Here is a 57671-nt window from a genome sequence, read left to right as displayed (position 1 = left end):
AAATGAACTTTTAGAAATGGCCATAAAATTAGTGGAAGCCAAAGGATTTAAGCTTTCCAAGAATGGATATTCAGAACTTAAAAAGAGTTTTGTTGATATATATGAAAATGCAGATGCTCAATCAGGTAATGGAAGAATGGTAAGGAATTATGTTGAGCAACTTATAAGAAATCAAAGCATTAGAATTGCAGAAAGTGATATAAGTGTTTATGAAATGAATTTAATAAACACAAAAGATATTAAGGCTATGAATGCAATTAAATATGATAATCATTTTGATTTAGAGGAAAAATTAAATGCTTTAGTAGGAAATGAGGGATTAAAAGATTTCCTAAGAAGTCAGTATAAACTTATGAAAATCAAGGAGAAAAGAAAGAAACTTGGTTTTGAAGTTGACTTAAATAAGTATATGAATATGGTGTTTACTGGAGAAAGTGGAACAGGTAAAAAAACTGTTCTTAATATATATTCAGAGATGCTATATAGTATGGGAATATTAAAAGCTAAAAGCATAGTTCAAATAGATAAATATGAGTTTATGGCAATGGTCAACTCAGGTATAAAGGTAGAAGATATGTTAAATAAACATATTGGAAAAGTTTTATACATAGATAAATGGAATACCTTCTTTGGAGAAGAAAGATATAATGAGATAGTTTCAGATCTTATAAAATTCATAGACAATAATAGTAATAGAATAGTTATTGTTCTTGGTGGCGTAAGAGGAAAAATGAAAGATCTTATATTAGCTAATGAAGGATTAAACTATAGATTCCCTGTTTGGGTTGACTTTGGAAATTATAATGAAAAAGAATTATGTGACATAGCCTTAAGTACTTTAGTTAAAAAAGGTTTCTCTTTAGATGAGGAAGCTGAAATTGCTTTAGAAAATGCCATTGGAGATATGCAAAAGAGAATAGGGGAGTTAGCTCTTAAAAATGGTCTTATGATAAAGCAATTTTTAGATAACTTAATAAGAGTACAAAGTGTAAGAGTGTGTGATGAAGAATTTAATATAGATAAATTAAATAAAATATTAGCAGAAGATATATTAAAAAGTAAGGAAAGTTTCTTAAAGAAAAATGTCACTCAACATGGTAGTTTTTAAATAAATATTATTTTGAAATTTGGCTCTGTTTTAGGTTAATACTGATTTTTAGTTACACTTTCAGACTTACTTAATTTCGCAAAGTATTGCTTATTAAGATGGGCCTTACAATTCTATGTAAAGATTAATAATAGGTTAAAACAGAGTCTAAAAATTTAGTGCTTTTAATTAAGCCTAGTATAAATATTAATTATATTAGGCTTTATAGTATTTGTTTATATAACTTTTATAGTTTTTGGTTAGTAAATAGAAATTACTTTTTTATTAAGATATATTAACGTAATCAAATTTTAATTTTTATGTATATTTGCCATGATATAATTTGAAAACAGATGAAGAAGTTTAGTGAGTTTGATTAAAAAGACAAGCTTAATTTCTCATAACAACTATATTTTAGGAGGTGTTGTTGTAGTAATAGAGCAATAGTTAAATTAAAGGGATTAACTATTACTTACAACGAAAATAGTATGATAAAGAAGAAAAGTTTAATGAAAGTTCTTTGTGGGGCCATAGTAAGTACATTTATGTTTGGAGCAGCAACTCCAGTTTTTGCACAGAGTCAAAAAACTGAGTCCGTAGTAACTTTAGGAGCAAATCTAACTGAAGCAGAGAAATTACAAATGTTAGATGCTTTTGGCGTAAAGGCTAATGAAGTTAAAATAATAGAAGTAACTAATCAAGATATAAGAGAACAATTAGGTATGGATACAAGTAAACCTATTCCACCAAGCAGTCAATCTATATCAAGTTCTTATGTAGTAGTTAAGGATAAAGGTGGAATAAATGTAACCACTAATAATCTAACAGAGGTAACAGGAAGTATGCTTGCCAATGCACTTCTTACATCAGGGGTAAATAATGCAGATGTAAAAGCAGATGCCCCATTTAAGGTAACAGGAACTGCTGCTTTAGCAGGTATATTAAAAGGGTTTGAAGATGCCTCAGGAGAAGAGTTATCTCTTCCAAAGAAAGAAGCCGCTAGGGAAGAAATCTCTTTAACTAATAATCTTAGTGAAGCAAAGACTAAAGATGGACAAACATTAGGAAAAGATGAGGCAGCTGTAGTAGTTAATGATATTAAAACTGATGTAATAAAAGATAAGCCTAAGAATGATGAAGAAATTGGAAAGATAGTAAATAATGTTACTAATAATTACAATATAGTTTTAACACAAGGTCAACAAGAGCAAACTATACAATTTATGTCAAAAATAAATGATTTAGATTATAACTACAATGCTATGAAAGAGTCTTTAAATCAAATGAATGATAAGCTTCAACAAGTTTTAAAGGATACAGGAAAGCAACTTGAAGAGAGTGGACTTTTAGAAAAGGCATTAAACGGAATAAAGAATGTTCTAGTTGATATTAAAGACTTTATTGTAAATATGTTTAGTTCAGCTAGTGAGAAGGTTAAAGACGGAATAACATATGATGAAAATGGTAATATAGTTATAAAGACAGGAAATAATTCAGATGACTCAAATAAACAAGAGGATATTCAAGATCAACCACAATACCAGCAAACACAACAACAAGATCAATCAACACAACAAAATAAATAGTATTTAAATTAGAGAGATTAACTAATCTCTCTAATTTTTTATTTGGCTATATTTTGGTTGAATGTTAATTTTTAGTTAGTTCCTTAGGCCTATTAAGAGAGACTTACAGTTCTATCTAAAAATTAACATTGGATTAAAATATAGCCTTTTGTTTTAAGAAAAGTGATTATAAGAATAGATAGAATAATAATGCATTGTAATAGTATTATATGAAATATGCTTTGACAATCAAGGGAAATTAAAATTAATTTAGGTAAAAAATTTAAAAATTCAATTTATTATTAATAAATTGTTCAAAAGGTGATTTAAGGTTTATTTAAGATTAATAATATTCAAAATTTATACATAAATTTAAAAAATATGATATTATTAGGATAAATAATTTGTAAGGGAGGATATTCATGAAGAAGAAATACATAATAGCAATAGTAACAGTTGTAATACTTGCAGGAGTTGGAGTTGGTAGTTATTTTTTAAAGCAAAGAATGAATAAAGAAACTGTAGCAACCATGGAAATTTATACTGTACCTTCTACAGATAAAGTATTTGTAAATGGTAAAATCGAGCCAGAAAAGGTTGAAACTATATTTTTAGAGCCTACAAAGGGAGAGGTAGATAAGGTTTCAGTTAAAGATGGAGAGGTTGTTGAAAAGGGAGCTCCTTTATTTACCTATAAGAATGAACAGGTTCAGAGTCAAATAGAACAATTAGAGCTTCAATTAAATTCAGCTAAGAGTCAAAAAGAAGAAATTCAAAAGCAAAATACAGAAGCTAAAAAACAATTAGAGGCTTTAAAAAAAGCAGGACTAGATAATCAGAATGCATCTCAAGGTCAAGTGCCAAATTTAGGACAGAATGCAGGTGGAGAGTTATCAACAGGTAGTATTGATGATCAGATAAAACTTTTAGAAAAACAAATAAAGGCATTAAAGGATAAAGAGTATTATACAGTAACTGCACCAATTGATGGAAAGGTGATATTAGGAGAGTCAAATGGAAGTCCTACACAACCGTATATGACTATTGAATCTAACAATTATTATGTTAGCGGAACAGTAAATGAAAAAGACCAACCTAAAATTAAGGATGGTCAAGAGGTTGAAATAAATATACTTTCAACAAATAATAATATAAAAGGTAAAATAACTTCAGTTGGAAATACTCCTGTAGATGGAGGAGCCTCACTAGCCGCACAAGCAGGAGCTCAAGGAGGAGCAGGTGGAAATATGTCTTATTATAAAGTTAACATAACTCCAGATTCTCAAGAGAGTTTAACTAATGGATTCCATGTTCAAGCATCTGTTAATCTAGATAAAAAACCAATTGAGATTCCTAAAGTAGCAATTTTAAATATAGATAATGAAGAATTTGTATTTAAAAATGTAGACGGAAAACTTGTGAAACAAGTTATAACATATTCACCTAAAGAAGGAAGTGAAGATGTAGTTATAGTAAATAGTGGACTTAATGAAGAAGATAAGATAATCTCTAACCCTACGCCAAACATGAAAGAGGGGATGAAGGTTGAGTAATATAGTAGAAGTTAAGAATTTAAATAAGTACTATAATTTAGGAAAAGAAAAATTTCATGTCTTAAAAGGTGTAGATTTAACCATAGAACAAGGTGATTTCGTTATGATAATGGGTAAATCAGGTAGCGGTAAGACAACTCTAATGAATCTATTAGGATTATTAGATAGATTTGAAGATGGTACATATAAGTTTAATGATATGGATGTAAGCCAATTAAAAGAAGAACAAAAGGCTAACATTAGAAATAAATATATGGGATTTATATTTCAACAATTCCATTTAATAAATTCTATGACTATAGGAAAAAATGTTGAGCTTCCCTTGTTATATAATGAAAAGAATGTTCCTCGTAAGGAAAGAGAGGAACTTATAGATAAGTATCTAAATATGGTTGGATTATCTGAAAAGAAAAACCAATTTCCTCTAGAATTATCAGGAGGACAGCAACAAAGAGTAGCTATTGCAAGAGCACTTATAAATAATCCATATGTTATTTTTGCAGATGAGCCAACAGGAGCATTAGACAGTAATACAGGTATAGAGATTATGGAAATCTTAAAAAAACTTAATCAGGATAAAAAGACTATAATTATGGTAACACATGATGAGGATTTAACTAAATATGCTAATAAAGTAATAAGAGTTAAGGATGGAGTAATAACAAAGGGGGAAGATTATGTCAGCAATTAATTTAATAAAAACAGCCATTGCTAGTTTAAAGTTTCATAAGCTAAGAACTTTTCTAACAATGATTGGTATTATTATTGGCATAAGCTCTGTAGTCACAATACTTTCAGTAGGGGATGGTTTAAAAGCTTATGTTTTAGAATCTTCTCAAGAAACTAATGCTAATAAAATAAATATAACATTTAAACCAGATAATTTTGAGGCTAATATGAGTCTTTTAGAACCTTTTACAAAGTCAGATATACAAGGAATAAAAGGTATAAAAGGAGTTAAAGATGTAAAGCCGTCTCAAGGATTCATGGGAGTCATGAGTTTTTCAAGTAGTCAGCTTCAATACTTTGACAAAAATCAATTTGCTATGTTAGGACCATACAATGGAAAGAATGAGAAGGTTGAATATGGAAGATGGTTTGAAGATGGTGATGAAAATAAATCTTTAATTGTTTTAGATAACAATGTTGCAAAAGAGTTATTTGATCCAATAGAAAGTGGAATTGGAAAAGCTGTAACTATGAATGGAGTGAATTTTGAGGTTATAGGTATTCTTCCTAAGGTTGATATGATGAGCTTTGGAGGAAGCACAAGTTATGTTCCTCAAAAGGCAATAGATAATATGAACAGCAATGAAGTGATAGCTTCACTAGATGTATCACTTAATGCAGATACTGATAAAAAGGCTATATTTAAAGAAATAGAGAAGTATTTAATGTCTAATCATCCTAATATTGCAGGAAAATATGAAATGCAAGATCCAGAGGAAATAACTAAAGCATTTGAAAATATAATAGGTGGATTAACTAAATTTATAGCATTTATAACAGGAATTTCTCTTTTAGTAGGAGGAATTGGTGTTATGAATATAATGTATGTATCAGTTTCAGAAAGAAAAAGAGAAATTGGTATAAGAAGAGCTATTGGAGCAAAGCCAAAGAGTATTTTACTTCAATTTTTATTCGAAGCGGTATTAGTAACCCTAATAGGTGGATTAATAGGAATATTGTTAGGTTACTTGGTAGCTAAAGGAGCAGGAGCTTTCCTACCATTTAAGCCAATTCTTACAATGAGTACATTTATAGGAGCTACTTTAGTCTCAATAATTGAGGGGATAGTATTTGGTATAATACCAGCTTATAATGCATGTAAATTAGATCCTATAAAGGCTATTTACAGATAATATTAAATTATAATATATTTGTTTAGAGAAAAAAGAAGAACCATAACATAATTATGTTATGGTTCTTTTTATAAAATGGTTATCTTTAAGTTTGTTTATTAATCTTTTGCTACATATTAAAAATTAATTATTACCTAAACCAAATAAAGTTTTCTTCTTATAGATAAAATATGCCATTAAAATAGGAAATATTAATGAAGATATAAGATTTGTTATGCTAAAACCAGTCATTATTATTGTATAGATAATACTTGCTGCTGTAATTAAAAAATATAGATAAACTCCTATAGATTTCTTCATTAATATGAGAATTACACTTGCTAAAAGTAGTATTGTAAAAATAAGATTTATAATTACTGTAGTTGTAGTTAAACCAGTTTGAGCATAAAATTCACCCATGATTTCTTGTACTGGCGGCATAAAGAACATTAAACATCCCAATATACCAAAAGCATAGAAGATTATTTGGATTACTGAAAGTGTAATAATGCCAGCCCCAATTTTTTCTTGTTTTTGATTTTCCATAAAGATACCTCCCATAAAGTTTATTTATTAAAATATAACATAAAAGTTAATAAAATGTAAAATAAAGAAATAAAATTTGTAAAGAATTAAGGAAAAATTAAGAAAATGGGCTATATGTAAATAACTTGTTAAAATAGTAACCATATGTTAAAATTATTCTGGTAAGTGGTATATTAAACTTTATTTACCATTAAAATTGTTTAAAAGGTTATTAAGAATTAAATTTAAGGATGGTGTAAAATTTGAAAAAGAAAAGAATAATAGCAACAATATTAGCAGCTCAGTTGGTGACTGGATCATTATTGTGGGGCTGTGATTCTAAAAGTGGAAGTGAGCAAGCATCAAATGGAAATCAAGTTAAGTTAAGAGTATTAGCTACTACTGATATGCACTCAAATTTGATGAACTATGATTACTATACTGATTCGGAACTAGACAATATGGGAATGGTGAAAATATCAACCCTAATAAAAGATGCAAAGAATGAAGTAGATCCGAACTCTAATGTAAATGATAACATAGATAATGTTATATTAGTTGATAATGGGGATGACATACAAGGAACTCCTTTAGGAGATTACTATGGTAAGATTAATCCACCTAAAAAGGGGGAGAAATCACCAGTTTATTCAACTTTAGAAAAAATGGGTTATGATGTTGGTGGATTAGGAAATCATGAATTTAACTATGGTTTAGATTACCTTCAAGACATTGTTAATAATAGTGATATGCCTTTTGTAAATGCCAACATATATAAAGAGGATGGAGAAACTAATGTTTTTACACCATATAAAATAATTGATGAGAAGGTTATGGATTCAAATGGACAAGAACAAAATTTAAAAGTTGGGGTAATAGGCTTTGTTCCTCCTCAAATTTTAAATTGGGATAAAATAAATTTAGATGGAAAAGTAAAGGTTGCAGATATAAAAGAAACTGCTGAAAAGTTTGTTCCTCAAATGCAAAAGGAAGGAGCAGATGTTGTAATAGCTCTATCACATAGTGGTTATGGTGATGGAGAATATAATGAAGGCGATGAGAATGAGGCTTATGAATTAACAAAGATAGATGGAATAGATGCCGTGGTAACTGGACATTCACATGATAAATTTCCAAATGAAAAATATAAATCATTAGGAAATGTTGATGTTGAAAAGGGAACAATGAATGGAACACCTACTGTTCAACCTCTTAACTTTGCTAAACAGTTAGGAGTTATAGATTTAACTCTTAAACAAAATGAAGATGGAAAATGGAATGTAGTTGATGGAACTACTAAAAATATTGATGCTAAGGGTGCAGCAAATGATGAGGAGTTAGTAAACTTCTTAGAGCCATATCATGAAGCTACTAAGGAATATGTAAATGCTCCAGTAGGAAAAATAACAAAAGATTTAAATAGTTATTTTTCACTAGTTGCAGATAGTGAGCCAATACAACTTATAAATGATTCTCAAAAAGAATATGTACAAGGACTTATAGCTAATAATAATGAAGAACTTGCACCTTATAAGGATTTACCTATATTATGTGCAACAGCTCCACTTAAAGCAGGTTTAACTGAAGGTGGAATAAATTCAGAAGATTATTTTAATTTAAAAAGTGGAGATATAAGAATAAAGGATATATCTAATATTTATAAGTTCCCTAATTTAGTTGCTGTTGTTAAGGTAAAAGGTTCAGATGTAAAAGAATGGCTAGAAATGAGTGCAGGTCAATTTACTCAAGTTAAAAAAGATTCAAGTGAAGCACAAGATTTTATAAATCTTGATTACCCAGGATTCAATTTTGATATTATAGATGGAGTAAACTATGATATAGATATAACAGAGGCTCCTAAATATGATAAGGATGGAAATGTGATAAATAAGGATTCAAATAGGATCAAGAATCTAACATTTAATGGACAACCTATAGATATGAATAAAGAGTTTTTAGTTGTTACTAACAACTATAGGGCAGGTGGAGGTGGAAACTTCCCAGGATTAAAATCAGGAGATAAACTTGTTTACCTTTCACAAGATGAAACAAGACAAGTATTATCTGATTATATTAAGGCTAAATCACCATTAACTCCATCTAAGGATAATAACTGGAAAATAGTTGGAGAGGGAGTGAAAGGAAAGTTCCTATCTAATACTAATGGAAAGGATTATGTAGGAGATTTTGAAGGAATAGAAGTACAAGGTGATGCTGGAAAAGGATTAAGCACTTATACATATAAATTTTCTAAATAATTTAAAAGAATACAGTAATTAAAAGACTTTATATGGTTATTTGTAATGAAGGACAAATAACCATATTTTTTTGTATAAAGTACCAGTATACATTTATAAAAATACAGACATAATAGTTTATAAATAAGTAATTGCAATTATTAATTTAAAAGAAGAATGCTAAGGAGAAAAGTAATATGGCTAAAAATAATAATACTAAAAAACCTAAAAAAGCTAAAACAAAAATAGTTGGAAGTACAGAAGAATAGTTTAATTTAGAGAGTCAAAACAGTTTTTTTACTGTTTTGACTCTTTTTCTATGAAAGAAAACACTTAAAATTTACTTAAAGAGAAAATATATTTAGGCTTATAGTTAAAAAAGAAGCCCATTAAATTAAATGGGTTTCTTTTTTGAAATATTTTTATAGAGTTTTAGTTACAAAGAAATTTAATAGGTATATAAGTAGACAAGCAATTAAAATTAATGAAATTATTATTAAATTTCTTTTTTTATTCATTACAACTATAGCTATATATTCTCTTATCATGGCATTAGGCAAATAGTAAAGAGCTGTTTTGGAGCCTATACCTTGTGCTTTTAGACCTACTTTTCTAGCATATAAACTAGCTCTAAATACATGAAAGTTATTTGTTACAAATACGCAATTATATTTTTTGTTTTCTACTAATTTATCCATTATATTCTTTGAGAATCTCATATTTTGCAATGTATTTTTAGATTCATCTTCTAATATAGTATCTTCAACAGGAATTCCAGCAGCTATTGCATATTTTTGCATTGCTAAAGCTTCAGAAATTTTTTCGTCTGGACCTTGGCCGCCAGAAAATATTATTTTAGGAGGATTAATAACTCTGCTTTGTTTTCTATAGAATTCTATTGCTCTATTTATTCTACTAGCTAAAAGAGGAGGAACTCTGTCACCAATTAGTCCACTTCCTAAAACTATTATAAAATCTTGATTTAATTTATTTATTCTAAATTTATAAAGTAATGATATGCTTAAAAAATTAAATATATCAAAAACAAAGTAAATTTCTATAAAAGTAAAAGCTCCCAATAAAGGTCTTAAATATTCAGAAAAATATAATTGTGGTTCAGTAAAACTGAAAATCAAATGTGCTATAAGAGCTAAGGCTAAAAATAGAGTTAGTAAGTTAGCTGGACTTTTACTTTCATGTTTTAATACAATTTTGGAGTTTATCAATAAAGCTATTATAAGAACATATATTCCAAATAACAATATAAAAACAATAAATATAAAGAATATACCAACTAAAACCATTAAAATTTTATTTTCTGTCAAGAAAGCTAAATAAACAATTGATAGCATTAAAAAGCTCAGAAAAATATTAAATAACAATCCATTTATTAATTTTTTAGGATCTTTTAAATAGGATACTAGAAAGACTAAAAACATTACTGCTGTTAAAGCTAAAATAAAAGTCATAATACACCTCGAAATAAAAATTATATATAAATTGTAAATGGTTTTAATTTAAAAATCAAAAAATATTAAAACATTATTTTTTTCATTCTAAATATAGAAGGAAAGAGTAATCTAATTATATATAGGTAAATTGTTATTATAACAATAACAAAAAAGAATTTAACTTATGGAATAAAAAGGAGTATTATAAAGTTGTAAATAGTTTGTTAAAAAATAAACTATTAGGAATTACAAGGTTTAAATTTTGGAGGTGTTTGAATGGGATACAAATTAAAATTACAAGAAGTAAATGATTTATTCAACGAGCTTAAAAAAGAGTATATAATTTATGCTCCCAAAAGATTTGAAAAACAAGGAAGATATTCAGATACAGATATTATAAAGTATGATGTTATAAATAATGTAGAAGAAATAGTATATAAAGAAAAGTCAACTTATCCAGTTAAAGAGGTAATCACTCCAATTTCTCAAACTTTATACTATTTTATAGAAAATGAGTTTAGAGAAAGTAAAATGGATAGCCAAAAGAAAATGCTTATATTTGCAAGACCATGTGATATAAACGCTCAAAGAAGACAAGATACTATATATCTTAAGAATGGAAATTTCGAAGACACATTCTATAAGAGAATGAGAGATAGAGTTAAGTTTATATGTATGGAATGTACAGAAGGATGGGATACTTGTTTTTGTACAACAATGAACAGTAATAAAACTGATGATTATAGTTTAGCAGTAAGATTTAATGAGGATAACTTATTATTTAATGTTAAAGAAGATGAATTCGACAAATATTTTGAAGGAAAAGATGAAGAAGAATTTGAACTTCAATTTATTGAAGAAAATACAGCAAAGGTTGAACTTCCAGAAATAGAAAGTGTTGAAGTTTTAAATAAATTAAAGGATCACCCAATGTGGGAAGAATACAATAAAAGATGTATTCAATGTGGAAGTTGTACACTAGCTTGTAGTACATGTACATGCTTTACAACAAGAGATATAGTTCATGATTCAAATCATAATATAGGTGAAAGAAAGAGAATACAAGCATCTTGTCATGTAGATGGATTTGATGAAATGGCTGGCGGGCATGTATTTAGAAAAACTGCTGGAGACAAAATGAGATATAAAGTTATGCATAAAATTCATGACTATAAAGCTCAATTTGGAGAAGAGCATATGTGTGTAGGATGTGGAAGATGTACAGATAGATGTCCAGAACATATATCAATCACAGCTACTATTAATAAGGTTTCAAAAGCAGTAAAAGAAATAATGGAGGAGATGTAAATGGAAAATATTTTAACACCTAAATCATGTGAAATAATAGACATAGTTAAGGAAACTGACAAAGAATGGACTTTTAGAATAGCTTCTGATGTTGTTCCAGAACATGGTCAATTTTTAGAATTATCTCTTCCTAAGGTTGGAGAAGCACCTATTTCTGTTAGTGGATTTGGACCAGGATACTTAGATTTTACAATAAGAGCAGTAGGAAAAGTTACTGATGAAATTTTTAAATTACAACCAGGAGATAAGATTGCCTTAAGAGGAGCTTATGGAAAAGGATGGCCTGTAGAACAATTTAAAAATAAAAATGTAATAGTAGTGGCTGGTGGTACAGGGGTAGCACCTGTTAGAAGTTTAATAAATAAATTTTATGATGAACCAGATTATGTTGAAACTTTAAGTCTTGTGTTTGGTTTTAAAAATTCTGATGGAATACTATTTAAAAATGATTTAGATAGATGGAGTGAAAAATTTAATACTATATATACTTTAGATAATGATACAAAAGAAGGTTGGGAAACTGGTCTTGTAACAGTACATTTAAACAAATTGCCTTTAGAAAGTTTTGGAGATAATTATGAAGTTATCATAGTTGGACCTCCAGTAATGATGCATTTTACGGCTTTAGAATTCTTAAAACTTGGAGTTCCTGAAGAAAAGATATGGGTTTCATTTGAAAGAAAAATGTCTTGTGCAGTAGGAAAATGTGGACACTGTAGAATAAATGAAACATATGTATGTCTTGAAGGACCAGTATTTAACTATACAAAAGCAAAGACATTATTAGATTAGGAGGTATTATTTATGAATCATGATATAGATATTAAAAAAGTTAGATTAAATTGTTTTCGTCAATCAAAGGTTCCTGGAGAGTTTATGCTTCAAATGCGTATTCCAGGAGGAATAGTAAATGCTAAGTATTTATCACAAGTACAAGAAATAGCAGAAACTTGGGGCGATGGAACATTTCACGTTGGTATGAGACAAACATTCAATATTCCAGGAATTAAATATGAAAATATTCCAGCAGTAAACAAGTTTATAGAAAATTATTTACAAGAAGTTGAAGTTGATAGATGCAACTGTGATATGAAAGTAGATGAAAATGGATATCCAACAATAGGTGCTAGAAACGTTATGGCATGTATAGGAAATTCACATTGTATAAAAGCAAATGTTGACACTAAGGATATGGCTAATAAAATAGAAAAATTAGTATTCCCATCACACTACCATATAAAAGTATCAGTAGCTGGATGCCCAAATGACTGTGCAAAAGGTCATTTTCAAGATTTTGGGGTTATAGGACAAGCTAGAATGGAATATCATCCAGAAAGATGTATTGGATGTGGAGCTTGTGTTAGAGCTTGTGAGCATCATGCTACAAGAGTGTTAAGTTTAAATGATAAAGGATTAGTAGATAAGGATCCATGTTGTTGTGTGGGATGTGGAGAATGTGTAATAGCGTGTCCTGCAAGTGCTTGGACAAGAAAGCCAGAAAAATTCTACAGAATAGTTATAGGTGGAAGAACAGGAAAGCAAACTCCTAGAATGGGTAAAACTTTCATAAACTTTGCAACTGAAGAAGTCGTTCTTGGAATTTTTGGTAACTGGCAGAAATTCTCTGCTTGGGCTTTAGATTACAAACCAGAATATCTACATGGCGGTCATTTAATTGACAGAGCAGGATATCATAAATTTAAAGAAATAATCTTAGATGGAGTAGAGTTAAATCCAGAAGCTTTAGTTGCAGATAATATATTCTGGGCTGAAACAGAATATAGATCAAACTTTAATGTTAAACCAATAAAAATGCATAAATCAATAGAATCTAACAGACCTTTAAGATAAGGATTTAATGTTAGAAAAATACATCTGATTATATTAATGATAATTTCAATTTTGGGATAATAAAAAATTATAGTTTGGCAGTTTATATAATTATATATGTTTAACTTTAGAGGGAAGGGGTACACTCTTTAAATTTAAAAATATATATAAGTTTTGGTACGGCTTTTATAATTAAAATTAAATGTCAAATTTATTTAGAATTACATAGATTAAGAAAAATGAAAAAATTCTATAATCTATGTAATTTCTTATATAAGCAAAAAAAAGAATAAATTAGAAAACAAATATTAACAAAATATAAATATATTAATAATTTATTAATATATTAAAGTTTAATTTTAAATCTTTATTTTTTTACGCTTTTGCTTGTATAACTATTTAAATTTATAATAATAAATATACAAAGCAAAGAATGTTAGCAAAATTTATTATAGATTTAATGAATAATTTGTCCTAAGAAGTGAAGTTTCTTCTCCCTTTCATATCACTTTTTAGGACAGATTTTTAAAGACTTTAATATTTAGGAGGTTTTTGAAATGAGTGATAAAACAATTAAATCATATTGGGGTGTTGAGTTAAGTCCAAGATTCATCGATGCTGGAGGAAAAAAACTTTGTGTAATATTACCTGGAATAGGATATTGCTTAGATAGATCTTACTTAGATTACTCAAAACAATTAGCAAAAGAAATTGGATATGATGTTTTAGAAGTAGAATATGGATACCAAATAAATAGAAGTGAATTTAATATTGAAAAAGAATTTAGCATAATGGTCTCAGAGTCTTTAGAAGTTATAGATAATGCTATAGACAAAGAATATGAAGAAGTTTTAATAATAGGAAAAAGTATAGGAACAAGCGTGCAATCTTTCTTAAATAAAGATTTAAGTAGAAGATTTAAAAATATAAAAAATATATACATAAGTCCAATAAATAAAACTTTAGATGAGTTTAATATAGAATCTAATTCATTAGTTATAACAGGAGATGAGGATCCTTTATTAAGTATAGCTAATAGAATGAATATAGAAAAAAGAGATGATGTAGAAAGCTTTATAATCGAAGGAGCAAATCATGCTCTTGATATAGAAGGAAATATAATGAAGACTATTGATGGTTTAAAAGAGTCTTTAGAAATAGAAAGAGAATTTATATTAAGATAATTGTATTGGTATTGTAATAATATGAGAAAAGATAAGGATAGTCATTTTTATGACTATCCTTATCTTTATTTTTTATCACTTGAACAAGATGAAAATAAAGATATGAAACTAATTCCATATAAAATATGTAAAGGGTTTATATAATTATGAATTTTTAAATAAATATATATAAATATTATTAAATAATCATTTTATTTAACTATTAATGAAATTTTTATTATTAAACAAAAGAAAAATATATGTAAAAATTAAAAACTTAGCTTGACAGAAATCATATGGAACTGATACCATATTATCGTAAAGTAAAGGATATCAAAAGAGAAGAATATTAGGAGGTTTTGACATGAGTAAAGAACAAATAGTTGCTCAAGAGATATTGAAAAATATTGGTGGAAAAGAAAATATAAAATCAATGGAGCACTGCGCTACTAGATTAAGACTTATAGTTAAAGATAAGAGCTTAATAAATGAAAAAGCAATTGAAAATATTGATGGTGTTAAGGGACAGTTTTTTGCAGCAGCTCAATATCAAGTAATTTTAGGTACAGGTTTTGTAAATAAAGTTTTTGCTGCCATGAATGGTGAGGGCGTAGAAACAGGAAATGTAAAAGAAGATGCATATAGTAATATGACATTACCACAAAAAATATCTCGTACGTTAGGAGATATTTTTGTTCCTATAATTCCAGTGTTAGTTGCAACTGGTTTATTCATGGGATTAAGAGGACTATTAACTAATTTAGGAGTAGAATTTAGTCCAACTTTTAATACTTTATCGGAAGTCTTAACAGATACAGCATTTATATTCTTACCAGCTTTAGTAGCTTGGTCAACAATGAAGAAGTTCGGTGGAACTCCTGTAGTTGGTATAGTTTTAGGTCTTATGCTTGTAGCACCTCAGCTTCCAAATGCTTGGCAAGTTGCAGGGGGAGCAGATCCAATATATGTTTCATTATTAGGAATAAGTATTCCTATAGTAGGTTATCAAGGATCAGTACTTCCAGCTTTAGTTTTAGGTATCATAGCTGCTAAGCTTGAAAAGTTTATTAGAAAGTTTATGCCAGACGTATTAGATTTAATACTTACTCCGTTTTTAACTTTATTAGTATCAATGATTCTTGGTCTATTAGTAGTAGGTCCAATAATGCACACAAGTGAAGTTTACATCTTAGAACTATTTAAAATGTTCTTAAGTTTACCATTTGGTATAGGGGGAGCAATCATTGGTGGAGTTCATCAAGTTATAGTTGTAACTGGAGTTCATCATATATTCAATGCTTTAGAAGTTGAATTAATTTCAAGCACAGGATTAAATCCATTTAACGCAGTAATAACAGGGGCTATAGTGGCTCAAGGAGCAGCTGCTCTTGCAGTAGGATTTAAAACAAAAGATAAGAAAAAACGTTCATTATATATATCTTCAGCAATACCAGCATTCTTAGGAATTACAGAGGCTGCTATATTTGGAGTAAACTTAAGATTCATTAAACCATTTATATTTGCATGTATAGGGGGAGCAGCATCAGGAATGTTTGCATCAATAATGAACCTTGCTGGAACAGGTATGGGAATAACAGCCTTACCAGGAACATTACTTTATATTAATACAGGATTAATTCAGTACTTCATAACTCTTGCTATTGGATTTTCTGTTGCATTTGCTTTAACATATATATTCTTTAAACCACAAGAATAGTTTTTTAGGCTCTGTTAAATGACAGAGCCTAATTTCAAAGATTCTAAGTGGCTATATATGGTTAAAATCTTCTAAGTAATGATATAATTTATAATATAAGAAGGGACAGATATCTTTATTTAGGAGGAAAAAGATGAAAGTTACAATACAAGACATAGCTAACATGGTTGGGGTATCTAAAAGTACAGTTTCAAGATATTTAAATGGTGGTTATGTAAGTAGTGAAAATACAATTAAGATAAAAGAAGCAATAGAGAAAACAGGATTTGAAACTAACTTTTTTGCTAAGAGATTAAAATCTAAACAAAGCAAATTAATTGGAATAATAGTTCCTAGAATAGATTCATTTACAGCAGGGAAAGCCTTGAATGGTATAAATAGTAAATTAGAGGAGCATGGTTATCAAGGCATAATATTAACAAGTGAATTTAATACAGAAAAAGAATTAGAACAAATTAATAAGCTATATAATCAAGGGGTAGATGGAATTATCATCATGTCTTTTGAAATTTCAAAGGAGCATGTGAAATTAGCTAATAAACTTCCAATACCTATTTTGTTTACTGGACAAAAGAATGATTATGTAAATTATTTAGTTTTAGATGATGAAAAAATAGGAAGAGTTTTAGGTGAATATATAAAAGAACAAGAACATGAAAAAATTGTGTTCTTAGGAGTTAGTGAAAGTGATAGGGAAGTTGGTATTCTTAGAAAGAAGGGATTTTATGATGCCTTTGGAAAAGAAAGTCATATAGATTTTGTTGAAACTGATTTTTCTTTTGATAAAGCTTATGAGCGAGGAGAAGAGGTTTTAAAATATAATCCAACAGCCGTTGTATGTTCAACAGACAATATAGCTCTTGGGCTTATGAGGTATCTTCTTGAAAGTGGTAAAAATATACCAGAAGACATATCTGTTGCAGCCTTTGGAGGATATGAAGTCAGTGCCATAACATATCCTTCACTAACAACTGTGAAAATTGATTATAAATTATTTGGTGAAGAAATAGCACTTAATATTTTAAGTTTAATAAATGGTGAGCAAAGTATAAATACTTGTGAAATTCCTTTAGAGCTTATAATAAGAGAAAGTGTTAAAAAGTTAAAGTAAATACAAAACATTTACTTCATCAAATATATTTATTAACAGAGGAAGGTGAAGTAAGTGGAATTTTTAAATAAAGAAGAAATAAATAAAAAGTCGGCAGAATTTTATAAAATTCCTAAGGAGTTATGGAGGGATAACTTTCATTTCGAAGCTCCCTTTGGACTTATAAATGATCCTAATGGACTTAGTTATTATAATGGAGAATATTATATATTCTTTCAATGGAATCCATATGGATGTGAACATAAATATAAACATTGGGGATATGTAAAAACTAAGAATTTTAAAGATTTTTCTATACCTAAGATAGCTTTAATTCCAGAAGATTATTTTGATAAAAATGGTTGTTATTCAGGTGGAGCTATTGTTAAAGATGGAAACTTAGAAGTTTTTTATACAGGAAATGTTAAAGGAGATAAGGGAGAGAGAATTTCTTATCAATGCAAAGGAGTTCTTCAAGAAAATGGTGAAGTAAAGAAATTAGGACCAGTTATTGAAGAATTACCAAAGGGATACACAGCTCATTTTAGAGACCCGTATATTTGGGAAAAAGATGGCCAGTACTATATGATTCTTGGAATACAAAGAGAGGCTTTAAAGGGTAGATGTGTAATATATAGATCACATGATTTAGATAATTGGAATTTTGTGGGTGAATTAAAAACTTCATATAATGATTTTGGGTTCATGTGGGAATGTCCTTCATTTTTTGAATTAGATAATAAAGAAGTTCTTATTTTTTCACCACAAGGGCTTGAAAAAGAAGAGTTCAGATATCAAAATATATATCAATCAGGGTATTTAGTGGGAGATTTCGATTATGGTACTTTAGAATTTAAAAGTGAGAGAGAATTTAAAGAATTAGATATGGGATTTGACTTTTATGCTCCTCAAGTTTTTAAGGATGGAAAAGGAAGAACTATTATGATTGGATGGATGGGGCTTCCTGAAAAAGAAGAATTTCATTGTAGTAGAGAAAAGGGATGGATTTTTTCACTAACTATGCCTAGAGAATTAACATTAAAGGATGGAGTTTTATATCAAAATCCTATAAAAGAAATGGAATCTCTTAGAGGGGATAAGATAGTAAATTTAAATAATGTATGTATTGAAGATTTAAACTTTAAGGAGGTAAAAGAAAATAGTTATGAATTTAAGATAGATATAGATAGATATGAATCATCAAAGTTTAAACTTAATTTCATGGAAGGGGAAGATGAATATACTTCATTAACTTATGATTTTGAAAAAGAAATTTGTTTAATAGATAGAAATTCAATGGCTAATGGAGAGAAGGGCATAAGAAAGTTTAAATTAGAATGTAATGGTAATTTAAAAATTAATATGTTTGTAGATAAGTCATCAGTAGAAATATACTTCCAAGATGGAAAAGAAGTAGCATCCCTGAAGCTTTATCCTAAGAAGGATAGTTTCAACTTAAGTTTAAAAACAGAAGGTGGTCAAGCTAAGATTAATACCTTAAATATATGGAAAATGGATGAGGTGAATTATTATGAATAAAGTATTTTGTATAGGTGAATTATTAATAGATTTCATAGGAAAAGACAGAGGAATGGGTCTAAAAAATGGAGTGAATTTTGAAAAGAAAGCAGGAGGCGCTCCAGCTAATGTAGGAGCTGCTGTTTGTAAATTAGGAGGAGAGTCTTATTTTTTAGGACAAGTTGGTAAAGATTCTTTTGGAGAATTTTTAGTAGATATGTTAAAAAGCATAGGAATAAATACTGAGATGACTAAAATGGATGGGTACACGACGTTAGCTTTTGTTGCTATTGATGAAAATGGAGAAAGAGATTTCGAGTTTCATAGAGGTAGTGATGGAGATTATGCCTTTAATAATATAGATTTAAACAAAATAGAGAAAGATGATGTAATTCATTTTGGTTCAGCTACTGGTTTTCTAGAAGGAGAACTTAGAGAAACTTATTTTAAGCTTTTAGAGTTTGGAAGAGAAAATGGAAACTTCATTTCCTTTGATCCAAATTACAGAGATATGCTTATAAAAGAAGAAAGCTTAGAAGGATTTATAGAAGATTGTAAGAAATTTATAAGTTTTTGTGATTTCTTAAAACTTAGTGATGAGGAGATAAAGCTTATAACTAAGGAAGAGGAACTAGAGGCAGGAATTAAAAAACTTCATTCTTTAGGTGCAAAAATAGTTGCTGTCACTTTAGGAGGAAAAGGAACTCTTTTAAGTAATGGAAGCAGTTTAGAAATAGTTCCATCAATAAAAATAGCTCAAGTAGATTCTACTGGTGCTGGAGATGCCTTTGTTGGAGCTGTTCTTAAAAAAGTAAGTGAAATAAAAAATAAGAAAGATTTAGATTTAAACTTATGGAAAGAAATAATAAGTTATGGAAATAAAGTAGGGGCATTAACTTGTACAAATTATGGTGCAATTGATGCTATTCCAAGAGAAGAAGATTTAATTAAATATAACTAGTTTAACTATTTTAAGAGTATATAAATACTTTTAGAAAGCTCTGATTTAAGAAGCTTTTAAATGTGTTTATATACTTTTTATTTTTAACTTTTTAAGTTTAATTAAAAGAAAAATAAAGTTTTAATTTAAATTAATAGAGGTTGTCTTTAGAGTAATGCATATTAAAAAATTAACATGAATATAGTTTAGTAAAGCAATTTCTAAGGAGGAGCCTTGAAAAAAGTTTTAAGAAATATATCCTATGATGATAGGAATCTTTTAGCTATAGGATTAGCGTTTATATCAAATTTAATATTTTTAAATATAACAGAAAAATCCTATAACATTAATAACTTTTATAAATTTTTAAGTTTAGGAGTAAAGGAGGCTCTAGGGGCTGGGATTATTATTTTTATAACTTTTATAGCTATAATTCTTCTAGTTTTTGCTCTAATAATCAGTATAAATATAATATTGCATTCTAATGAAGTTTTTAACAAATTTGTTTCAGTAGGTACCATTGTAGTAGTTTTTATAATAGCCTTTTATGGATTAAGCGAGGGTATTCAAGGATTTAAAATATTATTTTTAAGTTTGTTTTTTATAGCACTATTTTTTAAAGTTTGGGAAGATGCAAAAAATAAAAATTGAATATAAGTACATTGAATTTAAAAAGGGATGTATCTTTTGATACATCCTCTTTTTAGGAAATTAAATTTTAAGAAACTTGATCAATTGAAATGATAGATATGTTTCTTTTTTCAAATTCATCAATTATTCTTTGAATTGTAGAAGGTTTTTGGTAATTACTTTCAGGATATCCATCTTGTCCATCTTTAAAGTCTATCAATTTCATTTCTAAAAATGGATGGTAAAACATTCCTGCAAAGGTGTTTTTGGACATTTTAGCAATTTTATTTAGCATAACATCTTCTTTACCATTTTCAACATAATAAAGTGGAGTTGGAACATAATAAGAACCACTTCCGGTTGGAGATTTCATAGGTTGAGATTGATGTTTTTTCTCGTCATAATCATTAAATATATATTTAAAGTGCTTTTCTAAAGCTTCATTTTGAGCCTTATTTATAGTGTAATGAGGGGCTTCAAAGAAGCTTATATTTATATCTAAATCTTTAGCGATTTCAATAGCCTTATCTACTCTTGTATCTAAATCTTCTACAGAAGGATTATACTTTCCAAATTCAAATCCTTCTCCACTCACTGTATCACCTGTTTGGTGAGTATAGCCATGAAGACCTATTTCCCCCTTATGAGAAGCTGCAAAATCTAGTGTATATACAAGTTCTGCATTAGCAAAGTTATTTTCTTTAGAAGGATCCGTGTCTATATTTTTCCCAGGATTAACATATCTAGGTATCCAAGCTATATGATAAGGTACATTCTTTTTCCATAAATATCTTCCCATTACTCTTATGGTTTCAAGGTATTGGGAATCATATTCTGAACCAGTTCCTGTTGATTTAACATCTTCAAATCTTATTATTCCTTTTTGGGATCCGTTTCCTTTGTATGGTTTAACATCTAGCATATCTCTATTAGTGTAAAGTTTGATAAGCTTATCATTTGAATACCATCTGCTTTTTAAATCCAGCATATTGGCAACATCTATTAAAGACATATATACTACATTACCTTCCACTATAGGACTAATCTTAAATTTATTATTTTCTGAGTTTTCCTTTGTAGTGTTATTCCAAGTATTATCTTTTAAATTAACTTTAATATTTTTATTTTCAAAGTTAATATCTAAATTTTCATCTTCTAATTTAATTTCACCGCCATTGTCTTTTACTACTTCACTTATAGGAATCAAATACCTATTTTTATCTAGATATATTGGTAAACTTAAATCTTGTATTTTGCCATTTAGGTTTATTTTTATATTATCCTCCTGTTTATCTAATCCATCAAATTTTTCTAAGCCTAAAACTGATAATGAGTTTTTAGCAATACCGTTTTGTAGTGTACAACCACTTAACAAAAGCATAGAAAAAAATAAGATGGACATTTTAAAAAGTTTTCTCATGTAATGCCCCCTTATATTAATTAAATGTGATTAATATTTATTGTAAACTTATAAATAAAATAAAATAAAAGTGTACATTAATAATATTATTTTACAAATTAAGGGTTTAATTTACAAAAAGGTTAAAAAAATATTAATAAATGTAATACTATTTGTTTTTTATAAATATATATATAATTTATGCTTTAAAATAAATTATATTTATTTTACAAAAATATAAGGCAATATGTATAATTAATGTATAATTACAAAATAATGATTAATAAGGGGGTGAACTCTATATATTAGCTTAAGTGAGTTAATTATAGATATATAATGACAAATTTTAGAAAAGGATTTGATACATTTTTAGTCTGGGCTTTAAGAATATTACTTTTATTTGTCATAGGAGGAACAGTAGTAAAAGGGTATCTTTTTGATAAAGTCACTAATGTGTCATTAATATTGATAGTGATTAGTTTTATATTTATTTTAGGAATTTTTATTGCTATTAAGAAAAGCGTTAATAAAGTTATATTAATAAGTTTTATTTTAATTGTGGCTTTGGTAATTAGATTATTATGGTTTTATAATATAGATAGTATTCCTGTTGGTGATTTTAACAGGATGTTTATATGTGCAGGAGATTTCTTAGGTGGTACAAGTTACATGTTTAAAGGTACAGCTTATATGGGAAGATTTCCTCATATGACTATAACTGTTCTATATTTTGCACTAATTAGAAATATATTTTCTAACCCATTAGTTGCAATTAAACTTATGAATATAGTATTTTCTATGATAAATGTAATATTACTTTATTTTGTAGGTAAAGAGGTTTTTCAAGATAAGGAAAAGGGAATTGGAGTTATGGCAGTTGCTGCAATTTTTCCACCTATGATTTTTTATAATAATGTATTTTCTTCTGAGAACATGGCTATGCCACTTTTTATTGCAAGTGTACTTATGATTTTAAAAGCATATAGGGCTGAGAGCTTTTCTAAGAAGTCTTTATTTGTATTAGGATCTGGAGTTTTATTAAGCTTATCTCAACTGTTTAGACCTATAGGATATGTTGTTATAGTTGCATATGTAATGTACATACTTATATATTTTAAAGAAGGAATAAAATTAAAACTTCTAACTTCTCTAAATGTGATTTTAAGTTTTATATTACCATGGGCTTTAGTAAGCTATATGCTAATGGCATTAAATATAACAGAATATCCATTGTGGCATGGAACAGAACCTTTAAGTATATCAATTTTAAAAGGAACAAACATTCAATCTCAGGGAAGATGGAATGAGGAAGATGCAAAAATATTCAATGAATATGATGGAGACTATGAAAAGGTTGATGAAGTTGCAAAAAGTATTATAAAAGAAAGATTAATAGAAACTCCAAAAGTAGAATTATTAAAGTTTTATGTTACAAAGTTTATGAATGAATGGAATACAGGAGACTTTGCAGGAGCTTATTGGGCTGAAAATGGATTAGACGAAGGATATAATAGAGATGAATATTTAAATATGCTTGGAAAGACCGAGGGTAAAATGTTAATAAGAATGAGTACAGAAGGCGCACTATATACAAAAGTATTTTGGTTAGCTCTTGTATTGATGACTTATGTAGGGCTTTATAAAAATAGAAGAGATAGAAACTATTCAATAGATTTATTTTATATAATATTTGGAGGGGCTTCTTTATTTGGTCTTATAACAGAGTTCCAAGACAGATATACTTATCCATATTCATGGATATTTATAATTCTTGCTTTCACAGCTTTCAAATTAAAAGAAAAAGAAAGTAGTGGCTCTTTATTTTGTAAGAATTTGTAATTCCAAGATGAAAAGTAAATTTTATAAAAGATGATAGCAAAATTTGCTATCATCTTTTTTATTTATATTTAAGAATTAATATGAATTAAAGGCTAATAATAATTCATAGAAGATTCGTTTAATATAAGGTATCTAAAATTATAAATAAACGCATAGATTATAGTTTGGAAATGGAGATGAGTTATATGAATAAAAAAGATATTTATTTGAGTGAAATCAAGCATGGAGAATCAGTTAAGATTTCTTTAATGGTTATGAAAATTCTTTTTAGAGATGATGCAAAGATAGTTTGTATATTGGCTGATAAAACAGGAGAGGTAAAAGCTAATATAATTAAAAAAGAAAATGAGAGCATAAAAGAGGGAGATGTTTTAAAGGTAGAAGGAAATAAAGATAGATTTTTAGATGTTAAAAAATTTAAAGTACTATCAGAGTATGATGAAAGAGATTATCTTCCTCATGTAGAGAAGCCCATAGAAGAGATAATGAAGGAAATAGATGAAATAACAGACAAATATATAGTTTCTAGTGAGGGAAGGGCCTTAAATGATTATTTTTTTAAGGATAATGAGTTTTTAGAAAAGTTTAAAAGGGGTATTGGAGGAGTATCCATGCATCATAATTATATAGGTGGACTAGCAGAACACACATTAAATGTAATGTATCTAACGTCAATATTATGTGAAAGATATCATTGTAGAAGACCTGAAACAGCAATATTAGCTGCAAAATTACATGATATTGGAAAGATAAAAGAACTTTATTATGATGGACCATTCAAATATACCTTAAGAGGAGAGATGGAGGGTCATATTGTAATAGGGGTTCAAATGATAGACGAAGCAGTAAGAAAAGATTCAAAGCTTTATAGTGATGATTTTATAGCAAGAATAAAGGGATGTATAACTCAGCATCATGGGAAATTAGAATATGGATCTCCAAGAGAAATGAAGACTGAGGAATCATACATAGTAAATTATGCAGATGGATTAGATGCAACAATGAATAAAATAACTATGTTAAAAGAGAAAACTAAAAGTGGAACTTGGTCTGAATATGATAAGAGATTAGAAACTAAATTGTATCTATAAAACTAGTAAAGAGCTATATCAAATATAATTTAAAACATAGACTAAAATAAAACTTATTTAGATATTATCTTTACATTATTTATAAGTTTTGATATAGCTTCTTTAATTACTAGTTAACTTCTAGGAGCATACATGATTATGAGAACGCCAATTAATGCGATTAAACCACCGATTAAATCAAATTTATCTGGAATAATATTATCAACTTTCCATCCCCATAATATTGATAGCACGATAAATATACCACCATATGTTGCATAAACTCTTCCAAAATTAGAGTTTGATGGTTGAAGGGTTGGAATAATTCCATATAATATAAGAGCTATAGCACCTAAAATTCCGTACCAAAGACTTTTTCCTTCTCTTAGCCAAAGCCAAACAAGATATCCACCACCTATTTCAAAAATACCAGCTATTAGAAAGTAAAATATTGATTTCAAATTTTCCAAGTTTTTTTCTCCTTTGTTTAGTATTAAGTTTAAGTATGCAAAATTATAGCACTTGCATAAAAAAATATCAATTTAGAGAAGTTTGAATGCATACTGTATTGGAAATGAAGGAATAAAATGATATAATTACAATTGATATAAACGGTTACAATAGAGTGAAAGGATAAGAGAAAACTGGAGGGGTAAGAAGTGATAGTAGGATTTTTTATAGCTTTAATTTTCATGATAATGCAAATAGGAATAGTTTCTTATCTTGTGTACAACCTTTATTCAAAGAATGAAGAAACAATAAAATCAATAAATGAGGATGATATTAAGTCGGCACTTAATTTAAAGAAGGTTGTTGTATTAGAAAACTCAGTATCATTATTACTTTATGGAGTTTTAATAAGCAATAGAGAGATACTTGATTTTGGAAGAGGAGAATTATTAACAGTTGTCATATTAGCTTCAATAGGAGTAATGATGGTTTATCTTTATATGTTTGATAATTTCATGGAAAAAGTTAAAAAGTTTAATGAAAGTAAAAAGGAGAATATTGTAGCTTAATAGTTATTAGTAATTTATAAAAAACTTAAAAGTTCATTCAAAATAAATTAAATTTTAAATATATGAGAAAATATTGTTGTGCTTTAGATTCTAATGTTAGAATCTATATAATACTGATATAAATATACAATTAAAAGTTTTGTTTTTATTTTTATTTTGATTTTTAAGGAGAAAAAGTGAATGAGAGATTTTGAGAAAAGAAAAATATTAGCAAAAGAGGCTGCAAGTCTTATAAAAGAATTTAGAGATGAATCTAAAATTTTTGGAGAAAAGAGTTTTAAGAATATTAAAATTAAAGATGATTTTAATATGATTATTATAGATGATACTTGCGATGGTATTATTGAGGTTAATTTAAATGAAGTAAGTAAGATCTTCAAGGAAGAAATAGAGGATATAGGGCCTTACGGAGTTCATTTTTACAATGCTTTAGAGGAATTAAGAGAAGAAACAACAAATAGATTTGAAGAATTGGACAAGAATCTTTTTATGGAGCAAATAGGAAAAACTTATTATGTTCAGCATAAATGTGAAGATATTTATGAGAGATTAAAAGAGATAGAAAAAGAGTTTTGTGAATTAAAGTAATGGTGAGTCACGGAGAATTCCGTGACTTTTTTATTATTTAAATAAATATCATAAAAGTATTTAGGTATATAGAGTTATTAAACAAACTTTTACTAGGATAAAAACATTTATTATATTAAAATTTATTTTTAAATTTAAGAGATATTACACTTTACAAATCATACGAATATAAAAATACATCTAAAGATGAAATAGAGTCTTGGGATTGAGAACTCATATCTAAGGTAATAGTATTTAATCTTTTAAAGCCTTGGCTCTCATAAAAACCATAATTACATATTGTATCTGTGAAAAGATAAAGTTTTTTTACTTGATTTTCTCTCATATAATTTAAAAGGTTATTTACAAGGGTTTTACCAATACCAAAGCCTCTGTAACCTTCTCTAACAGCAAAAAGTGTTATGGAGCCTTGAAATTCATCTTTTCTATCTTCTAATAATTTTTCATAAGCTTTTGAAACTGTTGCAAATTGCTTTAATTCTTTTTTCTCTTTAGAGTTTCCTAATGCAATTGATATATACTTACTAAGAATTACTCCAAAATGATAAATTGAGTTTGTAATTGAGTTGTTCTTTGAAACATTTCCTAGAATAACTCCAATTGGTTTATTATCTTTTGTTGCTATTAAAGAGTAGGTTGTCTCTTGTAAGCAAGAATGAAGATATATTGTAAGTACTTTATCAAGAAGTTTTTCATCAGCTATAAGTTTATATAATCTAAAAGCTTCATTTATTATTTTTTTTACTTCTTCATAATCAGTTTTTTCTATTTTTCTATAAGTTATTTCATTCATATAAAAGCATCCTTTCATTTAGTATATAATTAATTTATAATATATCCCCTAAGGGAAGAGTCAATTATGAGAGGAGAGTTTTTTTATGGAATTATATTCCATAGGAGAAGTTTCAAAAATTAAAGGAATAACTATAAAAACTTTAAGGTATTATCAAAGTGTTGGTTTAATTGAACCTGTTTATATTGATGAAAATAGTGGATATAGATATTATTCAGCTGAACAATTTATTCATATAAACATAATAAAAGGATGTAGGAAGTTAGGAGTAAGCATAAAGGAACTTCAAGAGATATTAAAAACTAAGGATACAGAAAAACTTATAAAGTTTTTAAAAGAGAAGAAAATAGAAGCTGAAAGAAATATTGAGAGTTTAAAAAATACTATAGGAGAAATAGATAATTTAAATTCACAAATAGAATTTTCTAAAAAAGCGGTTAAAGAAAAGAATGTTAAAGTTAAGTATTTCAAAGAAAGATGGATAATAAAAATGCTATGTGAGGAATTAGGTGATTATAAAGAACTTCTATACTATTCAAAACTAGAGGATTTAATAATTGAAAAAAATATTAAAAATACAGATGATGGAGGAATGGTGTATTTTTATGATGATAAGGGAGATTTAGAAAAGTCATATGCTTTTAAATTCATTGAGCCAATGAAAGAAGAGTATAAGAATATAATAGGTGTTGAAAAATTACCAGAGGGAAATTATATAACATTAAGCTATAGCAAGGAGAATGAAAAAGAACAAAAAAGAAAATTTAATGATTATTTAGAGTATAATAATTTAAAGTTAGAAAGTTTAATAGAAGTAGATCTTTTAAATGATATATTTAATACTAAATCATATAGTTGTCAGATACAAATGAGAATAAAGTAAAATTTATTACAAGATAAAAACATATAAATTAATAGGAATAATAACAATTCCTAAAAGTGAAGAAAAGAAGCATTTAGCAATAATAATTCATAGGTCCTATGATAATGAAAATATAAGATTTGATACTGGTTTTAAATATCTTACAGAATACTTAGAGGAAAATGATTATATATGAGCTGACTTATATGTACAATTAGCTTATATACGAGACTATAGTGATAATGATGGCAACAAAATAGTACCACCTAGTTATGCATAAATATGATGGAGATGCAGCTGGCTTAGGTGGAATTCCTATATTTGAATAAATGACAATAAAATTAGGTAGGAAAAGTGGTGTAAATTTAATCATAAAATTATCTATGGATTTATAAATGAAAATTCATAGATAATTTATTTTTTATTGAATTTAGTTTTAATTTGTATAAAAATATATTGAAAGTAGAGGAGTTATATGGTAATATGTTACATGTAAAGATTTACATTAAGAGTAGGGGGAGAGAATATGAGAAAAATTAAAAAGCTCTTATCAGTTCTTTTAAGTTTTGTATTTTTTATAACTTTAATACAAATACCTAAAATAACTAAGGCTGATGAGAAGAGTTCAGAAGGTGTTTATATCAAAATAAGATATAATAGACCTGATAAGAACTACAACGGATGGAACTTATGGACTTGGGAGAGAGATTTAAATGGTACCGATACCAATACTAAAGTTTCTCAATTTATAGGAAATGATGATGAAGGAGAATTTACAGTTATTAAAACTAATACAAATGAAGGAAAGTTAGGATTTATACTACGTAGAAGTGAATCAGGTAATGACTGGGCAGAAAACTATTTTGGTTCAGATAAGTTTGTTGACCTTTCAAAAGGAGATCAGGAAGTTATTATAAATCATAAAGAGGATGGAGAAAGAACTTTTGAGGTTAAGCCTTTAAATAGAAATTTTGACAAGGTTACTTTAAATCTTCATTACTACAGATTTGATGGAAATTATGATAATTGGGATATTTGGTCTTGGTTAGATGGGGTTAAAGGTGGAGAAGGATATCCTTTATCATCAGAAGATGATTATGGAAAACTATCAACAATTGTTTATGATGGAGTAAAAGATGCTGATCCAAGAGGCATTGGAATTATAGTTAGAAGGCCAGATTGGTCTGATAAAGATGTACATGCTGATAGATTTATAAATTTAGCTTATGCAAATAATAAGGGTGAGATTAATGCATATTTAGTTCAAAATAATCCTGAAATAGTTTTTAGAGCAGAAGATGCAATAAAAGATCCAGCAATAACAGGGGCTAAGATTGATTCAATAAATGAAATAAATTTCACAACTAATATCAAAATGCCATCTCAGGATATGAATGGAAAGATTACTTTAAAAGAAAATGGTATTTCTCAGCCAATTTCGGTAACGATACCAGAAAGTTTAAACTCTGGAAAAATAATAACAGATAAGAAATTAGATTTAACTAAGGAGTATATTTTAGAAATTGAAGGATTTAAACCTGCCACTGTAACTTTAGGGAAAATCTTTGCAAATAAAGAGTTTGAAAAACTTTATCACTATAATGGGGAGTTAGGTGCTCTATATAAGAAGAATAAAACGGATTTCGTGTTATGGGCTCCAATGGCAACTTCAGTTAAAGTAGCTATTTATAACACAGGTGACTATACTAAAGAAACTAATCCAAAGGAAGTTATAGAAATGACTAAAGGAGAAAAAGGAATTTGGACAACTTCTCTTAAAGGGGATCAAAATGGAGTTTATTATGATTATCTAGTTACTAATAATGGAGTAGAATCTAATGTAACTGATCCTTATGCTAAAGCTGTAGGTGTTAATGGACGACGTGCAATGGTTGTTGACTTAGAATTAACTAATCCAGAAGGATGGAAAAATGATAAAAAGCCAAAACTTATTGCTCCAACAGATGCAGTAATTTATGAAATTCATATAAGAGATTTTTCAATTGACCCATCTTCAGATACTAAAATGGAGATGAGAGGTAAATATGAAGGAATGTGGCAACCTAATACAACACTTCCTGCTAATGAGAATATAAAAACAGGAATAGATCATTTAAAAGAATTAGGAGTAACACATGTTCATTTACTTCCAACTTTTGATCATAGATCAATTGATGAAACAAAATTAGATAAACCACAATATAATTGGGGATACGATCCACAGAACTATAATGTGCCAGAAGGATCTTATTCAACAGATCCATATAAGGCAGAAGTTAGAATAAAAGAATTTAAGGAAATGGTTCAAGAACTTCATAAAGCTGGTATAAGAGTTGTTATGGATTCAGTTTACAATCATACAGGAGCAACAGCTGATTCTCATTTAAATTTAGCTGTTCCAGATTATTATTATAGACAGAATGAATCTGGAGGATTTTCAAATGGTTCAGGATGTGGAAATGAGTTAGCTTCAGAAAGAAGTATGGTTAGAAAAATGATGGTTGATTCAGTTAAGTATTGGGCCAGTGAATATCATATAGATGGATTTAGATTTGATCTTATGGGGCTTCATGACATAGAAACTATGAAGACTATAAGAAAGGAATTAGATAAAATAGATCCAAGTATAATAATTTATGGAGAAGGTTGGACAGGAGGAGATACACCTCTTCCAGAAAATCAAAGCGCCCTAAAGAAAAACACTCCACAATATGGGGATATGCAAATTGCTGCATTTAGTGATGACATGAGAGATGGAGTTAAAGGACATGTTTTTGATGCTGATAAGCCGGGGTTCGTTAATGGATATAATGGGTTAGAAGAGCTTGTTAAGTTTGGAATAGTTGGTTCTGTAAGGCATAGTGGTGTCAAGTATGGAGCTTCCCCAAGTCCATATGATGGCTATGGAGTAGAACCTTGGGCAAATGAACCATATCAAACAATAAATTATGTATCAGCTCATGATAACTTAACTTTATGGGATAAACTTCAAACTACAAATAAAGATGCATCTAAAGAAGAGTTAGAGGCTATGAATAAAATGGCTTCAGCTATAGTTTTAACATCTCAAGGAATTCCTTTCTTCCAAGGAGGAGAAGAGATGGCAAGAACAAAGGTTAATCCAGATGGAAGCTTCAATCATAATAGTTATAATGCACCAGATAGTGTAAATAGAGTTGATTGGACAAGAAAAGAAGAATATAATGATTTATTTAATTACTATAAAGGATTAATAGAACTTAGAAAATCTCATAAAGCATTTAGAATGAACACTGCTAAGGATATTCAAAATAATATTACATTCCTAGAAAAAGGAAAATCATTCACAAATGACAATGTTGTTGCATACACTTTAAATGGTGAAAATGTAGGGGATTCATGGAAGGACATGGCTGTAATATTTAATGCAAATAAGGAACCTGTAGATATAACTCTTCCAATGAATGACTGGGCTGTTATTGTAAATGGAAATAAAGCAGGTACTGAAAAGCTTGATGAAATTAAAGGAAACAAAGTTCAAGTTCCAGCACAATCTTCTTACGTTTTGGTACAAAAAGATAGCTTTAATGGAGATAACAATGGAGGAAACACTGAAAATCCAGATAAACCAGATAATGGTGGAGAAGGTGAAAATCCAGATAAACCAGGAAATCCAGATGATAATGATACAAATAAGCCATCAGAAAATAGTATACCAACAATTGATGCGAAGGATTTAGAATTAAATCTTGGAGAAAAGTTTGATCCTTTAAAAGGAGTTACTGCCTTTGATAAAGAGGATGGAGATTTAACTTCAAAGATTCAGGTTATAAAAAATAATGTTGATCCAAATAAAGCAGGAAAATATGAAGTTACTTATATGGTAGTTGATAAGGACGGAAATAAGGTGACTAAAACTATAAATGTTAATGTTTTAGAAAAGTCATCAGGAGGAAATCTTCCTAATACAGGAGGAACAAGTGCTCTTTCTTTGGGGATAATTGGCTTAATATTAGTTGGAGTTGGAATTATATTCTTTAGGAAGAGAAAAAATAATTAATATTAAAGAAGTATTGATTATATAAAAAAAGAGCTATTCTAGGAGGATAAATAGAATAGCTCTAAATTTTTTCAAGAAATAAAAGCTAACTTAATTCTGGTAGCTTTTGAATTATTAATAAGCTTAGATAGGAGGGAGAAGGTATATAGCATAAATAATCTTTATTTAATATATAGTATGAATTTATACTTTAAATTGGTAGGAAAAATAAGTAAAAAGCTAATATTTTACTTATTTTTTTAATTGTAAGTTATTACAAAAATAATAGGTTATATATTAAATATCATTGACAACGTTTACCGAAGAATTTATAATTTTTTTAAATATTATCTATATTTGGTAAATTAAGGGGGATAAATAAAATGAGAAAAATGAGAGAGAAAATAGCTATTATAGCTGCTACGGTATGTGTAGTTACATCTTCATTATCTATAACAACAAAGGCTGGTGTTTCACTTCCGCCAACAGGAGATGCAACAAAGGGGTCAAATCAACCATTTCAACATGGATATAGAGTAATTGATATTGAAAACTGGAATCCAGAAGAGGATCCATATGCAGAAATGTTAAGAGCACATGTACCACTTCAAGAACGTATTGAACCATTTGCAGAGACTCAAGCAAATCCAAATTTAAGTCCAGAAACTTCACTTACTAACTTAAATGGAGATTATGGCAATTATTTCTTTGATAGTACAGCGTATACAAATGATTTTAGTCAATATGCGTATAATTTCTGGCAGTACACTGATTATTACGGAGGATGGCATGGTATGCCAACAGATGGAGTTCCATTACGTTTATATGGTGGAGGAGAAGATAGTAGTAATTTTGAATTTGGAATATTAAATCTTCCAAACCCAGCATATACTAATGCAGCTCATAAAAATGGGGTTAAATCAATTGGATGTTTATTTATACCAAGATCAGGACAACCATATGATGCTTTATTAAAAAAGGATGAAAATGGCGAATATATAGTTGCTAAAAAGCTTATTGAAATAAAAGAGTATTTTGGTTTTGATGGATATTTTATAAACCAAGAAACTAGTATAGATCCATCACATATTATTCCATATAAAGAGTTTACTAAAACTTTAGTAGATGCAGGTGTATATACTCAATGGTATGATTGTGTAGATGATGTAAATGGTAAATTAACATATAAACCATCGCTTATACCTTCACATAGTTCTTATGTATATGATCAAAATCTTGGTCGTGTAAATGATTCAATATTTATGAATTATAACTGGAATTCTCCAGATGGATGGAATAATGGAGATAGTACAGATCCTAGATATATAGATGCAAGTGTGGAAGAAGCTAAGCGTATAGGTATTAATCCTTTAGATTCGGTTCTTATGGGAGTTGAGGTTGCTATGGGAAAATTCAACGGTTCTCATAACTCAACAAGAAATATGGATGTTATATTAGATGAAAATGGTAATCCAAAATCCGGAATAGCTTTATTTACGCCTGATTATGTAAAGGCAGGCTTAGATGATGATTTAGGAGACCCTACTCAAAATAGAAGAGGACAAGCTGACTATCAATGGATGGTAGCTGAACGTGAAAGAATGTTCTATACTGGTGTGACAATTGATCCATTAGATACAGGAGAAAAAGAAGGGTATTCAAGAGCTGATGTTGGTCTTAAGGATGCTAGTCAGTGGGGAGGAGTATCAAGATATATAACTGAGCGTTCAGTTGTTAATGGTGCAACTTTTGTGACAAACTTTAACACAGGACATGGAGTGCATTATTATAAAGATGGAGTTATATCAAATAATGAGGAATGGGCAAATATGAACATTCAGGATATACTTCCAACATGGCAATGGTGGATAGATACTGAAGGCACTAAATTACAAGCTGATTTTGATTATGGCCCAAATGTAGAAAAGGGTGATAAGTTCACTTATAAGCAAATCGGAGCATATAAAGGAGGTAGTTCTTTAGTTGTTAATGGAGAGCTAGACTCTGAAAATTATTTACGTCTATTTAAAACAGAGTTAGATGTTGTTAAGAAATCTAAGGCTACCATAACTTACAACAAGGTGTCTGGTAAAAATGCTGGAGAAATGGCTTTAGGACTTATATTTAAGGATAATCCTGATAAGGTTGAATATGTTTCAATTAAAGGTTCAGATAAAGATACTAATGGATGGGTTAGTAAAGATGTTGATTTAAGTCAATTTAAAGGAAGAGAAATTGCTGTAATTGGACTTGCCTTCTCTCCAAAGAATGGGGAAATCTCATCTGATTACCAAATGAACATTGGTGAAATAAAAATAACTGATGGCAAGGATTATACTCCTGACATGCCAGAGGAATTTGAAATAGAGGATTATTTAAATACTAATGAAGTTCATGTAGAGTGGGAATTAGAAGATTATAATGAGGTTAAACAATATAACCTTTATTCAAAAGGAGATAAAGGAACTTTAACTTATTTAGGTGGAATTTATGATGATGTTTATTACATTAAGAATTTACCTAAAGATACTAAGGAACTTTTACTAACAGCTCAAGGGGAAGATGGCAGTGAAAGTAAACCAGCTAAAATTAAGTTTTCACAAGATTATAAGGTACAAGATTTAAAAGTAACTGAGACTGATGAGGGGTTAGAAATAGATTGGAATAATCCAGACAAGAAGTCTTTTAAAGGTATAGAAGTAGAAGTGAATTTACTAGAGGGTGGAGAAGAAAAAGAAGTATTCTCAAAAACATTCAAACCAGGCACAACTTCTGCTAAAGTGCCATTAAAACAAGAAGATGGCAAAAAATATGAAGTAAAAGTATCTACAACTGATAATAAGAAGGATGTTTTAGATACGGTTACAGCTAAAGGAAAAACCAAGGATTTTTATGCAACACCTTATAGCGGAAACTACAAAGTTATAAATGGTAAATTAATCTTTGATGGACCAACTTCTAAGGACTGGTGGAAAATGTATATTACTGTAGAAGGAATAGAGTATTCATATTTAAGAGGAAAAGATGGATTTGATAATATTCCAATTCCTAAAGAAGCTACAGAGATTTCTATAGTGCTAAAAGATTATGAAGGAAATTTATCAGAGACTACAAAACTTCAATATAATCCACAATAGTAAGTTTTAAACCTTAAAACTATTATAGACCTTTATAAAACAATTAAAATCAAAAATAAAAAGACTTCTAGAGGTGTTTTGATTAATCTCGAAATAATTCTTAGAAGTCTTTTTATTTTATAAATTTTGTTAGCAAAAAGAAAGTTTAAGAATAAATATATAATGTATAGTATTCTTTGGAGTGTGAAAAGCTTAAGAGGTGAAAATCTCTTACTAAATAGTTATGATTAATCAAAGAATTTTTCTAAATGTATTAGATGAAAATCAAAAACCTATTTCACGATGTAGAGTTAAAATTGAAAACCGAAGAGAAAAATATGAGGCAGACACAGATTTTGCAGGAATCGTGGAGTTTTTGGTTCCTTTAGGAGTGTATGTTTTAACTTTAGAACATCCTTTGTTTAAAAGGAAAGTTTACAGAATGACTTTAAGGGATGGCTTTAGTTTCTCAAGAATAATTCTTAAGAAAGATAATTTAAGTACTTATAGAAGAAATAAAATTCCTATGAAAGAATATATTAAAAATACTGAAGTAGACTATGATATTGATGAAGTGGATTACGATATTAATGAAGCGGATTACGGTGTTGATGAAGTGGATTATGATATCAATGAAGCAGATTACGATATTGATGAAGCGGATTACGATACGGATGAAGCAGATCACCATACTGATGAAGTAGACTACAATAGTGATAAGGTGATTGATGGAAATTCAAAATTACGAAAGAATAAAAATAATTTAGACATTGATGAGAAAGCTAGTGTAAGAAAAAAGGTTAATAGGAATTTAGATATAAAAACAGATGATAAATATAAAATGGAAAGCCAAGATGGTATAAATATAGGAAAAGAGTATTTTAAAGGTGGTAGTTTCTTTGAAGGAAGTGGTATATGGGGAACTACAGGAGTTTTTGATGGATTAAATGAAGAGGGTTTTGAAGAGATATTAAATGGTGCAAAAGCAATTTTAAAGGACATATTGGATTTTGCTAATTCTATTGATAGTGAAGAGTACGAAGTTCAAGAGGAGGGTATTGGCTATGAAAGAAATTTAAATAAAGAACAAAAATTAAATGATAAGTATTTAAATAAAAGAAAAAAAATAGATTTTGATGATTCATGGGAAGTGGAAGAGATAAAAGGATTAGATAAAGATTATAATGGAGATACTTTTGATATAGATGATTATGAAGAAGAGATTCTCAATAGAATAAAAGAAAAAGAAGAATATTAATAAATTTTAGATAATTTAAAGTAAGCAAATTAAATAAATTTTATTGATAAAAAACGTAAAAAATAGAATAAAATGGTTGAAATGTCCGTAAAATCAAGTATAATTAATATAAGATTGAATTTATGAAAGGAGGCAATTTAATGAGAATTTTAGATAATGAATATGTTAATGGTATATATTTATTATTTCCTACAAAAAGAATAATGTGTACTCAGCAATTGCTCCTTTTATGGAATTTATCTAATGCTTTCCATAAAACTTTATAGAAATCTTTTTAAAATTCTAAAGAGCATGGCTGAGAAGCTGTGCTTTTTTATTTGAATAAAGTAAAGTTATGATATAGAGATTACTATTACTAAGAAGACCTAATATAATATTGTATGTTTAATACTTTATATATATATTAATTACTTTTAAAAATATAAAACCTTACCAGTTTGCAAACTTGAATTTTAACAGTCTTCCTATTTTACTTAGTTCAGAAAATCTCTAAATTATACCTTTAATTTTATAGGCATCTATATCTTTAGGCACTGCTTAAGGATATAGATGTTTTTAATTTTCAAAACTAAATATTTTGAAGGAGACAAGTCTATAAAATTTACCAAAATTATATTTTCAATAAAAAGGATTAGTTAAATCAAAACTATATAAATAGTAGTTAGTTAAAGCTATATAACTCTTTGTAATAAAGAATTATATAAGTTTTTAATATAAATTTTTACTTCTACATATAAGGAGGGATAGAATGTGAATATAGGTGATGTTCTTTTAAAAAAGTTTTAATACTCTTATAGAGAAAGCTATAAACAAAGGGGGCAAGACATATGGGGATATTTAAGAACTATATAGCTAAAAGAATAGGATTTTTAATAGTTCCAATATTAGCTATGATAATTGTTTTGGGAATAGATAGCTTTTTCCCTTATCTTCAAAAGATATTTGTTGATGATATTTTATTAGGTAGTGATTCAAGCAAGTTAGGATTATTTTTTGGAATTTTCTTGGGCTTAGCACTTTTACGTGGAATTTTAGGATATATTAAAGAATTTATGTTTGATAAATTTTCCTTAAATGTGAGTAAAGAAATAAGAACAGATCTTTTTAAAAAGATTCAAAGTTTTGAGTTTTCATTTTTTGATAGTACAAATACAGGAGAACTTATGTCTAGAATTGGTGAGGATGTAGATATTGTTTGGGAAACTATTTCCTACGGTCTTAGATTATTTATAGAGGGTATAATATTATTTATAATTTCTGTAACCATAATGATGAGGATGAGTTCTTCACTTACAATAACGTGTTTAGTGATTTTACTTCCAGTAGGATTCTTAGCTATTTTAGTAAATAAAAAATTTGAAAGAAATTATTCTAAAATAAGTGATAAAGTGGCTGATATAAATCTTATGGCACAACAAGACATTGCAGGAATAAGACTTGTAAAAGCCTTTGCGAGAGAAAAATATGAAACTGAAAAATTTTTAAAGGTTAATAAGGATTATTATGATTTAAATATAACTCAAGCCAAGATTTTAAGTAATTTCTTGCCTGTAATTGACCTTTTAACAAATTTAGCACCAGTAGCTATGATAATTTATGGTGGTTATTTAACTATTAAAGGACAAATTACTATGGGAACACTTTTAGCTTTTAGTAGTTATATTTTGAATCTATCTTTTTGTGTAAGAAATTTAGGATGGCTTGTTAATATGATGTCTCAAAATAGAGCTTCAATGGATAAAATATTCAATATTCTTAAAAGGAAACCACAAATAACTTCTATAGAGAATCCTTATAATCCAGATATCCTTAAAGGTGATATAGAGTTTAAAAATGTTTCATTTAAATATAGTGAAGAGCAAATATTAAAGAATATAAATTTAAAGGTACCAGCAGGAAGTACTGTTGCTATTATGGGAGAAACAGGCTGTGGTAAAAGCTCAATCCTTTCTCTTATAGGAAGACATTATGATACTACAGAAGGAACAGTGTTAATTGATGGCGTTGATGTTAAGAAGTGGGATTTAGATAAATTAAGAAGTAATATGGCAGTGGTATTTCAAGACACCTTTTTATTTTCAGATTCTATAAGAGATAATATAGATTTTGGTGGAAGTAAAAGTGAGGAGGAAATAATAGAGGCCTCAAAAGATAGTTGTGCATATGACTTTATAAAGGAAATGCCGGAAGGATTTGAAACAGAAGTTGGTGAAAGAGGTTTAGGTCTTTCAGGAGGACAAAAGCAGAGGTTAGCCATAGCTAGAGCCTTAGTAAGAAAAACTCCAATATTGATTTTAGATGATGCTACGTCAGCACTTGATATGGAAACAGAGTTTAAGGTGCTTAAGAATTTATCTAAAAAGCAAAAAAAGGCTACAACCTTCATAATAGCCCACAGAATATCTGGGGTTAAAGATGCAGATATAATAATTTTCATGAAAGATGGAGAAATAGTTGAGATGGGAAATCATGAAAGCTTATTAGAGAAAAAGGGATATTACTATAGTATATACCGTCATCAATTTCAAGATTTAGAGTTTATACAAGAGGTTATTTAAAATGAATTTTTAGAGACTTAATTCTAAAAATCTTGAGAAAAATAACATTAAACTATAGTAGAGAAGGGGGAAGGAATAATGGAAGAGATTAATGAGAAAAAGACTCATAAATGGAAGACCATTAAGAGACTTTTAAAATATGTGGCTCCGTATAAGTGGAAAACTTTAGGAATAGTATTAATGCTTTTATTAATAATGAGTTGTAATACGTTGAATCCTTATTTAATGAAGGTATCAATAGATAAATTTGTTTCAGTAGGAGATGTAAAAGGTCTTCTAGGAATTGGAGTTGTTTTAGTTTTATTAAATTTAATAGCAATGATACTTTCAAGAATCAGAATTATGTCTATGAGCAAAATAACAAATCAGGTATTAGTAAATATAAGACATGAACTTTATACTCATATACAAACTTTAAGTTTTTCATTTTTTGATAATAGGCCAGTGGGAAAGATTTTATCTAGAGTAGTTGGAGATGTTAATGCATTAAATAACCTTTTAAATAATAGTATCGTGAATTTGATACCAAATCTTTTTACAATTTTATTGGTTATTTTTATGATGTTTTTTATGGATCCAAGCCTTACATTAGTTTGTCTTGTAGTTTTACCATTTCTTTTTGCAGGAATGTTTTTTATTGAAATAAAAGCAAATAAGAGATGGAGAGATTTCAGAGAAAATAGGTCAGCACTCTTAGGATATACTCATGAAGCTTTTTCGGGAATGAGAGTAGTTCAAGGATTTAGTAGAGAAGGGTATTCAAGAGAAAAATTTAATAAGCATTTAAATGGGCATGCAAGTGGTTTTCTACATGCAGTCAGACTTCAAGACTATTTTTGGCCAACAGTAGATATATGTAGAGGGGTTGGAATTGCTATTGTGCTTTTTGCAGGATATAAATTAACAAATGGAGGAAGCTTATCTTTAGGAACTTTAATAGCCTTCATAATGTATATTGAAATGCTTTGGAGACCAATAATGAATTTATCAGCTTTTTATAATGCTTTTGTTACTAATCTTTCAGCAGCAGAAAGAATTTTTGACATAATGGATACAAAAAATGATATGGTAGCAAATGCATCTGAAAAGAAACTTCCTAAAATTAAAGGAGAGGTTCATTTTGAAGATGTTACTTTCTCTTATGATGATGATGGAAATCATGCCTTAAAGAATGTAACATTTACTTTGAATCCTGGAGAAAAGATAGCTTTAGTTGGAGAAACTGGTGCTGGAAAAACCACAATAACTAATCTTATAAGTAGATTTTATGATCCAACAAAGGGAAAGATTTTTATAGATGGAATAGATATAAGTTCTGTTGATGTAGAAAGTCTTAGAAGTCAAATGGGAATAATGCTTCAAGATTCATTCCTTTTTGCTTCTTCAATTAAAGAAAATATTCGTTATGGTAAATTAGATGCTACTGAGGAAGAGATAATTGAGGCTGCCAAAGCTGTTAATGCTAATAGTTTCATAGAAAAGCTTGAAGATGGATATGATACTAATGTTAATGAAAGAGGATCAAGGCTTTCTTTAGGACAAAGACAGTTAATAGCTTTTGCAAGAGCTTTAATTGCAGATCCTAGAATACTAATCTTAGATGAAGCTACAGCTAATATTGATACTGAAACTGAAAGATTGGTACAAGAGGGAATTAAAAAGCTTATGGAGGGTAGAACATCTATAGTTATAGCTCATAGGCTTTCAACAATTAGGGATTGTGATAAAATATTTGTTCTTTCTCATGGAAAAATTGTTGAAGAGGGAAGCCATGAGGAGTTATTAAAAAGGAAGGGATATTATTATAATCTATACTGTGCACAATATAGTTTTTTAAAGGAAGCTTAAAAAATATAGAAGAGGCTTATAAAAAGTCTCTTCTATATTTTTTATTAGTTATGCACAGATATTAAATTTGTTAATTTCATTAAATGTAATAGGTGTATTATTTTTCTTAAGCCAATCGCTCCAAGTGGTTTTGAAATTGCCATCTTGTTCTTGTATATAGTTATAAAAATTAGTAAAGAAATCTAAGCGTTCTTTAGTTGGAAAAGAAGCTATGCTATGTTCTTTTAATCCAGAAAGTGCTAATTGTCTTTGTATTATTTCATCAAGAGTAGCATTTTTATAGTTTTTAGCGATATCATACATAATTATAAAGGTTGTTGTTCTTCCTATCCCTTGTTTACAATGAAAGTGAAGCCAAGTATTTTTAGGCATTGAGTTTATATACTCAATAAAATAATCTACCATATCGTCAGTAGGAAGTTTGCCATCAGTTACAGGAATTCTAACATAAGACATTGAATTAGATTTAACTAATTGATTTTCTGAAAAAACTTCTTTGGGAACAACATTTAATTCTGGATGATTAAAAAATTTTAATGGCACTCCTATTGGAATATTATTTAATTTATTTATCTCATTATGAATAACCTCTTTTTTACTTAAGCCAGCATTAGCATTATTTTTTTCATTTTTCCAACTGACAGGATATTCATTGATAAAACCATGGGATTCTTGGCGTAAATCAACAATGGTTATTGGAAGATTACTTTTTATTTCATTTACCATAAGTGATAAATTTTCAGGCGAAAATTGTTGACTACCTGAACTATTAAGAGTATCTAATCCTTTTAGGTTTAGATTAGGTATGTTTTCTAAATTATCTAAATTTGACGTTGTGCGAAAATTATGAGGTAAATTAGTAATGTTTTTGGTATCTAAAACTAGATGTACATCATTTTCTTCAGCATCTACAAATAAATTATCATTAACTAAAAAACCACCTAAAATACTTAATATTAAAAAAAGAATAAAAGCGTTTTTCTTTAAAAACTTAAACACGGTTAAATCACCTCAACATATATTTTCTATTATAATTAATAAATTTAGTATGGCATTAAATAACTTTTATATGTATTAAGAAATAATATTAATTTTATTAGTATTAAATATTAACATGCAAATTATTATAAAATAAAAAGTTTAATTGTATACTAATTTATTACTCATAGAACTTAACATAATAGCATATATTTATATATTGATATGTAAAAAATACAATTAGTAAGGGGGAGAATCTGTGAATAGAAAAAAGCTTATGGCAATTTTAATGACAGCAGCTTTTTCATGTACTTTAATTAGTGGGCTTACTATACAAAAACCAATGGAAGTAAAAGCAGATGAAGCTTATACTGCATTGGGAGATGTTGCTGAGCTAAGCGTTGAAGGGGATACGGCGACAATAAAACTTAATCCTGAGACTGTGAAGATAACTTTTTATAGAAATGATATGTTCAGAGTTTGGATGGATCCACAGGGGGACTTTGATGATCCAACTAGTGGAAAGATTTTAGATAAAACAGGAGAAGAATATGATGCTCAGTACGGTGATATATCTATAGAACAAAGTGATGAGGGTGATTATTATAAGTTGAAAACAGAAGAGGCGACCTTAAGAGTTTATAAGAGTCCTTTTAAACTAGCTTTGTATGATGTTAATAATGAAAGTGTTATTTGGGAAGAGGCAGAGCCATTACAATATAATGAGAATTCCACTAAGCAAACTTTAGTATCTGATAAGGAAGAACATTTCTTTGGTGGGGGAGTTCAAAATGGTTATTTTTCACATAAAGGAACAAATGTTAATGTTGAATTGTTAGCATCTCATTGGAATGATGGCGCTGTTTCAAATCCAGTACCTTTTTATATGAGTACAGAAAATTATGGGGTATTGAGAAATACATTTAAACCAGGGGACTATAATTTTATTGAAGATGACCTAGCTGTACTTTCACATAATGAGGGAAGGTTTGATGCTTTTTATTTTACAGGAGATTCTTATGAGGAAATATTAGATCAATATACAGAATTAACTGGAAGACCTGCTTTAATGCCTAGATGGGGATTGGGTATAGGAGATGCAGATTGTTATAAAGAAACGAGTGATGCATTAAAGATTGCAGAAAAATATGAAGAATTAGATATGCCTAGGGGATGGATGCTTCCTAATGATGGATATGGCTGTGGTTATACAGATTTAAGAAGTTTTGTTCAAAATGCAGAAAAATTAGGATTCAAAGTGGGTCTTTGGACTGAGAACGATGTTAATAAGATAGCTCAAGAAGTTGGCGAATTTGGAACAAGAATGGTTAAAACAGATGTTGCTTGGGTTGGGCCAGGATATGAGTTTGCATTAGATGGAGTTAAGAAAGCCTATGATGGAATAGAAGATAACTCAGACAGTAGAGGATATGTTTGGACTGTTTGTGGATGGGCTGGAACTCAAAGGTATGCAGCACCATGGACTGGGGACCAAACAGGAAACTGGGAATATATTAGAATGCACATTCCAACTTATATTGGATCTGGAATGTCAGGAATGCCTTTTATAGGATCAGATGTAGATGGTATTTTTGGTGGCTCCGCAGAAACTCAGGTTAGAGATTTACAGTGGAAAGCATTTACTCCAATTATGATAAATATGTCTGGCTGGGCTAATAATGATAAGCAACCTTGGGCTTGGGGAGAACCATACACAAGTATAAATAGAATGTATCTAAAATTGAAGTCTAGAATGACACCATATATGTACACTTATGCTAATAAGGCACATACTAAGGGAACTCCAATAGTTAGAGGATTAATGTGGGATTACTCAAATGATTCATATACTTTAGGGGATGGAACTAAGTATGAATACATGCTAGGAGATAATCTTTTAGTGGCACCAGTTTACGAAGACATTGAGGTTAAGGATGGAATATATCTTCCAGATGAAAATCAAACTTGGATAGATTATTTTACAGGTGAACAATACACTGGTGGAAGAGCTATAAATAATTTTGAAACTCCATTATGGAAATTACCTTTATTCGTTAAGGATGGAGCTATAATTCCTATGTACCCAGAAGGAAATTATGATGCTCAAATAATTCCAGATGAAAATAGACCTATAACTTTTGATATTTATCCATCAGGTGATACAAGCTTTGAACTTTATGAGGATGATGGTAATACTAAGGAGCATAGAGAAGGAGAATACGCTAAGAGTTTAATAGAGTCTAGTGCACCAGTAGAAGGAACAGGAAGTGCTATTTTCACAGTTAATGCTACAGAGGGAACTTATAATGGAATTAAAGAGAGTAGAATGAATGAGTTTACAGTTCATACCAAGGTAGATCCAGGAACAGTTACATTAAAAGTAGAAGGAGAAGAAGCTAAGGAGATAACTAAGGTTTCTTCTATGGAGGAATATGAAGCTTCAAAAGAACCTGTTTATTTCTTTGAAGAAGATAGTCCTGTTGGTGGAGTGCTTCATATTAAAACAGGAGCTATGTCTATAAGAAATACATTCTCTGTTGAAATTGAAAACTTTAATAATGATAAACCTAAAGAACCTACAGATGGATTAGAGATGCCAACAAGTCCAAAAGGATTTAAGCCAACAGATGTAACAGATACAACTATAACAGTATCTTGGAATGATGTTAATAATGCAACATCTTATGATTTATTAATAGATGGAGTAATATTTGAAGGAGTAAAGGAACCTTTTGTTCACAAGGAATTAAAGTATAATTCAACTCATACTTACAGAGTAAGAGCAGTTAATGCTTTAGGAGCTTCAGAATGGAGTGAAGAAATACAAGCAACTACAACTGCTTATAAATATAATAACCAATTAAAGCTTAGTGAGTTTGATATGAGTAAAACAAAGGCAGAAACAGAGTTTCATCCATCTTATAATATAGAAAAAGCTATTGATGATGATTTAGAAACATCTTATTATTCAACACAAACTAATCCGTACCTTCCACAGAGTTTAACTTTTATGTTTAATGATATTCAAGAAATTGGAATGATAGAGCATACTCCATTTAGAATAGCTAATACGATGACTAAGTTTAATTTATATAAAACAATGGATGGAGAAAATTATGAAAAAGTTTTAGACAATTATACTATAGATGCTATAGAGGGAGCAACTAATATAGAGTTTGAACCATTTGAAGCAAAAGGAATTAAGGTAGAAGTATTAGAAGTTAATGGTGGAAGAAAAGATTTTGGAATGAAGGAGTTCCGTATATTTAAAACTAACAAAGTTATTGGAGATGTAACAGGTGATGGAGTTGTTGATTTAAATGACTTAAGATTTATGAAGCTTTATTTTGGAGTAAGAGAAGGTGATAATGACTGGGGATATGTATCAAAAGCTGACTTTAATAAGGATGGAAGAATCGGTGCTTATGATATTGCAAGAGTAGCTTCAATAGTTGAGGAAACTTTAATTCCATCAGGAAATGAAGGAAAAGGAAATTTAAGAGTAGAATTTGATAAAAAAGAAGTTAAAGCAGGAGAGGAATTTACAGCTACTGTTTATGGTGATGAAATAAAAGATATGTATGCCTTTGATTTAGTTATAAAGGATGGAGAAAAGTATGAGTTTATTGATGCTTCTTTAAGTAAAGATACAGAAGGTATGACTTTGGGTCTTAAAAATGAGGATGGATTTGCATCAATTGGAGCTACTAAAAATGGAAATGAAGCACCTATAGATGGAGATATTACTTTAGGTACTATTACTTTAAGAGCGAAGGAAGATATGGATACTAAAATTGATTTATTGGAGTCAGTACTTATAGATACGTCTTTAAGAAATATAGATCTATTAGGTATTAAAGAAGAGATTAAGGTTAGTCCAGTTAGAAACTTTAAAGAAGAAGAGGTAACTAAGAAGAGTATTAAAGTATCTTGGGAAGAACCAGAAAATATAGCTGGATTAGAAGGATATGTTCTTTATAAAGATGGTAAAAAGGTTGGGGAAATATCTAAAGAACAATTAGAGTACACATTTAGTGGATTAAATAGACATACTATATATAATTTAAAAGTTGCAGCAAAATATTCAAATGGAGAAGTTTCTAAGAAAGAATCTTTAACTTTAAGAACTGCTAGATAATCAAAAAATAATTAAAAACCTCATTCTTTGATTAAAGAGTGAGGTTTTATTTTTATAAAGAAAAAAGTTCGTTTTAAAACTATATTAAGACATATTTTAACAATTTTAAGAATATATTTATATATTGGAGAGTAATATTATAGAGAAATTTATATAAATTTCTTTAAAAATGATTACTTGGATTTTTAAGTTGTAAGTAAGGTTAGTCATTATTTGCAAGTAAAAATATTAAATGTTTTTGGAGAGGAGAATTTAAATGAATAAGAAAAAGATTAAAAAGCTTATTAAAAGTGCTTTAGCTACTACTTGTGCAGTGAGTGTAATAACAACAACTTCTGTTACTGCTTTTGCAAGCTATAGTGGAGAGGAAAGTAAAGAGAGTGAAGGGAATACTAGAGTTGAAGCTGAAATTTATCCAGTACCTCAAAGTTTAGAACATTCTTCTACTGAAGGAATGAGTTTAGAGGGAGAAGTTAACATAGTTTATCATGGTGAACAAGAAACAGCGACTTCTGAAAGACTTGAGAGAGCTTTAAATGAAAATAATATTCCTTTCAATGTGTCAGAAAATATTGAAGAAGGAAAGGCTAATATTATAGTTTCTTCAGAGGGTGATCACTGTGAGGTTTGTTCTGATGGAAAAGTAGAAGATAGCGAGGTTCTAACACATAAAGAAGGTTATGTATTAAAAACAAGTAATGATATTAATGAAAAAGGAAATATATCTATAATAGGTTCAGATAAAGATGGTGCTTATTATGGAGTTTTAACTTTAAGCCAAATTTTAGAGCAATCTAATGATGAGAATAAGTTTGCTGAAGTGGTTGTAACTGATTATCCAGAAATAGAGTTTAGAGGATTTATAGAAGGATTTTATGGAGTACCTTGGAGTCATGAAGATAGAATGAACTTAATGAAGGATACTAGTGAATACAAAATGAATACTTATATCTATGCGCCTAAGGATGATCCTTACCATAGATTAAATTGGAAGGATTTATATCCAGAGCAGGAGGCAAAGCAAATTGCTGAGCTTGCTAAGGCAGGGGCAGAAAATAACTTTAATTTCTGCTGGACAATTCATCCAGGAGCTACTCTTCAATTTACTGATGAGGATTTTGATGCTCTTATTAATAAATTTGAACAACTTTATGATTTAGGAGTTCGTCAATTTGGAGTTCTTTTTGATGATACAGATGACTGGTCAAGAGGAAAAATGCAAGCAGAATGGATTAATAGGATAGATACAGAATTTGTAAAAGCTAAGGGTGATGTAGCCCCTATGATAGTTATATCTGCAAGATATAATTCAGCGTGGGGACCAAATATGGAAAGATATTTTAAGCCTTTTATGCAAACATTACATGAAGATATACAAGTAATGTGGACAGGTCATGCGACGATGTCAAATGTATCTAAAGAAGTTTTTGAATGGCCTAAAATTCAAACTGGGGTTGATAAGGATGTAGCTGTTTGGTGGAACTATCCTGTAAATGATTATTGTGATAGTAGAATATTAATGGCCCCACTTCACAATTTAAACCAAGATCTTGATAATGTTAGTGGATTTTTCTCAAATCCAATGAATCAAGCTGAAGCTTCAAAGGTAGCTTTATATAGTATAGCTGATTATACTTGGAATACTGATGAGTTTGATTATATGAAAAGCTGGGAAACTTCTATAGAAAAGTTTGTACCAGAAGTAAAAGAAGAGTTTATGAGATTTGCTTCTAATACATGTTATTTAAAAGATGATGGAGGAGCAAGTGGTCCTTTTGAGTATGATGAATCTTGGTATTTAGTAGATAAAATAGATGCTTTAAAAAATGCTATAGCAAATGGAGAATCAACATTAGAAGCTGCAAAAGCTTTATTGGAGGAATTTAAGTTAATAGTATCTGATTATGAAAGTATTACTTCTAAAGTTACAAATGAGAATCTTTTAGATGAAATAAAACAACATTTAAATGCCTACAAAGCTTTAGGAGAAGCAGGTGTCGCAGCTATGGAGGCTATAATTGTTGCCGAAGAAGGAAATGTTGAAGAATGGTTAAATAAAAGTAATCTTGCTGAGGAAAAACTTGAGCTAATGACCACTTATAAGATTATAAGCGGTGAGGGAGATGGAGAAAAAGAGAATGTAGTTGCTGTTGGAGAGAAAAGGCTTAAACCTCTAGTTGAAGAATCTGTAGATTTCTCAAAAAGTATTATTAGTAATTCATTATTACCAAATTCAAATGCAGAATTCAATACTTCAGTTGAAGGAATTGAAAATACAGAGGTTATATTTGAAAATGGTAATTTTAGTGTATCAAATATTGAAAATTTAAATTTAAAGGAAAATGATTATATTGAAATAGTGCTTCCTAAGGCATTAAAATTGAGAAAAATAAATTTAAATTCAGATAGTTATGAGGGGTTAGAAATTCAATATTCTCTAAATGGATTGGAGTGGAATAATGCTGAGGCTAATTTAGAGGATGGTATTCTAAGTGTAAATGAAGTTTTAGATTCTACTTTTGTAAGAGTTGTCAATACTTCAGAAACTCCTAAAACTATAAATTTAAATAAATTAGAGTTATTACCAGTTTATAAAGCTAAACCAACAATAAAAGAAAATATAGGAGCTTATCAAAATTATACTATAGATAAAGCTATCGATGGAAACATGGATACTAAATATTGGTCAGATAAAGCAACAGGAAATGGTCATTATGTACAGGTAGATTTAGGTACGCCAATACCTTTATACGATATAAAAACTCATTTTGCACAAACTGATTATATGAGAAATTCTGAGTATTTAATTTCAGAAGATGGTATTAGTTGGACTTCTTTAGGAGAGCTTCAATATTCTGATGAGGGTGGAAAAAAAGTAGCTAAAGCTAATGCAGAAGGAAAAGTAGCAAGATATATTAGAATTGAAGCTAAAGGAGAAAATGATGGCTACTGGGTTCAAATACATGAAATAGAGTTTAATAAGACTGTACCAGATATGGGAGATAGTTCAGTATCCTTAGTTAATGGAACACCTTTAGGTAATTTTGAAAACTTATATGATGGAGATTTATCAACAGCTTATGAGTCTGATACTGTAGCTGAAGGAGATGCATTGGTTTATAAAATGACTAAGATAACTAATGTAAAAGAGTTAATGTTTTTACAAGATGCTGAAAGGATATCTGAAGCAAAAATAAGTGTTAAGGGCTTAGATGGAAATTGGAAAGAAGTAGGAATTTTGAATAGACAGTTAAATACTTTAACTGTAAATGATGTTATAACTGAAGTTAAAATTGAATTTGATGCTTCAAAACCATCGCCAAAAATATATGAGATTATAGCTAGAGAAAGAGAAGCTCAAGAGGAAATAGTAGTAAATCCAGTAAGAAATTTTGTGACATCTGAGATTAATAAAAAAGATGTAACTGTAAATTGGGAAGCGCCAGAATATTCATTCGGATTAGAAAGTTATATTCTTTATAAGGATGGAAAGAAGGTTGGTGAAGTTCCAGCAAATGAAACAAGCTATACTTTTAAGGGATTAAATAGACATACTATTTATAACTTTAAAATAGCTGCTAAGTACTCTAATGGAGAGTTGTCAAATAAAGAGTCATTAACAATAAGAACTGCAAGATAAGTTTAATATGGACTAAAATTAAATATTTAAAATAAATTAAGGAAGGCTATGTTTTAAATTATTATTAATTTTTATATATAACTATAAGGAGAACTTAATTAATGCTGATTTACAAAATTAAGTTATGGCTTAAAGTTTATAAAAAATAATAATTTAGTAAAAACATAGCCTTTAAAATGTAATTTAAGGAGATATATTAAAGGATAAAGTATATAATCATATAGCCAGATAAAATAAGCTTTGTGTATAATAAGCATAATAAGTTAAATTAAAGGAGTGTTATTTTTGAATCAAATTTTAAAATCCATAAGTGAAGAGGAGTTTAAAAAGAAGGTAAATATAAGATTTAATAATATCTTAGACGGTTTTGATAAATATTCTAATGGTCTTTTAGAGCATAGAGACACCAATGAATCATTTGAAGAAAAAGAAGAAGATTTTATTAGCTTTTTTAAAGAGGCATTAAAGTTTAATAAAGGAAAGATAATAATAGATTTTTACATAAAAAATTTAGATGATGAAAGTAAAGAAAAGCTTTTAAGAGACTTAGGAGAAAAAGATAAAGAGATGTTAATAAGAAATATAAACAATAGAGAGATAAAAAGTGTTTACTTTGAGCTTGAGAATGAGGAACTTATTTCATTTATAACTAGACTAAATACAAGAGAATTATTTTTTTGTACAGTATATTTTACGGAAAATCCTATGACTATATGGGGAAATTATAATTTGAGTTTTCCTATGTTCTTTAAAGAAAAATATATTCTAGAAACATATAAAGGTTTAGCGAAAAAGCATAATTTAAACGTACGAGGAATAGTATTAAAGTAAGAAATTGATTTTGAGGGGATTTATGAAGCTTCTTAATAAATTAGTGATTACTTTTTTTATAATAATAGCAATTATTATTAGTTCATATTTTTTTATGCCAATTAAACTAGAGGCTGCTTTTAATATGTTAAGTGAAAATCCAAAATTTATAGTGATTACAGAAAAGAAAAAGAATGAATCTGGTAGTTCAGAGTTTAATAATTATAAAATAGATAATGATGAAAACATAAAGATTTTATATGATGATATTAAGAAAATAAAAATAGTTAGAACTCTTAAAGAGTCATTAAATTTAAATGAGTATAATATATATATGGGAGAAGAATATATTAGAGTTTCATTAATGGATGATTTTATCAAAGTGGGGGATGAAACTTTTAGAGTAGTAGATTCTGAGAATAGATATAATGAGTTACTTAGTAAAATAAAAGAAAGTTTTATTGAATAGAAAAATAAGAAAAGAGAGGGAGTATTAGTTCCCTCTTATTTATATATTATTTAACTTCAAATATCCAACCTTCAGGAGCTTTCACATCTCCAAATTGCATTCCAGATAAAAGTTCATAAAGTTTTTTAGTAGTAGGACCAACTTCAGTTTCACTATAGAAAACATGAAGTTTATCTTCATATTCTATTCCTCCTATTGGAGTTATAACAGCAGCTGTACCACAAGCACCAGCTTCAGCGAATTCATCTAAATTATCTATTAAAACATCTCTTTCGAATACAGGCATTTTTAAATAATCTTTAGCTATTTGCATTAAAGAATATTTTGTTATACTAGGTAGTATTGATTCTGAATATGGAGTAACAAATTCACCTTTTTTTGTTATTCCAAAGAAGTTTGCAGCACCGACCTCTTCAATTTTAGTATGAGTTGCTGGATCTAAGTATATACAGTCAGCATATCCTTTTTTAGCTGCTATTTCATGAGCTTTTAAACTTGCTGCGTAATTTCCACCAACTTTAGCGGCACCAGTTCCTTTAGGAGCAGCTCTATCATAATCTGCAATCATAAAGTTTACAGGTTTCATTCCACCTTTAAAGTATGGTCCAACAGGAACGCAGAATACTGAGAATATAAATTCAGGAGCAGATTTAACTCCAATATTATCACCAACACCTATCATGAAAGGTCTTATGTAAAGAGTTGCACCAGTACCATATGGAGGTACAAATCTCTCATTAGCTTTAACAACTTGCATACAAGCATCTATAAACTTTTCAACCGGTATTTCAGGCATTAAAAGTTTATCACATGATCTATTCATTCTTTTAGCATTTTCATCTACTCTAAAAAGTTGAATCTTTCCATCTTTTCTTCTATAAGCTTTTAAACCTTCAAAGCATTGCTGACCATAGTGTAGAGCAGTTGAAGCTTCACTTATGCTTAATTTGTTGTCTGTAACTAATTTTCCTTCATCCCACTTACCATCTTTATAATGAGAAATATAACGGTAATCTGTTTTCATATAAGAGAAACCAAGATTGTTCCAATCAATAGCTGTCTTTTTATCCATAGTTTAACACTCCTATCAAAGTTTAATACTTTTTAATTTTATCACTTTACATAGAAAAATGAAAGATTAAAAAACAAAAATTGCAAAATAAAATTATTTTAATGTTAAAATTAAAAATAAATAATGTGGAAATAATACAAAAAATTAATATTTATTATTATCCTCTTATATGAAATTAAAGAAAATTTTATGATATAATGTAAGAAAAAACAAATGGAAGAGGGAGAAGGGTATGGAGAAATTTTACGAATTAAGCATTAGAAGTGAAGAATCAGCATTACATAAACTAATAACACCAGTTATGATTATATCTTTATTTTTTGCAGCAGGAATATTCATGTTTGTAGGATTAATACCGGCATTAATCTTTTTATTAATAATATGTTTACCACTTTTTATAGCAAAAAGACTATCTATGGTTGAGTATGATTATGAATTTACTGATGGAGAACTTGAGATAAGTGCTATTTACGAGAGAGTTAGAAGAAAAGTAAAGGGTAATATAAATTTAAGAGAAGCTGAAATTGTGGCACCTTTAGGAAATGGTGAACTTAAAAGATATTCTAATGCAAAGATAAAAAAATGCTACAATAAAGTTCAAGATGGGAAAAAAGTTTATGTTATAGTAGTAAGATGGGAAACAAAAATGGTTGCATATGAAGTTTTAATAGATCAGAAAATGCTTGATTTATTTTTCTTTTCAAATCCTCAAAAAGTTATTAGATAATATAAAATGTGATAAAAATACCATGATTTTAATAAATTGAAATCATGGTATTTTTTTATAAGATAAATACATAAAATATACTTACCATATATAAATTATAAATAAAATATTAATTATGTAAACATATTATTTAATGAATATCATAGTCTATTGAAAAAATAGCATATAAGAATTATTATTAAGTAAAAAATATATGAAATTTTATTTAATTTATTTAATAGGAGGTGTTTTTTTTGAAAAATAAATGTAAAGTTTTAGATGGTTTATTTTTATCATTACTTTTAGAAGTATCTATACTTCTTATAATACTTTCTTTAAGGTTACAAAGTTTAAATTTAGAAGATTTTATATTAATAGGTATAATGATCGTTATTTCTTTTTTTGCATATTTAAAGGGATCAATATTTTCTATAATTTCAAGTATAATAACAATATTTATATATGCATCCTTAAACTTATATAATAACTTTGTAAAGTTAGAAGAAGTAAGTCCTAATGTGTACATATGGATAATTTTTATTCCGATAATAACTATAACTATAGGATGTTTTTCAACAATTTTAAATCAAATTCAAGAAGAGTATATGAAAATTAAAGAATCACATGAAAGTTTAGTTACAATAGATAAAAGAACAGGCTTAAGTAATTTAAGAGGATTTTATCAAGATATAGGAAGAGGAATAAGTAAGGCTAAAAGAAGAGGCTATGCTTTAACACTTATGATTATAACTTTTCCATATTTTAATGAATTTAAATCCATATTAGATCCAAATAGTTTAAAAGAGCTAGAGGTTGATATAGCTGATGCATTAAGTTCTTCAGTTAGAAATGAAGATATAACTTATAAATTTGGAGAGGATTATTTCGCTGTACTAATGGAAGAAACAGATATAAAAGGGGCAGAAGTAGTTAAGAAAAGATTAAAGGAGAAACTTCAAAATATAAGTAAGAGAGTTAAAAATAAAGATGAAAGTATTATGTTAGAAGTTAAAATAGGAATTGCTCAGTATGATGAAAATATTAAAAATGCCATAGAATTTAAAGAAATAGCTGAAAGAGAATTAGAGTTTGATGTATAAAAAAGTTTTAGCACTTTTTTTATCAGTATTTCTAATATTTTTGGTAGTTCCATTTAAAAAAACTATGGCATTAAGCAAAGAAGAGAAGGTTTTAGTATTATATGATAAGGAAACTATTTTTTCTTTAAACTATAATATTTTAAACTCTGTAAGTGAACTCTTAGGAGCTTATGGGAATAAAAAAGCTGAAGCTATGAATATCCATGATTATAAAAAGGATGATATTAATAACTACAATTGTGTAATGGTGATATCTATAGATGGAAATATAGAAAATAGGGAGTTAAATAAGGATTTAAATGATTATAAGGGTAAGATATATTTTATAGGAACTGGTTTGGAAAAATATATGGACCTAAAAAAATATAACTTAGAATATATAGTTAAAAATTTAAACATAGAAAGTGTAAATTATAATAGGAATGATTTTAAAAATCATGATGAAACAAAGAAGTTTTACATAAGTAAAAATATTGATTCAGTAGTTATAAATCCTAAAGAGGTTGATAAAGTATATTCATATGTTAGTGATGGGAGAGAACAGTATCCTAATATATGGATTAAAGAGAATTTATATCATATGTCTCTTTTACCAGATGAAACTATGAATCTTTTCATGTTAGCTGATTCTTTAAATGATTTTTTTCAAATAAATAGAGAAGGAAAACCAAAAATCTTTGTAAGAATAGAAGATGTTCATCTTTTTAGAGATACAAATGAGTTAAGAAAAATGGCTGATTATCTATATGGAGAAGGAATACCATTTATTATAGCTCTTATACCAACATATAAAAATTTAAAAACAGGCCATGTAACTAAGCTTTCTGATATGCCAGAGTTTGTTGATACAATAAAATACATGCAGGATAGAGGAGGAAGTGTAATTTTGCATGGATATGACCATGGTGGATTTAAAGGTGCTAATGACGACGAGGATTTTGAGTTTTGGGATGGAGAGAATAACTCACCTGTTAATTGGGATTTAAGTACATATATACACGATAATATGGGAGATGCTATAAAAGAGTGTGTAAAAAATGGAATTTATCCTTTAGGATTTGAGGCACCACATTATGGCATGGATTCAAAAGGATATAAGGAGATTAAAAAATATTTTTCAACTTATGTTGGACAATATCAAAGTAGCGATGATAATTTTACAACAACATCGTATCCTTATATATTAAAGAATACAGAATGTTTTAACATGTTAATACCTGAAAACTTAGAGTATGTAGATCCTAATGATGAAATGTGGTTTAGTAATTTTCAAAGAAATTTTGATATTTTAAATATAGTTAGAGCACCAGAAGGAGGATTCTTCTATCATTCTTTCGTAGGCATGGATGACTTAAAGAAGGTAATCAATTTCTTAAAATCAAAAAATGTTGAGTTTTTAAATCTAAAAGATTATAACAATTGGGTTAAGTGGGAAGGTATAGATATTAAGTCTAGCGATGGTGTTGTTTCAATAAATTATTCTAAAGATTCATTAAATAAAGAGCAAAGGGATAATGTAAGTAAAGGTAATAATAAACTTATAAACAATATAAATAATATATTAATTATAGTTGTTGGAGGATTTATTATAGTATTTATAATAATTTTTATAAATTTCAAAATAAAAGGAAAGAAAAAGTTTTATAGGTGATAATATGAGTAATACAGTAGTAAATTATTTATTTCTATATTCCTTAGCCTCTATATGGGTATTGCTTTTAATAAATATAATTTTATCTTTAGGAGGCTATAAATATTATTCTTATATAAATAATAAAAAATTTCCTCTTCTTAAAGATAGCGAATGTCCTACAGTTTCAATATTAGTTCCAGCTCATAATGAAGGCAGAGTTATATATAAGACAGCAAAATCACTTCTTTCTTTTAATTATCCAAAGGATAAGATGGAACTTATAGTCATAAATGATAATCCAAGTGATAATACAGGAGAAGAGTTGGAAAGAGCCAAAAGAGACTTTCCAGAATGCACATTTAAAATAATAACAACAGATAGTGTAACAGGTGGAAAAGGAAAGTCTAATGCTTTAAATTTGGGATATAAAGAATCTACTGGAGATTATATTGCCATTTATGATGCTGATAATACAGCGGAAAGTTTAGCTTTAAGACATTTAATAACTAGGATTCATAAAGATAGAACTTTAGGGGCTGTTATAGGAAAATTTAGAACTAGAAATAAGAAGAGAAATCTTTTAACTAAATTTATAAATATAGAAACTTTAAGTTTTCAATGGATTGCACAAGCTGGTAGGTGGCAACTTTTTAATTTATGTACAATTCCAGGAACTAATTTTGTTATAAGACGAAGTATAATAGAAGAACTTGGTGGATGGGATACTAAAGCTATTGCAGAAGACACAGAAATAAGTTTTAGAATATATCAATTAGGATATAAGATAGCCTTTCATCCCTTAGCGGTAACATGGGAACAAGAGCCACAAGTTTTAAAAGTATGGTTTAAACAGAGAACGAGATGGGCGAAGGGAAATATATATGTTTTAGCTAAATATATCAAAACAATATTTAAGGGGAATCCTAAGACAGTAATGTTCGATATATCATACTTTTTCACAGTATATTTTTTATTTTTAGCATCTGTGATTATATCTGATAGTTTATTTATACTAGGAATATTTACAGATTTAAAGGTTACGGTTTCCGCCAATTTCATTCTATTATGGGTATTGGCTTACGTTTTATATATATTGGAAGTTTCAATAACTTTAACTATAGAAAAAGGTGAAGGAACCATTGAAAATATCTTTTTAGTTGCAATAATGTATTTTACATATTCACAACTTTGGTTAATTGTAACCATAAATGCAATGATTCAATATGTTAAAGATAAATTGTTCAAAAGAGAAGTTAAGTGGTATAAAACAGAGAGATTTGATTAACAGAAGATTAGAGGTGATATGAATGAGAAAAATAATTAGTTCCTTTTTAATATGTAGCTTTATACTATCAAGTAACTTATTTGCTACTAAGGCCTATGGATCTGAATATTATGATAATGTGTTAAGTAAAAATTTTATATTTGGAAGTGATTATAAAGAAAGTAGTGTTATATCTTCAGAAAGTATTTATTTTGATATAAGCAAAATGTGGGATGTTCAGGATGCTTATTTAAATTTAATATTTACTCAAAGTGAACTTTTAATAGATGATATATCTACTCTTACAGTATATATAAATGATGTACCAATAAGTTCAACAAAATTAAATGGAAAGTTTAAGTATAAAGAGACATGGAAAGTTCCTATACCAAAGGATGTTTTAAAAGAAGGAGTAAATCAAGTTACTATAAAATCAGCAAGGAGAATAAGTGATCTTCCTTGTACTGATGATAGTAACCCTGCAAACTGGATTGTTTATAGTAAAGATTCCTTTGTTCATGTTGATTTTAAGGAATTAAACTCTCCAGCGACACTTCAATATTATCCATATCCTTACTTAAAAAGTAGTGATGTAAAAGGAAACTTTAAAGTTTGCTTACCAGATAATTATAATAGTGATGAGGCTACTGCAGCTATGTATGTTGGAAGTTCTTTAGGGACTTTGAAAAAAAGTGATGAGTTACATGGTAGTATAAGTACTTTTTCAGAGATTAAGGAAGATTCAAATGACGACTTGATTTTCATTGGAACTAAAGGAAATACTCCTAAAGAGTTTATAAGTCTTTTAAGTGGAGAAGAGGAAAAGAGATTAGATAATGAAGCTATTATAAAACAAGTTATATCTCCTTATAATAAGGAAAAAAGATTACTATTAGTAATAAGTAACAATCCTAAACTTCTTACTAAGGCAACTAGGGCTTTAGGAAATGAAAATATAATTAAAGAAGAGCCTAATAATGTTATGTTCATAAATGAAGATATGAAAGTTATAACTCCAGAGTCTAATAATGGAGTACA

The 57671-nt window shown here is 28.4% G+C and carries 41 protein-coding genes and 1 pseudogene (2 of these 42 cut by a window edge); 35 read left to right on the top strand and 7 right to left on the bottom strand.

Going from position 1 to position 57671, the window contains the following annotated elements; genetic code table 11:
* The 5 genes from AC2JAQ_RS09905 to AC2JAQ_RS09885 all read left to right on the top strand — a co-directional run.
* Positions 1–1108 carry the final stretch of an AAA family ATPase gene (locus AC2JAQ_RS09905; protein ID WP_488456308.1) on the top strand. Its footprint begins 2294 nt before the window's first position, so 1108 of the gene's 3402 nt are visible here — the last part of the coding sequence; the start codon falls outside the window, past its left edge; the stop codon is at positions 1106–1108.
* A 488-nt stretch (positions 1109–1596) separates the two neighbouring features.
* Positions 1597–2673, top strand: a complete 1077-nt coding sequence (locus AC2JAQ_RS09900) for a DUF1002 domain-containing protein (protein ID WP_488456307.1) — start codon at positions 1597–1599, stop codon at positions 2671–2673.
* 401 nt (positions 2674–3074) lie between these two features.
* The gene (locus tag AC2JAQ_RS09895) at positions 3075–4205 is read left to right on the top strand and encodes an efflux RND transporter periplasmic adaptor subunit (RefSeq protein WP_488456306.1); all 1131 of its coding nucleotides are present in this window, start codon (positions 3075–3077) and stop codon (positions 4203–4205) included.
* Positions 4198–4896 (top strand): ABC transporter ATP-binding protein, encoded by a 699-nt coding sequence (locus AC2JAQ_RS09890; protein ID WP_488456305.1) that lies wholly within the window; start codon positions 4198–4200, stop codon positions 4894–4896. The genes AC2JAQ_RS09895 and AC2JAQ_RS09890 overlap by 8 nt, the downstream gene beginning before the upstream one ends.
* The gene (locus AC2JAQ_RS09885) at positions 4883–6067 is read left to right on the top strand and encodes an ABC transporter permease (RefSeq protein WP_488456304.1); all 1185 of its coding nucleotides are present in this window, start codon (positions 4883–4885) and stop codon (positions 6065–6067) included. The genes AC2JAQ_RS09890 and AC2JAQ_RS09885 overlap by 14 nt, the downstream gene beginning before the upstream one ends.
* A 123-nt stretch (positions 6068–6190) precedes the next feature.
* On the opposite strand, the gene AC2JAQ_RS09880 is transcribed toward AC2JAQ_RS09885, so the two are convergent.
* Positions 6191–6592 (bottom strand): hypothetical protein, encoded by a 402-nt coding sequence (locus AC2JAQ_RS09880; protein ID WP_488456303.1) that lies wholly within the window; start codon positions 6590–6592, stop codon positions 6191–6193.
* Positions 6593–6834: 242 nt separating this feature from the next.
* Between AC2JAQ_RS09880 and AC2JAQ_RS09875 the strand changes: the two genes are divergently transcribed.
* Positions 6835–8829 (top strand): bifunctional 2',3'-cyclic-nucleotide 2'-phosphodiesterase/3'-nucleotidase, encoded by a 1995-nt coding sequence (locus AC2JAQ_RS09875; protein ID WP_488456302.1) that lies wholly within the window; start codon positions 6835–6837, stop codon positions 8827–8829.
* Positions 8830–9230: 401 nt separating this feature from the next.
* Here the strand turns inward: AC2JAQ_RS09875 and AC2JAQ_RS09870 are convergent, their stop codons facing one another.
* The gene (locus AC2JAQ_RS09870; RefSeq protein WP_488456301.1) at positions 9231–10277 is read right to left on the bottom strand and encodes a YdcF family protein; all 1047 of its coding nucleotides are present in this window, start codon (positions 10275–10277) and stop codon (positions 9231–9233) included.
* Positions 10278–10535: 258 nt separating this feature from the next.
* Between AC2JAQ_RS09870 and asrA the strand changes: the two genes are divergently transcribed.
* From asrA to AC2JAQ_RS09825, 9 genes are all read left to right on the top strand, one after another.
* The gene (asrA, locus tag AC2JAQ_RS09865; protein ID WP_488456300.1) at positions 10536–11567 is read left to right on the top strand and encodes an anaerobic sulfite reductase subunit AsrA; all 1032 of its coding nucleotides are present in this window, start codon (positions 10536–10538) and stop codon (positions 11565–11567) included.
* Positions 11568–12359 carry an anaerobic sulfite reductase subunit AsrB gene (asrB, locus tag AC2JAQ_RS09860; RefSeq protein WP_488456299.1) on the top strand — a complete coding sequence of 264 codons (792 nt, stop codon included), beginning with the start codon at positions 11568–11570 and terminating at the stop codon, positions 12357–12359.
* Between the two features lie 12 nt (positions 12360–12371).
* On the top strand, positions 12372–13418 hold the full coding sequence (gene asrC, locus AC2JAQ_RS09855) for a sulfite reductase subunit C (RefSeq protein ID WP_488456298.1): 1047 nt from the start codon (positions 12372–12374) through the stop codon (positions 13416–13418).
* Between the two features lie 536 nt (positions 13419–13954).
* Positions 13955–14581 carry an alpha/beta hydrolase gene (locus AC2JAQ_RS09850; protein ID WP_488456297.1) on the top strand — a complete coding sequence of 209 codons (627 nt, stop codon included), beginning with the start codon at positions 13955–13957 and terminating at the stop codon, positions 14579–14581.
* A 343-nt stretch (positions 14582–14924) separates the two neighbouring features.
* Entirely contained in the window at positions 14925–16277 is a 1353-nt protein-coding gene (locus AC2JAQ_RS09845; protein WP_488456296.1) for a sucrose-specific PTS transporter subunit IIBC, read from the top strand.
* A gap of 133 nt (positions 16278–16410) precedes the next feature.
* Positions 16411–17388, top strand: coding sequence for a LacI family DNA-binding transcriptional regulator (locus tag AC2JAQ_RS09840; RefSeq protein ID WP_488456295.1), 978 nt, complete (start codon positions 16411–16413; stop codon positions 17386–17388).
* A 54-nt stretch (positions 17389–17442) separates the two neighbouring features.
* On the top strand, positions 17443–18906 hold the full coding sequence (locus tag AC2JAQ_RS09835; RefSeq protein ID WP_488456294.1) for a glycoside hydrolase family 32 protein: 1464 nt from the start codon (positions 17443–17445) through the stop codon (positions 18904–18906).
* Positions 18899–19846: a carbohydrate kinase family protein gene (locus tag AC2JAQ_RS09830; protein WP_488456293.1), complete on the top strand. Its 948-nt coding sequence runs from the start codon at positions 18899–18901 to the stop codon at positions 19844–19846. The genes AC2JAQ_RS09835 and AC2JAQ_RS09830 overlap by 8 nt, the downstream gene beginning before the upstream one ends.
* Positions 19847–20059: 213 nt before the next feature.
* Positions 20060–20476 (top strand): zinc ABC transporter ATPase, encoded by a 417-nt coding sequence (locus AC2JAQ_RS09825; protein WP_488456292.1) that lies wholly within the window; start codon positions 20060–20062, stop codon positions 20474–20476.
* Between the two features lie 67 nt (positions 20477–20543).
* On the opposite strand, the gene AC2JAQ_RS09820 is transcribed toward AC2JAQ_RS09825, so the two are convergent.
* Entirely contained in the window at positions 20544–21875 is a 1332-nt protein-coding gene (locus tag AC2JAQ_RS09820) for a polysaccharide deacetylase family protein (protein WP_488456291.1), read from the bottom strand.
* A gap of 315 nt (positions 21876–22190) precedes the next feature.
* On the opposite strand from AC2JAQ_RS09820, the gene AC2JAQ_RS09815 reads away from it, so the two are divergent.
* Together AC2JAQ_RS09815 and AC2JAQ_RS09810 are read left to right on the top strand one after the other, a co-directional pair.
* Entirely contained in the window at positions 22191–23693 is a 1503-nt protein-coding gene (locus AC2JAQ_RS09815) for a glycosyltransferase family 39 protein (RefSeq protein ID WP_488456290.1), read from the top strand.
* A gap of 185 nt (positions 23694–23878) precedes the next feature.
* Positions 23879–24784 carry an HD domain-containing protein gene (locus AC2JAQ_RS09810; RefSeq protein WP_488456289.1) on the top strand — a complete coding sequence of 302 codons (906 nt, stop codon included), beginning with the start codon at positions 23879–23881 and terminating at the stop codon, positions 24782–24784.
* 113 nt (positions 24785–24897) lie between these two features.
* On the opposite strand, the gene AC2JAQ_RS09805 is transcribed toward AC2JAQ_RS09810, so the two are convergent.
* Positions 24898–25233: a YnfA family protein gene (locus AC2JAQ_RS09805; RefSeq protein ID WP_488456288.1), complete on the bottom strand. Its 336-nt coding sequence runs from the start codon at positions 25231–25233 to the stop codon at positions 24898–24900.
* Positions 25234–25422: 189 nt separating this feature from the next.
* Between AC2JAQ_RS09805 and AC2JAQ_RS09800 the strand changes: the two genes are divergently transcribed.
* Together AC2JAQ_RS09800 and AC2JAQ_RS09795 are read left to right on the top strand one after the other, a co-directional pair.
* Entirely contained in the window at positions 25423–25782 is a 360-nt protein-coding gene (locus AC2JAQ_RS09800; protein ID WP_488456287.1) for a hypothetical protein, read from the top strand.
* A 180-nt stretch (positions 25783–25962) separates the two neighbouring features.
* Positions 25963–26370 (top strand): hypothetical protein, encoded by a 408-nt coding sequence (locus tag AC2JAQ_RS09795; RefSeq protein WP_488456286.1) that lies wholly within the window; start codon positions 25963–25965, stop codon positions 26368–26370.
* Positions 26371–26521: 151 nt separating this feature from the next.
* On the opposite strand, the gene AC2JAQ_RS09790 is transcribed toward AC2JAQ_RS09795, so the two are convergent.
* The gene (locus tag AC2JAQ_RS09790; RefSeq protein ID WP_488456285.1) at positions 26522–27163 is read right to left on the bottom strand and encodes a GNAT family N-acetyltransferase; all 642 of its coding nucleotides are present in this window, start codon (positions 27161–27163) and stop codon (positions 26522–26524) included.
* Between the two features lie 85 nt (positions 27164–27248).
* On the opposite strand from AC2JAQ_RS09790, the gene AC2JAQ_RS09785 reads away from it, so the two are divergent.
* The 7 genes from AC2JAQ_RS09785 (at position 27249) to AC2JAQ_RS09755 (ending at position 40823) form a co-directional block, all read left to right on the top strand.
* Positions 27249–28046: a MerR family transcriptional regulator gene (locus AC2JAQ_RS09785; RefSeq protein WP_488456284.1), complete on the top strand. Its 798-nt coding sequence runs from the start codon at positions 27249–27251 to the stop codon at positions 28044–28046.
* A gap of 505 nt (positions 28047–28551) precedes the next feature.
* Positions 28552–32064: a type I pullulanase gene (gene pulA, locus AC2JAQ_RS09780; protein ID WP_488456283.1), complete on the top strand. Its 3513-nt coding sequence runs from the start codon at positions 28552–28554 to the stop codon at positions 32062–32064.
* 362 nt (positions 32065–32426) lie between these two features.
* Positions 32427–35180 carry an endo-beta-N-acetylglucosaminidase gene (locus tag AC2JAQ_RS09775; RefSeq protein WP_488456282.1) on the top strand — a complete coding sequence of 918 codons (2754 nt, stop codon included), beginning with the start codon at positions 32427–32429 and terminating at the stop codon, positions 35178–35180.
* A 223-nt stretch (positions 35181–35403) separates the two neighbouring features.
* The gene (locus tag AC2JAQ_RS09770) at positions 35404–36417 is read left to right on the top strand and encodes a hypothetical protein (RefSeq protein WP_488456281.1); all 1014 of its coding nucleotides are present in this window, start codon (positions 35404–35406) and stop codon (positions 36415–36417) included.
* A 140-nt stretch (positions 36418–36557) separates the two neighbouring features.
* A complete protein-coding gene (locus AC2JAQ_RS09765) occupies positions 36558–36683 on the top strand; it encodes a hypothetical protein (protein WP_488456280.1) in 126 nt (41 codons plus the stop codon).
* Between the two features lie 561 nt (positions 36684–37244).
* Positions 37245–38975 (top strand): ABC transporter ATP-binding protein, encoded by a 1731-nt coding sequence (locus AC2JAQ_RS09760; protein WP_488456279.1) that lies wholly within the window; start codon positions 37245–37247, stop codon positions 38973–38975.
* A gap of 78 nt (positions 38976–39053) precedes the next feature.
* The gene (locus tag AC2JAQ_RS09755; RefSeq protein ID WP_488456278.1) at positions 39054–40823 is read left to right on the top strand and encodes an ABC transporter ATP-binding protein; all 1770 of its coding nucleotides are present in this window, start codon (positions 39054–39056) and stop codon (positions 40821–40823) included.
* Between the two features lie 48 nt (positions 40824–40871).
* Here the strand turns inward: AC2JAQ_RS09755 and AC2JAQ_RS09750 are convergent, their stop codons facing one another.
* Positions 40872–41822: a fused DSP-PTPase phosphatase/NAD kinase-like protein gene (locus AC2JAQ_RS09750; protein WP_488456277.1), complete on the bottom strand. Its 951-nt coding sequence runs from the start codon at positions 41820–41822 to the stop codon at positions 40872–40874.
* A gap of 430 nt (positions 41823–42252) precedes the next feature.
* On the opposite strand from AC2JAQ_RS09750, the pseudogene AC2JAQ_RS09745 reads away from it, so the two are divergent.
* The 4 genes and pseudogenes from AC2JAQ_RS09745 to AC2JAQ_RS09730 all read left to right on the top strand — a co-directional run.
* Positions 42253–45939 (top strand): annotated as a pseudogene (locus AC2JAQ_RS09745) (TIM-barrel domain-containing protein); the annotation flags it as partial.
* Positions 45940–46195: 256 nt separating this feature from the next.
* Positions 46196–49579 carry a beta-N-acetylglucosaminidase domain-containing protein gene (locus AC2JAQ_RS09740; protein ID WP_488456276.1) on the top strand — a complete coding sequence of 1128 codons (3384 nt, stop codon included), beginning with the start codon at positions 46196–46198 and terminating at the stop codon, positions 49577–49579.
* 276 nt (positions 49580–49855) lie between these two features.
* The gene (locus tag AC2JAQ_RS09735) at positions 49856–50410 is read left to right on the top strand and encodes a hypothetical protein (protein WP_488456275.1); all 555 of its coding nucleotides are present in this window, start codon (positions 49856–49858) and stop codon (positions 50408–50410) included.
* Between the two features lie 22 nt (positions 50411–50432).
* Positions 50433–50858 carry a hypothetical protein gene (locus AC2JAQ_RS09730; RefSeq protein ID WP_488456274.1) on the top strand — a complete coding sequence of 142 codons (426 nt, stop codon included), beginning with the start codon at positions 50433–50435 and terminating at the stop codon, positions 50856–50858.
* Positions 50859–50904: 46 nt separating this feature from the next.
* On the opposite strand, the gene AC2JAQ_RS09725 is transcribed toward AC2JAQ_RS09730, so the two are convergent.
* The gene (locus AC2JAQ_RS09725; protein ID WP_488456273.1) at positions 50905–51930 is read right to left on the bottom strand and encodes a branched-chain amino acid aminotransferase; all 1026 of its coding nucleotides are present in this window, start codon (positions 51928–51930) and stop codon (positions 50905–50907) included.
* A gap of 232 nt (positions 51931–52162) precedes the next feature.
* Here AC2JAQ_RS09725 and AC2JAQ_RS09720 point away from each other — a divergent pair, with 232 nt between their 5' ends.
* The 5 genes from AC2JAQ_RS09720 to AC2JAQ_RS09700 all read left to right on the top strand — a co-directional run.
* Positions 52163–52657, top strand: coding sequence for a DUF6106 family protein (locus AC2JAQ_RS09720; protein WP_488456272.1), 495 nt, complete (start codon positions 52163–52165; stop codon positions 52655–52657).
* A 233-nt stretch (positions 52658–52890) separates the two neighbouring features.
* Positions 52891–53736, top strand: coding sequence for a diguanylate cyclase domain-containing protein (locus tag AC2JAQ_RS09715; protein ID WP_488456271.1), 846 nt, complete (start codon positions 52891–52893; stop codon positions 53734–53736).
* The gene (locus AC2JAQ_RS09710; RefSeq protein ID WP_488458797.1) at positions 53729–55387 is read left to right on the top strand and encodes a DUF2334 domain-containing protein; all 1659 of its coding nucleotides are present in this window, start codon (positions 53729–53731) and stop codon (positions 55385–55387) included. Before AC2JAQ_RS09715 ends, AC2JAQ_RS09710 begins: the two co-directional genes overlap by 8 nt.
* Before the next feature lie 4 nt (positions 55388–55391).
* On the top strand, positions 55392–56654 hold the full coding sequence (locus AC2JAQ_RS09705) for a glycosyltransferase family 2 protein (protein ID WP_488456270.1): 1263 nt from the start codon (positions 55392–55394) through the stop codon (positions 56652–56654).
* A gap of 22 nt (positions 56655–56676) precedes the next feature.
* Positions 56677–57671: the start of a cellulose biosynthesis cyclic di-GMP-binding regulatory protein BcsB gene (locus AC2JAQ_RS09700; protein ID WP_488456269.1), read on the top strand. Its footprint extends 1090 nt past the window's final position; only the first 995 of its 2085 coding nucleotides appear in the window; it begins with the start codon at positions 56677–56679; its stop codon lies beyond the right edge, outside the window.

This window comes from Clostridium sp. LIBA-8553, assembly GCF_057782465.1.
Note: the sequence above shows the minus strand (reverse complement) of the source record. Positions and strands in the feature narration are given on the sequence as shown.

Excerpts from the sequence above, each read along its gene's own strand:
- AC2JAQ_RS09845 (WP_488456296.1), top strand. The coding sequence starts at position 14,925 with ATGAGTAAAGAACAAATAGTTGCTCAAGAGATATTGAAAAATATTGGT.
- pulA (WP_488456283.1), top strand. The coding sequence starts at position 28,552 with ATGAGAAAAATTAAAAAGCTCTTATCAGTTCTTTTAAGTTTTGTATTT.
- AC2JAQ_RS09765 (WP_488456280.1), top strand. The coding sequence starts at position 36,558 with ATGAGAATTTTAGATAATGAATATGTTAATGGTATATATTTATTATTT.
- AC2JAQ_RS09710 (WP_488458797.1), top strand. The coding sequence starts at position 53,729 with ATGTATAAAAAAGTTTTAGCACTTTTTTTATCAGTATTTCTAATATTT.
- AC2JAQ_RS09755 (WP_488456278.1), top strand. The coding sequence starts at position 39,054 with ATGGAAGAGATTAATGAGAAAAAGACTCATAAATGGAAGACCATTAAG.
- AC2JAQ_RS09740 (WP_488456276.1), top strand. The coding sequence starts at position 46,196 with ATGAATAAGAAAAAGATTAAAAAGCTTATTAAAAGTGCTTTAGCTACT.
- AC2JAQ_RS09870 (WP_488456301.1), bottom strand. The coding sequence starts at position 10,277 with ATGACTTTTATTTTAGCTTTAACAGCAGTAATGTTTTTAGTCTTTCTA.
- asrC (WP_488456298.1), top strand. The coding sequence starts at position 12,372 with ATGAATCATGATATAGATATTAAAAAAGTTAGATTAAATTGTTTTCGT.
- AC2JAQ_RS09880 (WP_488456303.1), bottom strand. The coding sequence starts at position 6,592 with ATGGAAAATCAAAAACAAGAAAAAATTGGGGCTGGCATTATTACACTT.
- AC2JAQ_RS09810 (WP_488456289.1), top strand. The coding sequence starts at position 23,879 with ATGAATAAAAAAGATATTTATTTGAGTGAAATCAAGCATGGAGAATCA.
- AC2JAQ_RS09840 (WP_488456295.1), top strand. The coding sequence starts at position 16,411 with ATGAAAGTTACAATACAAGACATAGCTAACATGGTTGGGGTATCTAAA.
- AC2JAQ_RS09770 (WP_488456281.1), top strand. The coding sequence starts at position 35,404 with ATGATTAATCAAAGAATTTTTCTAAATGTATTAGATGAAAATCAAAAA.
- AC2JAQ_RS09815 (WP_488456290.1), top strand. The coding sequence starts at position 22,191 with ATGACAAATTTTAGAAAAGGATTTGATACATTTTTAGTCTGGGCTTTA.
- AC2JAQ_RS09895 (WP_488456306.1), top strand. The coding sequence starts at position 3,075 with ATGAAGAAGAAATACATAATAGCAATAGTAACAGTTGTAATACTTGCA.
- AC2JAQ_RS09705 (WP_488456270.1), top strand. The coding sequence starts at position 55,392 with ATGAGTAATACAGTAGTAAATTATTTATTTCTATATTCCTTAGCCTCT.
- AC2JAQ_RS09820 (WP_488456291.1), bottom strand. The coding sequence starts at position 21,875 with ATGAGAAAACTTTTTAAAATGTCCATCTTATTTTTTTCTATGCTTTTG.
- AC2JAQ_RS09785 (WP_488456284.1), top strand. The coding sequence starts at position 27,249 with ATGGAATTATATTCCATAGGAGAAGTTTCAAAAATTAAAGGAATAACT.
- AC2JAQ_RS09760 (WP_488456279.1), top strand. The coding sequence starts at position 37,245 with ATGGGGATATTTAAGAACTATATAGCTAAAAGAATAGGATTTTTAATA.
- AC2JAQ_RS09725 (WP_488456273.1), bottom strand. The coding sequence starts at position 51,930 with ATGGATAAAAAGACAGCTATTGATTGGAACAATCTTGGTTTCTCTTAT.
- asrB (WP_488456299.1), top strand. The coding sequence starts at position 11,568 with ATGGAAAATATTTTAACACCTAAATCATGTGAAATAATAGACATAGTT.
- AC2JAQ_RS09790 (WP_488456285.1), bottom strand. The coding sequence starts at position 27,163 with ATGAATGAAATAACTTATAGAAAAATAGAAAAAACTGATTATGAAGAA.
- AC2JAQ_RS09885 (WP_488456304.1), top strand. The coding sequence starts at position 4,883 with ATGTCAGCAATTAATTTAATAAAAACAGCCATTGCTAGTTTAAAGTTT.
- AC2JAQ_RS09720 (WP_488456272.1), top strand. The coding sequence starts at position 52,163 with ATGGAGAAATTTTACGAATTAAGCATTAGAAGTGAAGAATCAGCATTA.
- AC2JAQ_RS09795 (WP_488456286.1), top strand. The coding sequence starts at position 25,963 with ATGAGAGATTTTGAGAAAAGAAAAATATTAGCAAAAGAGGCTGCAAGT.
- AC2JAQ_RS09850 (WP_488456297.1), top strand. The coding sequence starts at position 13,955 with ATGAGTGATAAAACAATTAAATCATATTGGGGTGTTGAGTTAAGTCCA.
- asrA (WP_488456300.1), top strand. The coding sequence starts at position 10,536 with ATGGGATACAAATTAAAATTACAAGAAGTAAATGATTTATTCAACGAG.
- AC2JAQ_RS09830 (WP_488456293.1), top strand. The coding sequence starts at position 18,899 with ATGAATAAAGTATTTTGTATAGGTGAATTATTAATAGATTTCATAGGA.
- AC2JAQ_RS09730 (WP_488456274.1), top strand. The coding sequence starts at position 50,433 with ATGAAGCTTCTTAATAAATTAGTGATTACTTTTTTTATAATAATAGCA.
- AC2JAQ_RS09900 (WP_488456307.1), top strand. The coding sequence starts at position 1,597 with ATGAAAGTTCTTTGTGGGGCCATAGTAAGTACATTTATGTTTGGAGCA.
- AC2JAQ_RS09775 (WP_488456282.1), top strand. The coding sequence starts at position 32,427 with ATGAGAAAAATGAGAGAGAAAATAGCTATTATAGCTGCTACGGTATGT.